Here is a 57,671-nt window from a genome sequence, read left to right as displayed (position 1 = left end):
CTGTCAAAACGGGATTCGGATGCGAAAACCGGTAGAAAAACTTCCAAATTTCGACGCTTGTATTGATGTCCATGTTGGTGACTGCGCCCGGAATTTGAAAAGGAGCACCCGGCCATGTATGGCCTCCGTTTTCGATTTTGTAATGCGCGACCTCGACATTGTCCGTGCAGCCGCCGTACCATTGTGTCGTCACCGTGCTTTGTTCCTGCACAAGGTCAGGCAAGGTGTCGTAAACGGGAGGGGCAGTGCAGCCATTGACCGATCGCCAATAGCCCAAAACGCTGTCAATTCCCATGGAAAGCCCTGAATTGCCATAGGAAACCGTTCCATCATTCGTTCCGTGGATCTCCAAAACGGGCACGGCGCGTGTTGCTTGGCAATTGCTGAGCTGCAAAGTTGTCATACTTCCAGTTACCGAGGCGATGGCGGCGATCCGGCTTTCCAGGTCGCAGGCCAACCGGTAGCTCATGAATCCGCCATTGCTCATGCCGCAGCTGTAGACACGGGCGGCATCGATGTTATAATTGGCCAAAAGGCTGTCGAGCAAGGTCGAAAGGAAACCCACATCGTTCACGCCACCATAGTAAGGCGACGAAAATCCCGAATTCCATGAGCTATTGACACCGTCAGGATAACAAAGAATGAAGCCCGCAGTATCTGCAACTGCATTCATTCCCGAATAAAACTCCTGCTGAAAAGCATTGCTCGTGTAGCCATGGAGGTTGAATACCAAGGGCACAGCCGTGGTTCCAGTATAATTTGCTGGCAAATAAAGGCGATAACTGCGCGTCAATCCGCCAAAATTCAGGCTATAAACTTGGGTTTGTGCGAAGCAAACTCCACTCGAAAGCACGATGGCTAAGCAAAAGACGTGGAACCATCCGCAGATACGGATACTGAGATTTTTCATAATCGATGGCGTTGGAGCGATAGAAAAGACGGGGAATCAGTCTTCGGATTTGACAGGGGCAGGAAGGTCCAAAATCAGCATTTTGGCATCCGTACCGACTTTACCTCGACTTGGTAACGGATCGATCCATCGGCATTTTCGCGTTTACGGCCATCCAAAAATGGCGCACCAGGATAGGATGCGTTCATTTTGGACAACATGGCCTCAGGCAATTCGGATTCAAAAATTTCGCGGCTTGAGGTTAAATGTGTGCCGTCTTCTGCATAAACGGAACCCATCCAGCGTCCATTTTCCTTCCACATCGCCTCATAACGGCCACCTTCGTGGTCCCAACGTACCTCTTCCGGATCATTGAAGGTCATGGAAATATGGCTGAGTGCAGCTGCAGGCGGAGTCACACCTTGCCCGATGGCCCAAACAGCCCAAAAGATTGCCAAAAGGGTAACGATTGTCTTTTTCATTTTGTGTCCATTCTCATGCTTTCGGGCTGAAATTTGCCCCAATGCCGTTCTTGAATTCGAAGGTTGAAAGTAGCAGTTTTCTACGAAAAGTCATAATCCGGCGAAGATTCAATCCTCATCTGACGCCTCCGCGTCTTCCTCTGCTGACGGGGCAAAAGGCTCCCGATAACTGTCAAATTGCATGACATCGGTGTTGAACCAATTCCAGATCAGGTCAAATTCGTCGCCCCAATCCTCACGTTTGAGTTGCAAAATCTGGTCTTCAAAATGGAATTGAATCGCATTCTCCGTTCGGGTCGGATTCGCAAATTTCAGTGGAAAGCTTCTTTTGGGGCTTTTATGAAGAATATCGTGAACGGAAATGATGGAGAAGCCATCGTTCACAAAGAAGATTTCGGCAATGCTGCGGCGCATTTTCACCTGCCCGAATAAATTTCCAAGTAGAACGCTCAATATCAGGGCAATGATCGAGAAAAGGATCATCTCCTTGTTGTTGTAGGATCGAATCACCGCTCCGATCATCACGATAAACAGCAAGACGAAATAGTACCTGCCGGCATATTCCTGCGTGACCAACAGCGTGTTGGTGCTTCTGGGATAATGCTGACTCCTGAAACTTGCTTTTCCGTTATTCCACATGGCCAAGTTCCTCCCGGTGTCCCAACAAAAATGCGGCGGTATCCATCCGTTTTTTGCCTTCCAATTGCAGATTGTCGATGCGCAAGCAGCCTTCGCCGCATCGGACCCACAATTCGTTTTTCCCCGTCAATTTCAGCGTTCCCGGCTTTCCTTCGAATGTCTCGTCACCTTCGGTGACTTTGAAAATCTTGAGGACTTTGCCATTCAGCGTCGTCCACGCGGTCGGGTAGGGGCTGAGTCCACGCACGAAATTGTACAGCGCGGCTGCATTTTTGGACCAATCGATGCGGCAGTCCTCCTTGAAGATCTTGGGGGCAGGATGCAAAAACGCCAATTCGTCCTGCGGTTGTGGCGACACCGTTCCAGCCTCAATGGCTTTGACGGTACGCAACACCAATTCAGCGCCTTGTTCCATCATCGCATCGTGGAGATCGCCTGCGGTCCATTCATGGGGAATGGTGACTTCTGTTTTGAGCAGGATATCGCCCGTATCGATCTGTTGGTCAATGAAGAAGGTCGTTGCGCCGGTTTTGGTTTCGCCATTGATCACGGCCCAATTGAGCGGGGCTGCACCGCGGTAATCGGGCAACAAGGCTGCATGGAGGTTCAGCGTGCCCTTTTTGGGGAGTTTCCAGACGACTTCCGGCAGCATGCGAAAAGCGACGACGACAGCAAGCTCGGGTTGGGTGGCTGCCAAGGCGGCCAGAAATTCGGGATCACGCAATTTTTCCGGCTGCAAGACCAAAAGGCCTCTGGAAACGGCAAATTCCTTGATCGGCGAAGGTGTGAGCTGTTGGCCGCGCCCACTCGGGCGGTCGGGCGCCGTCACAACGGCCACGACGTCAAATCCGTTGTCGACCAAAATCCTCAAGGAGGGAATCGCAAAATCGGGCGTACCCATGAATACAATGCGCATGGCGGCAAAGTACGGTGATGGCGGGCAATGGGGCAAGAGCTGCGAAAAATCGTTGGGAGGCAATCTGCCTGAACGCAGCCACCAACAATGGGAATTGAATGGATGCTTTCACCAAAAGCCAAAATTCTTCATGGATGGCGCGTCTTACCCCGTGATGGCGGTTTCGAAATCGGCCTTTTTGTATTTCGAGAGTTTGGCAACGATTCCGCCGGTAAGTTCAATCGACAGGTCGGTCCGGGAATAATGCACGAGGTGGGAACGGTTGATGATCCAGGATTTGTGTACGCGAATGAACTGCGGAACACTCTCCAACAAAGTCTCGAAATGCTTCAAATTTTTGCTGACGATATGTTTTTTCTCGAGCGTGTAGAGGATGCAATACGATTCCTGCGCTTCAATCGCAATGATGCTTTCGAATGGAACCACCTGTTGGTAGCCTTTGTCATTCACGAGCATACTCTTGACTTGGTTGGTCTCGAGGGTCGAACTCAACAGCCGCAGGCGCTCGGCCTGTTGCTTCATGTCTGATTGCTGTTTTGCCCTGCCGACGGCCGATTTGAGTCGCTCAATGTCGATCGGCTTCAACAAATAATCGATTGCTGCCAATTCAAATGCCCGAATGGCATATTGATCGTAAGCGGTGACGAAGATGATCTCAAATTCGATTTCTTGAAAGAATTTGACGATCTCGTATCCAGCATAGTTGGGCATTTCGATGTCCAGGAAAACCAATTCGGGCTTGAGTTCCTTGATGACTTCGACTGCTTCCAAGACATTTTCACATTTTGCAACCAGTTCGACTTCAGGGCAAAATCGCAACAACAGATTCTCCAGCACATCTCTTGCGCTTTCTTCGTCATCGACCAGTATTGCTCTTATCTTTTGCATCGGTGCCAAATCTAGGATTTCCCCCGACGTACCTCGCATTGAAATTCACCAAGAGCGGATTTTCTTCAGGAACGGCCTAAAAGTTCCGTTTTACAGGGATCGTCAGCGTGATTCTTGTCCCGGATGCTTGCCCATTTTCCATCAGATCCTCGTAATGATAGCCAAATTCGCCCTGAAAAACATCGCTCAAGATGTCAAACCGTTTGCGAATTGCCTTACCCGAAAAGGATTCATGCTCTGACCTTTGCCGCTCCTTGATCGCTTTGGAGCGCTCCCGGCCGATGCCATTGTCCTCCACAATGCAGATCAATGCCTCACGCAGTTCAAACTTTATCGTCAACCGTTTTTCTCCTTCTTTGTGTAAAAGGCCATGAACCAAGGCATTTTCCACAAACGGCTGAATCAGCAAAGGCGGTAGCTGGATATCGTCAATGTCATCGGTATCAATGGAATAGACAAGTTTCTTTTTGAAGCGCAGTTGTTCGAGACTCAGGTAGAGATTGAGCAGTTTAATCTCCTGCTCAAAATCAATAAAATCCTTCTCCGAATAGTTGAGCGTGCTGCGCACAAGATTTGAGAATGTCGTAATGTAGGAATAGGAATTTTCCACATCCCCTTTCAAAACCAGATCCTGAATGGAATTGAGCGCATTGAAGATAAAGTGCGGATTCATCTGCGACTGAATCGCGGTCAGTTTGGAGGCGTTGAGTTCGTTGATTTGTTGTGCTTTTTTACGCTGCAAGGCCAATTGTCTCCGGAAAACCAAAATGACCAGTCCCACGAAGGCCAATGCGCAAATGCTCATAAACCAAAATCGCGTGTAGAAAGGCGATGCAATGGTGAAGGAAAAGGCAACGTTTTTGCCAAATCGTCCTTGGTTTTCAGCCTTTGCCAAAAAAGTATAATTGCCGGGCGCGAGCGCATTGTACACAATAGCGCTGCCATCGTTTGCTTTGACATTCCATCCGGCATCGTAGCCTTGTAATTGGTAATGAAGCCGCACGCTTTGTCTGTACCGAAGGCTTGGCAATGCGAGGGAAAACTGAAATTTCCGTTGGTCACTTCCGAATTCGGTGCCAAATTCCGTAGTGACAGGACTTCCATTGACGTCGATGCGCGCAAGCTGCAATTCAGGCATGGACTGATTGGATACGGTGGTCGATAGTTCGACGGCCTGCACACCTCCGGCATGGCTTACCCAAATCCGATCGCCTTGCAAGTCAAAATCAAACACGCGTGACTCCGGGAAACCATAGACTTTGCTGATGTTTTTTTTGACTTCCCCGTTTTTTGAGAATTGGTAAACGGCATGGGACGATTTTGCGAGGATGGTATTTTGAAACGGAAAAAGCTTTCGCAGGATCTCCAAACGATCATTTTTGGGGGAAATGCGCCCAACGACTTGGCCGTTTTTCAAAATCAGGATACCATCATTTTGGGTTGCGGCCAAGACCTGCCCTTGGAAATTCGCCATGGCAGTTGGAAAGATATCTTCGCCGTCCAACAGGATTTTTTTTCCAATTTCGTTCGAATCAATCGCAAAAAGTCCATGGGAGGTCGAAGCGATTAAGCCACCTTCAGGCGCTTGAAGTTCAACCAAATGCGTGCGAAACCGAAATCCCTCAAGGGGAGTAACTTCTGGCAATCCGTCTTCTGACCAAGTGCATCTGAGCAAACCCATGTTGGTCCCAAGATAACTCAATTTGGGATGGACAATCGCAGCATCCTTGAGCGCAGCGGTAGTGAGGTCGATCGATTGCCCCGTGCGCTTGTCCAAGGCTCTGATTGCGCCATCATCATAGAGGACATAAGGGAAGCCTTCCTTGCCAATCATGCATTCGATAGCACGCATCCCGTTGGATTTCAGGATCGTCAGTTGATGGTCGTCATAGCGCATCAGCACGCCTTTGGAAGAGCCGAGATAGAGGATGCCTGTTGCAGGGTCCACATGAAGAGCAGTCACAGGGTCATCCCGAAAAGAGGCAATCACATCGGGAATCGTCATGTCGGGCACAACGAGGATGCCATTGTCAAAGGTGCTCAAGAGCGTATTCCCTTCGCGATCACGGAAAATATCTGATATAAAGTACTTTTCGTAGTACAATGGAAATTGGGCTGATTCCAATGCTTGGTTGAAGTGAAAGGCTCCGGGCAAAGTTCCAGCAACCCAAGTCGCGTCACCTACCCCATAAAACCTCAATGATTTGCTTCGCTCAAATGCGGGATTGTGCGGAAGAACCCGCAAGGAAAATAGCCGCTCATCAAAGGCATACAAACCTTTGGAGGACAAATCGAGAGCATAGCTGTTCCCTCCGATTCTGAAGAAGGAAAGCAGTCCAAGCTTCTCCATGGATGGGTCCAAACCGATGACCTGTTGGGTCGTAAATCCATTCGGATTCACAATGATAACGGAGTCTCTGCCAGGTAGATGGTAGATCACGAAGCGGTTTTTCAAGGTGAAAGGCTGTCCGCAATGACTGGCAGGATAGCCAAATCTGCGGAGGGCTTTTCCCTCGGAATCGATTACAATCACCTTTTTTGCTGCCGCAATCAGGTTGTTATCCGGGCCAATCGCCAAGCTGATATCGGAACTAACCTCGTCGTCTTGGAGTTCATAAAGCAACGCACAGGCGCCATTCCGAATGCTGAAAATTTGGTGGTTGAGGTTGCAGCAATAGACGTTTCCGTCGGCATCCGCTACAAAATTGAAAACGGAATTGCTTTTGGCTTCACTGCATCCAATCCTGGCAAAGTGTTGGTAGTCATAGTAGTAAATGCCTTCGTTGGTGGAGATGAGATAGTTGTCTTGCTGGTCCTGGATCACGTCATAGATTTGCAATCCCTTGAATTCATCCTCGCCAAGAATGAAATACGCAGGCTGCTGGGCATGCAGCAAATTTGCCCCCATTCCCGATAATAGACCCCAAACGGCCCAAAATAGCAAGCTCCTGAATTTCACTGCGGTTGCCAAGACTCCCGATCCTTTGATTCCGAAAGGTAACGAAACTTGGCACATTTCCGCATTTCAGGAAGGAAGCGACAGCCGGATCCCATTCGAAGGGTTATTTTTGATCGACCAAACCCTCCTTGATCGCCACGGAAACCGCCCCACCGACGGTTTGCATCAGCACCTTCAAGTCCGGAAACTTGGTACGGATCAACCGCACACCTTCAATGCCATTCACAAAGGGCATGTCGATGTCCATGCGTACGACGTCGGGCTTGGTCGCCTCGACATTGGCAATCACGTCACGGCAATCGTTGAAACTACCGACGCATTCCATCAATCCCATGGAGTTGATGAGCATCGAGAGCCCATCGCGTCGCTGGGGATTGTCATCAAATGGGGTAACTCTAGTTTTCACAATTCGAAGAGACAGCGCGGTTTTTGCTTTGGGTATCGTTGATTTCAATGATTTTTTGCTCTCCCTTCAACGAACCAAACACTACTTAGAAAAGATGTGCAAGGAAGGCTTGCCGCCGAATTCCCCCGGATAAAACAGTGGTCGTGTCGGCGATCCATCATCTCAATTCCATCAACCCCCACAAGTGATTGATGTAACCAATTTCCAAAGCTGTGTAAGTTTTTCCCAGCAAGGTATTTCCAAATTTGCAGCGATCAGGTTTTGATCACCTCTCAGCTGAAAAATGAATTCCGGAGTTAAGACGCCTGCCAGAAAATATGTGATTTCCAAAGGATTTGACGAACTCTTTGCAGGTTTTGCCAAGGCCTACCGGTTTGTACTTCAGTTTTTCAAACAAGCCCTCCAACCACCTTTTCACTTCAAGGAAATCATCCATCAATGTTTTGAAATCGGGTTAAAGTCATTGACGCTGATCACGCTCACCGGATTCATCATCGGAATCGTGTTTACCAAACAATCGCGTCCATCGTTGGAAGACTTTGGTGCTGCTTCATGGTTGCCTTCGATGATGGGCGTTGCAATTGTGAAAGCGTTGGGATCACTCGTGACGGCTTTGATTTGTGCCGGAAAGGCGGGTTCGAGTATCGGCGCCGAACTTGGCTCCATGAAAGTCACCGAGCAGATTGACGCCATGGAAGTGTCGGCCATCAATCCTTTCAAGTACTTGGTGGTCACAAGGGTCACGGCGACCATGATTACGATTCCGGTGCTTTCATTTTATTGCATTACGGTTGGTTTGCTGGGTTCGTATGTCAATGTTCATTCGGAAGAATCGACCAGTTTTATTGCCTTCTTTAAAAGTTCATTCTCCAGCCTGCAATTTCTGGATCTTTTTACCTCCGTCGTCAAAGCGGTCGTTTTTGGGTTTACCATCGGCATGGTTGGTTGCTACAAAGGCTTTTATGCAACGCAAGGAACGCGGGGTGTTGGCAAGGCTGCCAATCAAGCGGTGGTCATGGCCATGTTCCTGATTTTTATTGAGGAGATCCTTATTGTGCAGGTTTCCAATTGGATACGTTACTACTGAAACATGGAAACCCAAGTCGCTCTTCATACCATCGACCGCGAAGTCTCGGTAATTGCCCTCAAGGATGTGTACAAATCATTCGGAGAATTGGACGTATTAAAAGGCGTTACACTCAATATTTACAAAGGGGAGAATGTCGCAGTCCTCGGAAAATCAGGCTCGGGTAAGTCTGTTTTGATCAAGATTTTGGTAGGCTTGCTGAAGCCCGATAGCGGCGAAGTCGTCGTATTAGGTCAACGGGTGGATCAGCTCAAGGAGAAAGACCTGAATGCTTTGCGGCTGCGAATTGGATTTTCATTTCAAAACAGTGCGCTTTACGACAGCATGAACATCCGGCAAAATCTTGAGTTTCCGTTGATCATGAACAAGAAAAACCTGAGCAAAAAGGAAGTCGCCATGGCAGTGGAAGAGGTGTTGGAGGCGGTGGGCTTGAAGGACAAAATGAGCCAAATGCCTGCCGACCTTTCTGGCGGACAACGGAAAAGAATCGGCATTGCGCGTACCTTGATCCTTAAACCGGAGATCATGCTTTACGATGAACCGACCGCCGGATTGGATCCGATCACCTGCAGTGAAATTAACAACCTCATCAACGACGTGCAGGAACGTTACAATACGAGTTCGATCATTATCACACACGACCTGACCTGTGCCAAAGAAACCGGCGATCGTGTCGCGATGCTTCTCGATGGAAAGTTTTCCGGGATTGGCACATTTGAAGAAGTCTTTGACACACAAGACGAACAGGTCAAAAGTTTTTACAATTACAATTTTATCCAATAAGGCATGAGTGATTCATCCAATAAACGCGCAGTCATTGTCGGCATCTTTGTCTTTTTCGGATTGGGATTTCTCATCGTGGGCATTCTCGCCATCGGCAATCTGCACGAAACTTTCAAAACGAAGATCAACGTAATGGTCCTTTTTGATGAGGTAAGTGGGTTGCAAAAGGGAAATAATATATGGTTTTCCGGTGTAAAGATTGGCGTGGTAGGCAAAGTCGAATTTTTCTCCCAAAAGAAAGTTCTCGTGGAAATGAACATCGACGAAAGTGTGACGCAATATATCCGGAAAGATGCGCTTGTTAAAATCAGCACAGACGGCCTCATTGGAAACAAAATTCTCGTGATTTATGGGGGAACTGCATTGTTGCCTGAGATTGCCGAAGGTGATACGCTGGGCGTCGAAAAGACATTTACCACCGAAGACATGATCAACACTTTGCAGGCCAACAATACAAACATTCTCGAGATCACCAATGATTTCAAAAGCATCAGCAAGAAACTTGCAGATGGCGAAGGAACCGTTGGCAAATTGCTGAATGATGAAGACATCTACCTTCAGCTCGACGCGGCCACCATAGCACTGAAAAGTGCTGCAGGAAAGGCCGATCAAATGATCGGTTCGCTTTCAACCTTCACAGAGGGATTGAACAAAAAGGGAACGCTCGCCAATGAATTGACGACGGATACCGTTGTCTTCCATTCCCTCAAAAAATCGGTCTTGCAAATCCAGCAAATCGCGGATACCGCAGCCGTATTGGTTGCTGATTTGAAAGCAACAACTAACAATCCCAACACGACGATGGGCGTATTGTTGCACGATGAAGCAGCAGGCAAGCATTTGAAGGAAACACTGAAAAATTTGGAGAGCAGTTCGTTGAAATTGGACGAAGACTTGCTTGCCGTGCAGCACAATTTCCTCCTCAAAGGCTACTTCAAAAAGAAAGAAAAAGGCAAGTTGAAATCCGAATGAAAAATTTGACCCAAGCGTGGTTGTTGCAAGAATAAGGTTGCGCAGTTTTTCTTGGTTCTTTTTCACATTGTGTGGGTAGCACCGCCATTTGGCTGTTCCTCCCGATTGGCTTTCTGCTCTGGAAATCAGCCCACGCGGAAGACGATGCAGCTGAGGCGGCCGATCCTTTCATGGACCCCAACGAACCCAAGCAAAGGAAAACCGCGCAGAAACCCCTCCCCGCCCAAGATCGGCAGGCAGTTCAAAGGAAGGCCGCGCGTAAGTGAGTGGATTTATCCCACACACAAAACGAGTGGATTACTTTTGTTTATATATTTGTGGGAGTTCAACAGATCGGAACATTTAGGGCAGGAAATATTGTCACTGCATTAGCAGACAAGTATTATAAGCTACCTACAAAACATTGCATGCTCCAAGGACTCCAGCTTGTCACCATACCGCAATTGCTGCAATTGGCCACAAAACCGCTTTCCGAACCTCTTAAGATCAAGGCCCCAAGTAAATCGCAACCCACTATGGGAAAATGGTTTGGCCTACCAGACACAAAGTGGGACTATGAACACACTCAGTATCGCATCAATTCGTAGTCAATACTCACTTAAATTTTCAATCGTGAAATTCGGTAGATCCTCAAATTTAATTTGCTCATAATTTGTAAACGGCAGCCCCCAGAAAGTGGAATGGACCTCCCTGAAAAGGCTCTTTTTGAAGTGATTGCGCAAAAATTTATCAGACCTATATTTCGTTCCTTCCAACAGGCCATAGAGGTCTTCGTAAAATGTATTGCTTCTAAAATCTATTGCTTTGTCGCCAATAACTAGGCACTGGCGCTTTTTAGAACTCTGCACTGCTAGATCCAAGAAACAAAATGGAATCAAATTGTAGTAAACAAGAAAATCCCCTGCAACAACTTTTCCTGATTGATAATATCTCTGAAGATGTCTAAAGCAATAAACCGGCATATAAGCAATCTCTCCGTTTGGAAGAAAATTGAGAATCGGCTTCAGTACAATCATCTTGTCCTGCCGCGTATCATAGCTACGATCAATGATGGCATCTCTATCAGCCAAGTCTCTCCCGTAATCCTCAGAATACTTCACCATTACATCCAAATGTTTTTGAATGTTTTTCGCAAGCCCTGCTTCATTCCAATTTGCTGGAAGAAATTTTTCATGTACTGCAGAAACAAGCTCATCTGGAAGTGTTTTTCGGTTCAAGGCATTTAAGTCAAGGAAATCATAGAGACGAAACATCTTCTCATTGAAAAGAAGTGCCATAACAGAGGCATAGTTTGATAAGTCCTCAAGTTTTTTATTTTCATCATCAGACAAAACGTACTCTTTGGTGACATGCTTGATCAGTTCTTGACCCGCTGATCGAATATTGTCAACAACAGCTTCGGATGCGATAGCGGTTTTTACAACCTTGGGGAGCGGAATAAAACAGACAACCAAATCTACGATGAACTCACGCTGAGTCTTTGCCTGTTCCTCAAGCTTTTCCGTGCGTTCCTTGATTTGATCTTTGACCAAACCAACTGCTAGGTTGTATTGTAACATGGCATAATTGGCTTGAAGGGTTTTTATTTTATCGATTAACCTTTTACGTTCACGATCGTCTAGTGGGGACATATTTTTATATTTTTTGCTTTACAGTAATACTACACAATAGGATTGTTGGCATCTAGGATTTGTGTTTTCAATACACCCTCTTCCCGATCCGAGTAGGAAACAATTGGCATATGGTAAACGGCTTCTTCTTCAAGCTGGACCCATTCCTCGTTTACCACAGGTTCCCCAGGCGCCCCAACCCCCTCATGCTCGGTCTCGATCTTGGTCCCGTCGGGAAGCTCGATCTTGGCTTTGCCTTTGGCAGCGTTGCGGACACCGTCGAGCAAACCTTGCGTTGCCTGCTTGATGCCCGATTCTGTGACTTCGGCTTCATCCTCATCGGTTTCGCCTCCGGTAATTTTGCCTTTTCCTTTGTTGCCGCCGACTTTGTCTTCAAAGTACCGCTCGATCAGTTCCTGTTGTTTTTTGGGGTCTGTGACTCCCTTTTTGATGGATTCGACGACCGCGTCAGCATTTTTGGGAATCTCAGCAGATTTTGCGAGATCGGCAGCGATTTTGGCGTATTCTTTTGCTGCCTCAGCATTGGCTTTCATCGCCTCCAAAGCTCCGAGTTGATTGCCTTCCAATCCCGTAATATTGGTGAAGGAATTGGCTTTGAGGAATTCCATGGCTGCATTCAACGCCGTAGGAAGCGCATATTCGCGGCCGTTTTGTTGACTGATCAGCGCATTGCTCATTGCCGAGGGATTGAGCAGGCTGGGTTCAGCACGACGTGAATCTGCACTCACGGAATCAATCGCTGTCGGCGTATTCGGAATCGGATGTTCGTCCCATTTCCAATACCTTGTATTGTCGATTTTTTCGCAGGAATTGCAAGCACCCATGACGGCTTCGGCAAATACTCCCTTCGTCGGAATGCTGATGCGGAATGGGGTCTCTTTGAAGCCTTTTTCCGGCATATAATACGACATCAGCTTGGAAATTTTCCGGCCTTCAATTTCTACTTCGTCGTCGGCATAGCGGAAGATCGGATTGAGGTTGAACCCCTTGGCAACCGGCATGATCAAGGAATTGCCCGCAATGCCGATCAATCGATTTTCCACGAGGGAGGCGACACTGCGCACTTCCGTTTGGTTGCCGAACAGGAATTGTGGCTCGGTACCACCTGACACGTAGGCAGGATTTTCACGGGGCGGCACCTCAATTTCGAAGCCTTCCAAAAGCATCAAGCGGCGATCCTCGTCCATTTGACCCCAAATGGCCTTGTGATAATACTCCAGATTACAGTTGAGGTGGTCCAGCAATTCGTGGCGGAGTTGCAAGTCCTCTGCGCGGGGCGAAACCATTTCGGATTCGCTCATTGGCGTTTGGATCGTGCTGCCGCCCGCAATCAAGTCATCCGCTGGGTAGGCATTGCAAAGTTTGGCGGAAATGAACTTGTTTTCATATTGCGCAGCGACATGGTCGAGCAACAAGTTGCTGCCATCAGGCAAGCTGTACATCCACGAGGAACTCACGGTCAAGGCTTGAATCTGATCACGTTCCAGCATCATGTGGTTGCTTGCGCTACGAAAAGAGAAATCATAACTAGTGGCTTCTCCGTTCATCTTTGCACGTTTTGCATCACCTGACCGCGTAAGTGCAATGCGTACTCTGATCGGTGTTTGGGTCGGACTCGCCAAGGATATCTGCAAGTGTTTTGCAAATTGTGCCACGGCATTCACGCGCGTCATTTCGGCTTGGAAGATGGCCTCGCGCTGCTCATCGCTGACGCGGTTGACCTTGTAGCGGATGTCTTCGATTTCGCGGATGAAACCCAGTTGTTCTGTCCAGGCTTGGCGGTCAGCATCTTGATCTACAAGGAATTGGTTGATCGCTTGGAATCCGTTGTTGCCCATGGCGCGCTGGAAAAGGCCATCTACGGGATTCAATTTAGAGATGATCTCCGCCTGTGAAACATCCAGATTTTGCAATACCTTTTTTGGACATGCAAAGTGGATTTTGAGGCGCAAACTTCCGCTCAAGTCTGTGATTTTTTCATCGCAATAGCGACCTGCGGGCACATTGTAGTAAACGTCTTCAGGAGATTTGCCAAGCGCTTGAATGTCATAATACCTGCGAATGGCACTGAATCCTTTGACAAGCCGGTCGTATTTACTGCCGGGAGCACGCAAAGCAGGCCTCAAAAGATCATTCCAGCGGCAAACCTTCGCATCATCAAATAGCGAAATGGAAAGCGGAATAAACAAGCATTCCTGTGCATCCGCCAATTCATTGTGCACCGCCAAGTGGCGCAACACCTCAAAATATTGAATTGTAATGGCGTGGCAATGGTTGTAGTTGGCGATGCTTTCCGTGGTGACATTGGTGCTTTCGCTTTGCGACATCGTCGTGATGACCGTGGAGCGGTTGGAACGCAACGAGGATGCATTTTGCATCGTCTTTTCGCGAATTTTCTGCATGGTATTGGCAGACATGTCGCGCGAAGATTTCTGGTCGGCCCACGATTCTGATTTTCCTTTGCTTGCCGAAAATCCACCGCTGAATCCGACTTTCAGATTCACGGGAACGCCCCCAATGGGCACTTCCGCACCCGCACTTGTTCCTACCCCCATTCCTCCGCCGATGCCCGATGTTTTTGCTTTGCTATGCCCCTCAATATCCTCGTGCAGAGATGCTTTCACAATTTCATTGATATCGCGGTCTTGCGTGAGTGAGTTGGATATCGAATCCAACTGGCTTTGCGTTTCCGACCTGGAAGCGGTTTCGCGCCGGTCCCAATCGTGAATGACGATTTGCTTTTGTTGGCCCGGGGCGAGCGGCAATGAATAGAGCAAATCGCCCATGCTGTAGCCGTCTGCGCGCCATACCTGCCTGAAGGTCAGCAGGTGGCCATGGGCGATACTTGCCGGCTGAACCAAAGGCATGGGCGCGTCCCACTGAATCTGATTCTGGACCGACAGCTTTTTGCGCATGGTGGAAATGTTGTTGCGTTCGGTTGCGGCTTTTTGTTCCGCTTTCAAACGCGTCAGTTCCATCTGCATCCAATCGGTGTTTAAACTCAACCGGTCATAGTCAGGCGTGATTGTATTTGCGCCTGAAGATTGCCCTCCGCCCATTTTATCCGCTTTGTTATCAAGCGAAATCTGTGCCTCAATGATGCTTGTCAACTTGGCCAACGCGCTTGCGCGGGTGGAAAAGTGCATTTTGAGGTAGACATCGCCTGCAGTGGACAATTCGGTGAATTGTGGTGTGATCGACGAAGGTTTCGTTACAAAACGCAAGTTGAATGCAATGCTTGTGGAGCGGCCTTTGACACTCTCCTTGAATCCCGAATTGGGATAGGCTTCATTGGTGATGGCCTCCAATTCTGCTTTCCAAAGGTACAATTCGCTCAAGAGGGGAGAGGGTGCCTTGGCGTTTTGATCTCCGACGAGGGCTTTGCTGTCATATCCTTTTGACTGCTCCTTCAGGGCATTGGCAAGCGTTGTTTCAAGCTCCTTGATGCGGATATTAAGGTTGTCCAAATAGCCCGGCGCGTTCATGACCTCGGGATCGGTGAGGCGCACCACCATGTTGTAGGAAAATTCCTCCAAGGCGCGGTTGGGGGTGGTGAAATTCACACAGGATCCGCCGATATCTTGCTGATAATTGCTGTCTTGGCTCAGCAAATCTTCCATTTCAGGCAAGCGGGCAGGTGGAACGGCATGACAGGCACAATCGTCCTCGGGATCCACATCTTTCACTGCGCTGACATCCTCCACGACCAACAATGCAAAACCGGGAAGTTTTCCATCTTCAAGAATGATCGGAATCTGCGAGGTAGTCGCATTGCCCAAGGTGGCGTAGGCAGATTCAAACAGCGCGGTGGAAACCTTGACATGAAAGGTTCCCATGGGGTCGGTTGTACCGCTCAACAAAGGCATGAATTTCATGTCCTTATGTTGTGTCTCCGCCTTTTTTTGGACATAAACAATGAACGTCGTGTTTTTCAAGGCTTGACCGGACTTGTCCACAGCCTTTCCTTTCATCCATTTTTCTGTGACCATAGGGAGTACATAATTTACCGGCTTCACTTCTTGGGGCTTGGGTTTTCCAATTGTCAGGTTGATCACGCCCTTGTCATCAATATTGAATACAAGTATTTTGGCTAGATCCATCGACGAATTGGGCTCCATCCATACCTTCTTGAACGTATCTTGGTTAGGAATTAAAAGGGTGGCCAATCGTTTGGTGCCCTGCCGAACCTCCCAAGTGGCTGGAAATTTATTGAGTTCGCTATCCACAACAATCGTGGCGTAGCCTTCATTGGAGACTTCGAATTTGTCCTTGGTGATTTTTCCATCTGGACCAATCGGAACCAGGGTTGTTTGTTTTTCCAGAACTTTTGAATCTTGGAAAATAATTTGAAGGAAAATGATGCCGTTCATGTCAAAATGTAGTTAAACGATCGCCAAGTTTAGGGGAGTTGAAGCCGTTCTCCAAATTTCCAAATCAGCGGAAAAACGCAAGAATGGCCTTCCCGAGCGTTTGAAGGGGATTGGCAAAACGAATGGCAGGAATTGGTTTACGAATGGACGCAATTTTGTTTGTAGTGGATGATGCGATGATGGTTTGCGTCGATTGGTCGAATTATATGCTCACACACGCACTGATTATTGCCACCAAGTCACTACGCGGAATGATCTAGGCGTGCAGGGACGAAAACTCCCTTCGAGGATGAACGAAGCAGCAAGTGGAAAGAAGATTCAAATGTTGAGAAGCAATTTGGGCTTTGAGGGACTGGACGCTGAATGGATGAGGACTTGCGAATCGCCAAAACAAAAAAACGACGGGACCCAAGCCCCGTCGTTTTTGAACTTTCCCGCGAATCCAACTCAGAACAAAATTCCCGCAATTGTCGCCGACAAATACGAAGCCAAAGTTCCGCCGAGCAATGCTTTGAGGCCCAAACGGGCCAAGTCTGCGCGACGCTCGGGCGCCAAGGCGCCGATGCCGCCGATTTGCATGCCGACGCTGCTGAAGTTCGCGAAGCCACAAATCGCGATGCTTGTGATCATCTCGCCCTTGGGCGTCACGATGGGGATCACATCACCGGTCATGTTTTTGAAAGCAATGAACTCGTTGATCGTCAATTTCTGCCCAAACAAGGTTGCGGCATTGTTGACGTCCTCTGCTGGAATTCCCATGCACCACGCAACGGGGTAAAACAGCTTGCCAAAGATCCAGTCCATTGTGATTGCTTGGCCTGCCCAATCGTGTGGGATGAGGCCCAAAATGGCGTTGATCATGGCAACCAAGGCGATGAATGCCAGCAACAAAGCCAAGACGTTCATCGAAATCTTGAAGCCGTCGGTGGCACCGTGGGCGATTGCGTCGATGAGGTTCGTATAAGGCGACTTCACTTCGAGTTTGACATTGCCCATCGTCTCGCTTTCTTCAGTTTCGGGGAAAATGATCTTCGAAATGACCAAGGCGCCCGGGGCTGCCATCATGCTTGCTGTGAGCAGGTATTCAGCTTTGGCACCAAAGCTCACGTACACGATCAGGATTCCGCCCGCGATGCAGGCCAAACTTCCGGTCATCGACGCCAACAACTCGGATTTGGTCATGCCTTTGAGATAAGGTTGGATCATCACCTGCGCCTCGATTTGGCCTACGAATGCCGAAGCAACATTGCTCAAGGCTTCCGCGCCGCTCACGCGCATGATGAAATTCATCGCCTTGGCGACGATGCTCACCAAGAATTGCATCACCTTCAAGTGGTACATGATCGCCACCAAGGCGCAAACCAAAATGATCGTCGCGGTGATGTTGAAGGCAAATACAAAGGATGTCGGTGCGCGGAAATCAGCCACCGGCTCGACATACCGATCTTGGTTGGCGATCAAAATCGCCGCCGAAGGCATATTCGTCGCACCAAAAATCGCCGCCATCGTCGCCGAATCCGGCACGATCGCACCCATGGCCGAAAGGCGGTCACCAAACGGCTTCAAAGTGTCGGAAGCAACCACAACATTGACCCCTTTGCCGGCAAGCACTGTAGAATCGGTTACCTTTTTGAGGCCATCAAGTTGGGTTTGAATGGTCTTCAAACTTGCTTCGGCCTGCTGTTTGGGAATGCCATTTTCGGCAAGAATTTTCAACGACAAGGTATTGTCGGCGGCGTCACCGCGCGGCATACCGCCTTGGCTGCCTGCAATTCCGCCATAAACAAAATTTGCACCTTCCTTGGCAAAATGCTCAATCTGCTGCATGCCTTGTCCCATGAACTGAAAGCCCTGTTTCACCGGTTCCACTTTCAAAATGAGAATGGCGAGCAAGACCTGAAGCCCAATTCCACTGAGCACCAACCTGATGTTGATTTTGCGGCGGTTGTTGGACGCAAGAAAGGCAATCCCGAGGATCACCACAATTCCGATCAAACCAATAAATCTATCCATTGATGTACGCTATGGAGGCAAAATACAAAAAAGAAGTTTCCAAACGCAGCCGCCAATGACAAGGGGCAGAAAAACTTCTGCCCCTTGTATAAACCTGATGTTTCAAATTCGAATTCTGGTGACCTCAGTCCATTTTGACCAGTCGGCCATTGAGGTTTTGGCTACCTGTCCGCACGCGGTACAGGTACACGCCTCCGGGAAGGTTGCCCAAGTCCACAGGCAGCAGACGTACACCCGACGGGCTGTCAGCTTCGAATACGGATTTGATCAATTTACCTTCGGTCGTGTAGATTTCGATTTCCAAATCTCCATCCAGTATTTTGCCGACTTCGAAGTTGAAAACGTTGTATCCCGGGTTGGGTGACACATTGACCCACTCATTTCCTGTGAAGAGCACTTCATCCTCGTTGGAGAAGCTCACTTGTCCATCGATGTCGATCAGGCGCAGGCGGTAATGGTTCACGCCGCCGAGCGGTGCTTCGTCAAAGCGATCATAGGACTGTGTCGCGCCTTGAAGCCCGATAGCCTGTGCCGTTCCAATCTCTGTCCAAGTCGCGGCATCACCGCTACGCTCGATGACGTAGTGACTGAGATTTTCCTCGTTGATGGCGTCCCAGTGCAGTTTTACACGCTGACCGTCTTTTTCAGCATCCAATTGGACGTGGTCGACAGCGAGGATGCAAACAAATACCGTCACTTGGTCGGTCATGGTACAAGTCCCATTGTTGACGGTCACGGTGTAGGTCGTGGAAGCGGTAACGCCGTTGGCGTTGGGGTTGTTGACGGTCGTGGAGGTCAAGAAGGTCGCAGGTGACCAAGAATATGTGACAGCCCCGACCTGAGGGGTGAAACGGAAGGCATCGTTGGTCGCCGTCCAATTGCTGCCGTCGCGTCCGGGAACCGCCACCGCTGTGCCTGATGCGCCTTGGATACCCATGGTATGGGTACTGCCGTCGTCGGTGATCGTGGTGGAATGGACTTCGATATTGTTGCTTGTTTCGAACAACTTGATTTGAAACGTATTGATCGGACCCGCAGAGCAGCAGTGGTTAATGTTGGTGTAATCCACTACAAAAACGCGGTTAGGCGCAATGCCGGTAAGCTGATAGCTGATGCTACCTCCGGCAGGTGGATACAGGTCATTCCACGAGCCGGCGATAAAGTCGGTAATGGTACCTGTTGGTAGCGTCGATCCTGAACAGCATCCTGAACCGCTTGCGCCGTTGAAAGTAACGAAGCCGTTCGAGCTGATGTAAAGATCGGTTTTGGGCTGACAGAAGAAATTGAAGGTAAAGCCGATCGGAATGGCTCCGCTCACTTGGTCGTCGCCCAGCACGACAGGTGTACCTGCAATGGCGGTCGGGGCATAGCCGATCGCTGCGGCAGTGTAAAGGTTGCAATTGCTAGGTGCGGGCGGACCGGAGTAAACTGCATTCAAGGAGGCATTGCTTCCAGAGGGGCAAACCGTTTGGTCAATGCCTGCATTTACGTTTGCTACATCCACCACAACGGAAGCCGTTGCACTACAAACACCATTCGAAGCTACCGCAAAATATGTGGTAGGGGCTCCAGGCGTTACAATCGTGGAATTGCCCGTTGCAATGGTGCTGCCCAAAGGTGCCTGCCAGTTGATCGTTACAGGCAACGGCGTCACCGGTGTGAAGCGGTAAGCATCGTTGGTAGCGGTCCAGTTGGATCCGGAACGACCTGGAACGGCAAATGACGTGCCCAATGCATCTTGTATGCCTTGGGTATGCGTGCTGCCATCATCCGTGATCGAAGTCGAATGAATCTCGATGACATTCGTAGTTTCAAACAACTTGATTTGGAAGGTGTTGATCGGTCCCGCAGAACAGCAATGGTTGATGTTGGTAAAATCAACAATGAAAACGCGATTGGGGGCAAATCCAGTGGTCTGATAGCTGATCGAGCCACCCGCAGGCGGGTAAAGGTCGTTCCAGCTTCCGGCAATAAAGTCACTTAGGTTTAGTGTCGGTAGGATGTCGCCTGAGCAACATCCCGATCCGCTTGCAGCATTAAAGGTAATGAAGCCATTCGAACTGATATAGGCCTCCGTCTTGTTGACGCAGAAGAAATTAAACGTAAATCCAAGGGGAATCGCACCACTCACTTGGTCATCACCGAGCACGACCGGTGTACCGGCGATGATGGTAGGGGAATGCGCGATATTGGCAACCGTATATTGATTGCAGTTACCAGAGCCAACGTTGGCATTCAGTGTTACGGGTGCACCCGAGCACGATTGAGTTGGATTCGCCGTCGGAGCAACACTGAGCACCTGATTGGATACGGTGATTGTCTGCGAACCGGTTATGCGGCAACCCGCGGCTGATGTCACCGAGACATTGTAGGTAATGTTGCTCGTTGGATTGGCGGATGGGTTGCTGATCGTCGTCGAAGACAATGCCGTGTTGGGAGACCAAAGGTAGGTGTAAACGCCAGCAGGAGAAGGCACTGCAGAAAGGTTGGTTGCGCCGCCCGTACAAATGGTTACAGGTGGACCCATAGCCAAAGTAAAGGTTGGTGCAGGTGTCACTACCACGGTATCGCGGTTTTTGCAGGGGCCGGGCAGGTTGCTCACCACTTCGTAGGTGGTGGTAATCAAGGGGGTTGCATTGGGATTGGCGCAATTGGTGCAACTGAGGCTTCCCGGGGTCCCGGAAAGAATGTTCCAAGTAAAGGTCGTTCCGCCAATAACGTTGAGCGGTACGGGGCCGCCGCCAGTACAGTACACTTGGTCTGGACCTGCCGTCGTGCCTTGCAACACCGTAATGTCGATCGCGCGTGTCTGCGAACCCAAAACTGGGCAACCATTGTCCTGCAATTGAACCACCAGCGAATTCAGACCCACGTCAGCGCCGGTTGGCGTCCAGGTAAAGGTGCCGGTTTGTGGGGATGGACCGGCAGGCGCGGTAAAGACACCGCCCGGAATGCCGTTGTTCCAGCTCCAAGTAATTGTCTGACCCAAGTCGACGTCTGCACCCGGGATGTTGAAGCTCAACGTTTGCCCAGGACAAACTTGGATACTGAAGGGTCCGGTTTGAGTTGCATTGACCACACCCGTGATCGCGTTGATCGAAGGTGAATTGTTGGTGCAGCTCAGCACTGTGACCTGAATGTCACGCGTGGTCGTTCCGATCAAAACACCATTGCGGTATTCCTGGACAAGTACTGCAATCACCGCAATTTGAGGAACAGTGGGGTTCATTGTTACGTTTCCGTTGGCGCTATTGATCGTCACCGCTGGAACGGAAGTCATCGGATTAAGTCCGGAAAATCCACCGCCGTAGACCACAGACACACCAAAGGCACCCTGGGCATTGATAAGCGAAAACACCAAGGAGTCCCCGTCAGGGTCGATGGCGCCGTGGTTGTAGATATAGGATTGGCCAGCGCAAATGTAGGGAACGGGCAAGGAGGTGAATTGCGGGGAAGAGTTGGTCGTTGCAACCAGATTGTTCAGGGTTGCATCCACGTACAGGTTTTCACTTCCAGGGTTTGACAAAGTGGTAATTCCCGAGTTGCGGCAACATTCCGACATCGAGAAGCGCCAGTCATTACAAGCAGCAGGTAATGTGATGTCGCCTTCGAAGATGTACTGTTGTACCCCCGGAAGCGTGCCGCCGTTACAGGTACTGTTGGGCAACTGTGCGGCACACAGCGGAGAGACCTCCACAAAGGAAACCTGATTGAGGGTCACCGATGCACTTTGTGCGCAGGAAACGGAATTGGCGTTGATGAAATAGGAAAACGAAGGTGTGATTCCGGAGCAGTCACGGTAAAATGAAAGCCGCACACGATACTGATTTGGCCCGATTTGTACATAGGTCAAGTCGGCACCCATGGAGTGGGAGGCTTGAACTTGTGTCGCCAATCCGGCCAAAAACAGAAAAAAAGCAAAGAAATAGCGTAATTCAAGCTTCATGCGCGATCCAAATTTTGTTGAACACCACCTATCAGATACTACCAAAGGTCGAATATGCAGAATTTATTTGTAATTTCTTAACAGGACTTCTTTGTGTGGTAGAAGAAAGAATCCACATGTATCTAATTAAAATGGGATTAGAGGCACTTTTTAGAAAGAAAATGGTGGTTTTTCTTGCATCTGTATTCCTTATTTCAAAGTTGTTACAGCGCATTCAGTAGTTGCTTCCAATCGGCAGGTCCACGTTCCCTGACGGGTGGGATCGATGAATGTGGAAAAAAAACGCCTTGCAACAGGACCGTTCCCTGCCGCAAGGCATCTTTGAATTCTTTGCGAGTTGCTTATTCTTCCTCTGTATTTTTCAGCTTGGTCAGCAATCCATAAGCGCCTTTCACGACGATATTGGCTTCTGCACCAATATTTTGGGGAAGTTGGACCTCAACGAAGCCGCTGTCTGCCCCGGTTTTGCTGATTTTCACAAAGTCAAACGAGGCTTTTCCCGATTCTACAAAGACATAGTCCCCGCCTTCGAATTGCACCACGGCATCCGTTGGCAGCGCGGTTGCGTTTTGACTCATGACTTCGATTTCCGCTTTCAGGAAGGTTCCCGGAATCAGCAATTGGTCTTCGTCGTCAAAGTGCACATGCACCTTCACGCTTCTATCAGCGCCGACCTCACGGCCCAACAAGTGAATCGTCGCCATGCGGTCCTTGGTCTCATTCCCAACTTTTACGATAACTTTCTGACCGATGGCAAGCTTGGGAATATCCTGTTCATAAACCGTCAATTCGGCATGGAGATGCCCCGTATCCGCGATCTTGAACAAGGCATCGGTGGGTTGCACGTAGGATCCGATGTTCACATTCATCTGCGTCACGTAGCCTGTGATGGGTGAAAAGAGTTTCACCTCTCGCACGATTTCGCCGCGCTCCAATTTGTCCATGTCAATGTGCAACATCTCCAACTTTGCACGTTGTCCGGCAAGCCTTGCCTTCATCGCTTCGTTGTCGGCCTTGGCCTTTTCCAGGCTTTTGCGCGCATTCACATTTTCATTGGCGAGTGCCGTTTGCCGGTCAAATTCAGCTGCCAGAAACGTCGCTTGGCTTTTGTTTTCAAGCCATTCCTGTTGCATCGTGATAAAATCAGGATGCTCGAGCGTCGCGACAACCTGCCCCCGGGAGACGCGGCTGCCAGGCAAGAGACTCGTGCTTTTTAAAAATCCGCCGAATGGCGCCGCGATGCTCACCATGTTCTGCGGCGGCACATCCAAAACGCCGTTGGCGACAATCGTGCTGCGCATCGCGCGTTGAGTTACCTTTCCCGTGGCGATTCCCAAAGCTGCGAGTTGGCTTTCATTGAGGTTCACGTGATCCGCAGACGCCGTTTCGGTTTCGGGCTTTTCTGATTCCGCTGCGGCGGTTTGCTTTTTGCCGCAGCCCGTCGAGAAAACGAGGAGAACGAGCAGGTGTAAAACAATATATTTCCGTTGCATGATATTCTGAATGAAGATTGAACGATTCATAAAATTGTAAGGTTTATTGTTCAATGGTGGTGATGTTGCCCAACAGATACTGCATTTGCAGGATGTTCATGTTGTATTCCAGCAAGGTCGCGAGGTAGTTTTCCTGGATGCTGATCGATTGCTGCACCGTAAACAAATGCCCGAGGTGATCGATTTCCCCGGCTTCGAATGCCAATGTGCTCTGACGCAACATCAAATTCGCATTTTTCATCCCGCTGCTTTCAAACCAATCGAGGCTCGTCCAGAGTTTCTGATGATTTTGCTTGGCCTGCGCAAACGCTGCATCCACGGTCTTGTCATATTGCTCGGCTTCCAAGCTCGCCTTCTGTTCCAGAATCTTCCCTGCTTTGACTTTGGCAAGTTCGGGTTTTGCCCAGAGCGGAATTCCCAATCCGACGGTAAAGCCTTGAAACCTTTTTTCCGGTCCAAAATAGGTTTCGGCGCCATTGACCGTCTGAAAACCGATAAGCGTCTGATTGAAGTAACCCACCGAAATGTCGGGCAAAATCTGACTGCCGGTCACCTTGCGGTCCGCTTCGGCGACGTCTATTTGGCGGTCGAGCAAGGCTTGCTGCGGATTTTCGCTGACCTTATCCACAAGCAGCGCGGTCGGCTTGGGCATTCTTGCAAGTTGCGTATCGGTGAATTCCGTGAGCGAACCGCCATTGAGGATGAGTTGCAAGCGGTTGAGCCAAATCTCGATGTCGGCAGCATTTTGACGAAGCTGATTTTCGACTTGGCTCCGGCCCGTCGCCGCGGTGGTTTTCTCCAACAAATTGCTTTCGCCGGCTTGAAACCTAATTGTCGCCACCCGTTCCATGGCTGCAAAAATGCTGTCTTGCCGCTCCAACAAGCTGCGGTTGGCATGCAGGTATTGCAAAGTGAGCCAAGTTTCCCGCAGTTGGAGGATGGCTTCGTTTTGCGTGACCGCCTTCGCCTGCACAGCGACAGCCACATGCGCATCCGCGAGCGAACGCTGCCGCGCAAACGTCGTCGGGAACGGGATCGTCTGCCGCAGCGTCAAGTTATTGTCGCGGGTGACCGCACTGTTGTACTGCCCAAACGTCATGCCCACATCCAATTTGGGAATGCTGCTGCTCGCCTGGACGAGTTGCTGTTCGTAGAGAATGTCCATCTCCGCGAGCCGCACGTGCTGATGCTGCTGCAAGGTCTTGGAAATCGCATCCTGCAAGCTCAGTCCGGTGTTTTGGGCTTGCGTCACCAAGGGAGCGAACAAGAGGAGCAAGGCAATCATCGCGGCTGCGGGCGCGGCCACGGAGGATTTTTTCTTGCGTTTGGGGGCAGATTCGAAGAGCATATACAAGCAGGGGAGGACCACCAAGGTCAGCAGGGTCGCTGTCACCAATCCGCCGATGACGACGGTGGCGAGCGGGCGTTGCACTTCAGCACCTTCCGAACCGCTGATGGCCATGGGCAGGAAGCCGAGCGAGGCCACGGCCGCCGTCATGATCACGGGCCGCAGACGGGTCGCGGTGCCCTGCAAAATGATCGCCCGCAGGTCATCCATTCCGCTTTCCTTGAGCCGGTTGAATTCGGCGATGAGCACGATGCCATTGAGCACCGCCACCCCAAACAAGGCAATGAAGCCGACCCCCGCCGAGATGCTGAACGGCATTCCACGGGTCCACAAAGCGAGGATGCCACCGATGGCCGACAGCGGAATCGCCGTGAAGATGAGCATGCTCTGCGTGAAGGACTTGAAGGTGAAAAACAGCAGCAGGAAGATCAGCAACAGGGCCACCGGAACGGCAATGGACAAACGTGCACGGGCCGCGATCAGGTTTTCAAATGTGCCACCGTAGGTCGGGTAGTAGCCCTCCGGAAATTGGATACCCTTTTCGACCTTTTGCTGCAATTCCTCGACCACGCTTTCCACGTCACGGCCACGCACGTTGAAGCCGACGATGATGCGCCGTTTGGCATCGTCGCGCTGAATCTGATTGGGACCCGTTTCGAAATCGACTTGGGCAACGACACTCAAGGGAATCTGCATGCCGGTCGGCGTTTCAATCGGGATATTGCGCACGTCTTCAATGCTTTGCCGGGCATTCGCATCCAAGCGCACCACGAGGTCAAAACGTCTTTCGCCTTCGTAGACCTTGCCCGTTGCCTGTCCTGCCATTGCAGTATTCAAAGCAGTATTCACATCGGCAATCGTCAGGCCAAACTGCGCGATCTGCGGCCGTTTGTAGGCCACCACGATTTGGCTCAAGCCACCAACTTGCTCGACATACAAGTCCTTGGCACCCTCGGTGGAGCCTGCCAATTCGCCGACTTTTTCTGCCAGTTTTGTGAGCGAATCCAGATTCTCTCCATAAATCTTGACGACGACGTCTTGGCGTGCACCGCTCATCAATTCGTTGAAGCGCATTTGAATCGGCTGTTGAAAACTGTAGGAAACGCCGGGGACGTGCTCCTCGAGTTTCTGCTGCATCTTCTCGGCCAATTCCTCGCGTCCTTTGGCGCTGACCCATTCCGATTTGTCCTTGAGCACCACGATCAAGTCGCAGGCTTCGATGGGCATCGGGTCGGTCGGTATTTCCGAACTGCCGATCTTCCCGACGACGGTTTTGACTTCGGGGAAATGATCCTTGAGCACCTTGGCCGAGCGCGTTGCGGCAGAAATGGTTTCCTCCATGCTGCTTCCCGTCAAAACCCGGGTTTCCACAGCAAAATCACCTTCCTCGAGTGTCGGGATGAATTCGGCCCCTAGAAAAGTGAAAACCAGGATGCCGAATCCGAGAAAGGCGACCGCTGCAGAAATCACGATCCAACGGAAACGCAAAGCCAATTCGAGGGTAGGGCGGTAGAGCTTTTGGATGAAACCGACCAAGCGGTCCGAGATGTTGCGTTTGGTCGAGATGCGCTTGCTCAGGACAATAGCGCTGATCATCGGCACGTAGGTGAGCGAGAGGAGGAAAGCCCCCAAAATGGCAAACGAAACCGTTTGTGCCATGGGCTTGAACATTTTCCCTTCGACGCCGACCAAAGCCAAAATGGGCAAATAGACGATCAGGATGATGATTTCTCCGAATGCCGCGCTTGCCATGATCTTGCTTGCCGAACGATGCACTTCATGGTCCATCTCCTTTTGCGTGAGCAGGCCCGTTTTTTTGCTGTGTGCCAGGTGGTGCAAAGTCCCTTCGACAATGATCACCGCGCCGTCCACAATCAAACCGAAGTCGATGGCGCCCAAGCTCATCAGGTTGCCTGAAACGCCAAACATGTTCATCATCGCGACCGCAAACAGCATCGCCAAGGGAATGACGGAGGCCACGATCATGCCGCCCCTGAGGTTTCCGAGCAGCAAAACGAGCACAAAAATCACGATCAGGGCCCCTTCCGTAAGGTTCCGCGTCACGGTCGAAATGGCTTTGTCCACGAGTTTCGTGCGATCCAAGTAGGGTTCGATGGCCACGCCGGGTGGCAGCGTCTTTTCGATTTGGGCAATGCGGCTTTTGACATTCTCGATGACGCTGCTGGAATTTGCGCCTTTGAGCATCATTACGATCGCGCCGACCACTTCGCCTTCATCATTGCGGGTCATGGCGCCGTAGCGTTTGGCAAAGCCGTAGTCGATCTTGGCGACGTCGCGCATCAGCACCGGAATGCCGTCCGGACCGACTTTGACGGCGATGTTGCCGATGTCTTCGAGGTTTTCGATGAGACCTTCCGAGCGAATGAACCAAGCATATGGGCGCTTGTCGATGTAGGAGCCTCCCGTGTTTTGATTATTGCTTTCCAAGGCTGCGAAGACTTCGGTAATGCTCACATCCATCGACCGCAGGCGTTCGGGATTCAACGCGATTTCGTATTGCTTGAGTTTGCCGCCGAAGCTGCTCACGTCCGCCACGCCTTCGACGCCGAGCAATTGCCGCCTGACAATCCAATCTTGGATGGTGCGCAGGGCCATCGCATCATACTTGGTTTCGTAGCCGGGCAAGGGACGAATGACGTATTGGTAGATTTCGCCGAGCCCGGTCGTGAGCGGCGCCATTTCCGGGCTGCCGATACCCTCCGGAATCAGGGCCTTGGCCTCGACCAGCCTTTCGCCGACTTGCTGCCGCGCCCAATAGACATCGACATGCTCCTTGAAAACGAGGGTGACCACCGAGAGTCCGAAGCGGGAAAACGACCGGATTTCGTGGATTCCGGGAATCGTCGCCATGGTTTGTTCGACCGGAAATGTCACAAGACGCTCGATGTCTTGGGCGGATTGCGAAGGTGCAACCGTGAGCACCTGTACTTGATTGTCCGTAATATCAGGAACTGCGTCGATGGGCAATTGCGTGACCGAATAGACACCCCAAACGATCAGGGCCACGGTCATCAAACCAATCAAAGCTTTGTTCTTGATGGAAAATCGAATGATTTGATCCAACATATAACAATTGCATTAACCTTTGGAAAACAGGAATTGAGTTGCCAACTTTTGAAAATCCGGATGGAATTTCAGGGCATGGAGCTCCCGTGCAGCTGAAGCAATCAGGCTTTGGGCGGTTGCCAGATGCTGCCCCGATGTTGCGGCTGCATTTGGTCTTCCAAGCTTGCGAAGACAGCATTGCAAGGTGCAGTTTGGGATTGCATGACCTCGAGGTGAAAGAACGTCACACTCGTATGGCAGCAACTGCAGTGGCAAAACGGCGAACACAATTCGAAGTCGGCACCATGTTCCGTTTGGTGGGTCTGCACCGCTGCCGTTTGCGATTCCTTGGCAAGGTCGTGGCAACCATGTTCATGGGCATGATCGGCCTTGTCAAAGCAGGGGAGCAGTGACAAGACGAGAATCCAGACAGCCATGAATGCTTGCAACGCCTTCATCCTACAAATGTATCCTTGGAATGGCAGAATTGCAAAGCGCGGCCCGCCGGCTACCTGTTGTCCCCGCTCACCGGATTCCTTGCGGAAGTCCGTCACTGTCGAAATGCGTCCCATCGCTAACGCTGCTGCTGCTGGAAAATCAGTTGTTGGGTGCGCCTGCGGCGACCCATTTGTTGATTTTGTCGACGTAGCAGGTCGGCAACAAGTTGCCGCTCGGCGGCATGGTGGCGTATTGCGGATCGCCCGACATGGCTCCTTGGAGCCTGCCGATTTCAGCATGTGGCTTCAAAGCAGCGTAGGTGCTCACATCCACCCCCGCACTCGCATTGCCGCCACTGTGGCAGCCGACGCAATAGTTGTCCATGATCGGTTGGATGTCCACGCTGAAACTCACCACCGCACTTGTATCGCAACTCACCGTGCTGCAATTCGTCGTGTTTTCTGCACCGGATTTGACCCAGGCTTTGATGGTAGCGATCTGCCCATCAGAAGGTTGCGGATAGTTGTTGGGCGGCATGTGGTCTTCGCCAAAACCATTCATCGCCGTCACGACCTCCGAGGAGCTCACGTGCTTGGGGGTGACACCCTGCATGATACCGGCATAACTCGTCAAGTCGTAGTCTTCTTCCCGGTCGATCGAATTGTGGCATCCCGGCGTACTGCAATATGTGACAAAAATGGGCAGTACTTCGGATTCGAAGCAAACATCGGGTTCCACTTTGTCCCAGGTACAGCCCGAAAGCAGGCCCAAACCGAGTCCGAGTGTGGCCAAAACATATTTGTGATTGATTTTCATTTCTTCTAACGCTTATCTTATTGATGAATGAAGGAACGCAATACCGAAAAATCAGTCGTCGTCATGCTCCCCTTCTTGTTCTTCCGATTCCGTGGCACCCGCAGCTGCAGCTCCGCCTGCACCCCGGATTTCCGTATGCCGGATTTGGCCGCCGAGGTAACCCGTACGGGCCACCAAGCCAAAGCTCACCGCCGACAAAAGCAAGACCACCATGGCAAGCGTGCCGCTCAGCGAAGATTTCCGCAGGGTCAAAACAATGCCGAGAATGGCCGCGGCACCGGTGACCAACAGGCCGATGAGCGCAAACATGGCAAAGTCCTCGTGTTGCTCGATAATGCTTTCCATGACGCCCGGGAGGCCTTCCACGGCTTCCTCGGCACCTTCTCCCGTGAGGTAGGCTATCAATGCGCCCACCGCGGAAATGGCCAATAAACCATAAGCCGCAATTTTGGTCTGCTCACTTTTGGCAAATATTGCGTAGGCGAGCACCAATCCGGCCAAAACCGATCCGAAGATGGGTAAGTGGGTGATAAGCAGGTGAACATGTACTTGATCCATAACGCTATTTTTTAATGTTCTAACAGGGAATCTCTTTTGTTGGATGAACCGCCCCGTCCCTTGGGTTATCCGGCCTTTCGGGAGCGGGGCAGCTTCATCCGGTCAACAAATCAAACCATCTCCATCACTAATTTTCCTATATCGCGAGACGGTTGATCAACAGGAACTTATCGGAGGAAGTCATCGAAATATCGCAACGCTTGTGCGGGCTATCAGCAATGAGGTTTCCACAAGTCGGACAAACATAATATTGATCGGGTAATTTGGAGAGGTCATGCGCCTGCAGCGCCACAATTGCGGCATCGTACAAGGCCTTGTGCTTCAATTCGGATTTGTAGGAATATTTCAGGCTTTGGAGGCCCATCTCCGCATGCACCTCGGTGGCACGGGCGATAAATTCCGGGTACAATTGGTCCACCTCGTCGCCTTCGCCTGCAATGGCCGCGCGCAAGTTTTCCTCCGTTTTTCCCAAATTGAAATCCGGAAACACCTGCGGGATGGGTGCGCCGAACTCTTCCAAGGCCGCTTGATGATTGCTTGCATGCACGGCCTCAGATTTGGCGGTTGCCTGAAACAGCAGCGCAATTTCCGGCAGTCCTTCCGCGGATGCCTGCCTTGCAAAGGCTGCATATTTAGCGGTAGCCTTGAGTTCGACCTCCAAAGCCGTCGTCAGATCCGCGACATGGGTCTCCATCGTCGGCGCCGAAGCGGCCGGGATCGGTTCGGAAGCACCCAAGGGAAGGCGCAACGTGCCGGGGGCATTGGCTTTCCGTTCACAGGAAGACAGCGCCACCATGGCGGCAAGTGCGATCAACGTGAGCATTCGACTGTGCTTTTTCATCTTCTTCAAGGTAACAGCACAAATCTCACGGGCACAGCCTGTAGATTTCCTTGGGGTTTTCTTAAGGTTTGCTTAAAAGTGTTTCAATTCCGACCAGCCTCCCTACCGGAACTGCAAAACAAAGGTGGTTCCTTGGCCTTCCTCGCTTGTCACGTGGATGCCGATTCCTTGCAAATTAGCCAGTTTTTGCACGATCGAGAGCCCGAGGCCATTCCCCTTGATTGCCGAACTGCGGGAAGCGTCGGCGCGGTAAAAACGGTCGAAAATGTAGGGCAATTGTGCTGCCGGAATCCCGATTCCGTCATCGATCACCTTTAATTCCCACGTCGCGGATTGCCAAGACAATTGAATGTGCCCGTTTGGACGGCCATATTTGACGGCATTGCTCACAAGGTTGTCGAGCATGATTTCGAGGCAAATGCGGTCCGCTTCGACCTTGGTTCCCGGTGCGATGGCGACCGTAATGTTGATCGGATGATCGGCGACTTGTTGTTTCCAGCGGTCTGCCACCTGCAGCAGCAATGGACCAAGGTCGATTTCGCTAATGGTTGCCTTGAGCACACCTTTTTCAATGCGTGCGAGTTGCAGCAATTGCTCCAACAATTGGTCCATCCGGTCCACTTGCGCGAGCGTTGCCCGGATTTTTTCGACATAAACTTCCGGTTCGCGGGGCTTGCGCAGCAATACTTCGAGCGTCCCGCGGATGCCCGCGAGCGGCGTGCGCATCTCATGCGAAGCATCGCTTGTGAATTGCTTTTGCTGCATCAGGCTGGTTTCGATACGTTCCAGCAATTCGTTGATTGTCAACGTCAAGTCATACAATTCGTCCTTGCGTTTGGGCAATTCCAGCCTTGTACCGAGGGTGGCATCGCTGATCCCGGCCGCCGTTTTTCGCAACAGTTGCACGGGCGCAATTCCTTGGGAAGCGGCCAATCCGGAGGCCAAAAACTGTACCAACAACACGAGCGGATAGGCAATCAACAAAAACAACAACAGGTTATTGACGATCAAATAGGACTCTTGCTGTGAAATGGCGATTGTCAGCTGCCCAAGGATTTTACCCTCGGCATTCTTCACGGGAAATTGACCGAGGCGAATCTGCTGCCCGCTCATTTCCGAATTGTAATAGGTTTCGCGGGTATTGTCGGGATCATAGAGGATTTGGCCATCGAGCAGGTTTCTGGAATGGAAAATCACCCTTCCATTCAGGTCCACAATTTGCAAAAAGGTCGGATTCACCTCGATTTTGCTGTGTTCGGCTTCGTCCCATTCGACCATCTTGTTGAGTTTGATGGTGTCTCCGGAGATGGCAAGACTGGCGAATACCTCTTCTTTTTCAACCTGAATGTCATCCGCGAGGTGTTTGTAGGCCGTTTGACGCACCACCAAATAGATTAAGCCAAATACCAAGGCCGTGGTGATGCCCACGGCAATCGTATTGAACAGCGCAATCCTGGTTTTGAACTTGAGTCTCACGGATTGTCCTCGATTTTGTAGCCGATTCCGCGTACTGTCGTAATCAGGGAAGGTTCGCCCGGGGCATCAAGTTTCTTCCGCAAACCATTGACATACACGTCAATGACCGAACTGTCGTAATCAAAATGAATGTCCCATACGCTTTCCAGGATGCGGGTGCGACGGCAAGCCTTGCCCTTGTTGCGCAGCAAATATTCGAGGAGCGCGAATTCCTTTTGGGTCAATTCGACGGGCTTTCCCGCCTTGAGCACGCTATGGCTTTCGATGTTGAGTTCGACATTGCCGGCGCTGAAAACGAGCGTGGCTTGCGCGCGTTTGCGCATCAGCACTCGGATGCGGGCGAGCAATTCTTCGAAGGAAAACGGCTTGCGGACGTAGTCATTCGCCCCGGCTTCCAAACCGAATACGGCATCGTCAACGGTATCCTTTGCCGTGAGGAAAATGATGGGTACGTCGTTGTTTTCCTTGCGGACATAGCGGCAGATGTCGATGCCTGTCATGCCGGGCACCATCCAATCGAGCAGCAAAACATCATATTCGGCAGCGGGATCGAGTGCCAAGGCAAGTCCGGCTTTTCCATTGTCGGCGACATCGACGGCAAAACCCTCCTCGGCCAAACCTTCCCGCAGGAAATTGGCAATGGTAGGATCATCTTCGACAATCAAAATGCGCATCGCGGAGTCAATTTGGGTGCAAGTTAGATCAGAATTTGCAGAATTTACAGAATTTACGGAATCACACTTTGGGTGAATTGTCGGGTTGGTGTCCCTTTTGAGGCGTCGGCGTCCCGCCGAAACGCCGATGTTGCCAGCTCGGCTGGGCGTGAGACTCGTGAGGACGGGTAGCACCAAATCAACAAGTGGACCAGAATAGAATTTACAGAATTTACAGAATCACAGGGTGAAGTCGGGTTGGGCTTGTTTCGCAGCTAAAGGCAGCGATTGAGAGCCAGGGTGGTGCTGAAATTGAGACTGTGGGCTGTGGGTCTCCGACCTGGTCGCAGGCCAGGTGCGCTGGTGTAACTTGGTGGGCAGCGGGTCCCTCCCTCCCACTGAGGAAGGGCGCAGCCAAGGAACATACGCCCGAACAAGTGCGCGCGGTCCCTCAGCTCTTTGCAAAAATTTCAATGCCCCGGTGCAATGAGGAAGAACACAACCACAATTCTGCGAGTGCATTGGAATATAAGTCCTCCTCTGAATCTGGGCAGTACCAATAGGGGCTAGGTGAAGGGAATCGTGGGCTGCGATTTCTCATGAGCCAACGAGTCCCAGCCTTGGCGAAAACCAACGCAGTCTTTGTTGGCTATTCATGGAAAAGGGCCGTGTAAATCTGATACCAAGGAAAATGCTGATTTTTTTATGATAGACAAAATGCATCGGCGACCCCTGATAAGGCCATCGTAGTATTCCTTGTATTCGACCCAACGCCTCGAGCGGGCCGCAGTCTATGGAAAATGAGGCATTTGAGATTAATTTACCGGATATCAAGCGCTTCCTTCGATCAGAGATTTCGCCCCAAAGAACAGGCTCAATTAAAATGCGATCTGCAATACATCTGAACGCAGGGAAGAAGCTCCACCAACTCAGTCTCCTAACTATCCTCCTCCTCACTACCGCCTGTGACCTCGCGGCCAAGCGCTTATTGCTCTGTAAGTTCCGTCCCATCGCGTTTGCAATTCTAGATTCGATTCCCGAAATTCCATCCTGCAACTGAATGGGTCAGGCGCACAATAAACACAATGTAGGATATGGAGAAGAAAACAATTCTCACACTCTTTCTCTTGGTATTTTCCATCAGCCTTTTTGCGCAATCGTTCATCCATCGTTTTGAGGTGAATGCGAGTTTTGGGGCGCAGCAGTACAGGGGCGACATGGGAAATGATCTCTTCCGATACAGCAGTTGCATGTATGGCGTCGGTACCCTGGGCGTCGATTTTGCACTGAACCGTTCGCTAGGCATCAAAGTTACCGGCATGTACGGCAGTTATGGCTACACGCCCAACACCGTCGAGGAACGCATACAGGCGATGAATGAAATCCTGAGCTCACACATGGTCACCGGCGTGGCCGCGCTCCAATACAAGTTTGCGAATGGTTATCTGCTCAAGGAAGATGCGCGCTTCGCTCCTTCGCTGTCAGCTGGCATCGGGCTAAACAAAACGATTGATTTCATGAAGATGGGTTGCGTAGAAGAGGGCACCTTTGTTTCCTTCAATGGCGGGGCAAATCTGCGCTTCAATTTTAACGCGCGCCTTCATGCATTTTACGAGTTACGCATGGGCTATTTCGCTACCGACGTCGTGGACAAGATGCTGCACGGCGGCGGCAACGACCTCTATTTGCAGAATGCAATCGGCTTGGGATTCAATTTGTAAGCCCTCTGCAGGTTGCGTGATTACTGTCCACGTCGCTCCGTGGGAAGGGCATCGCGTGCGGGTTGTTTTGCTGATTGCATTTGGGCAGGATGTCGATGCTCACGACGATTTTTCCCAATCCGCTTATGAACCCCAACAATGGAAAGGGGGACGATTGACAATTGTAACTTCGCATGCTATCACGGTTCTCTCGATAGCCCATTCACCGTCTTTCTGATATGGGCATCCTTGATGGTATTGGGTATCATCGCAGGCTTGCAATTTTTGCGGGGGTATGTTTGAGGGGAACGGTTGACCATCAAATTCCCGGCTTATTTTCGAATCGGTTTTTGCTTGTGTGCAGGCCTTTACGGATAGGCGCAATCGATATTCGTGCATTGGGGCGGCCTTTGTCCTTGATGGGCGCGATGTGCCTGACGAGTCCTATGCCTGGCTACTCCGCTTGAGGAATTCCGTCGAATCGGGTCGTGACGATCTTGGCGGTCAGCAAGCGACTTCATCCTCCCGTTGACCAAATTCGCCTGCAATCCTGATCAACTTCATGGAATTTCTTCAGCGCGGAAGGGAGATTTGCATTTTCGGGCTTCGAAGTCCGGAGCTTTGTTGGTTCAAGATTGGCTATGATGGGTGAAAAGCCGCACATATTGTTGACGGGTGCCTCGGGGACTGTGGGCCGGGCCGTATTGGAGTTGCTTCATGAGGATCGGTCGCGCTATCGGCTGACGGTGTTCGACAAATGGTCGCCGGAAGCTTCACGGTTCTACGCACCCTACAAGGACGAGATCGAGGTGATTTACGGGGATATTTCGAAGTTGCAGGATAGTGCGGCGGCCTGCAAGGATGTGGACTATGTGATTCATTTGGCGGCATTGATCCCCCCGCAGGCCGATGCGTTGCCCGAATTGGCTTATCAGGTGAATGTGGTCGGCACCGCGAATATTGTGAAGAACCTTGAGCTGTATGCACCCGGGGCCTTCCTCTTGTACAGTTCGTCGATTGCGATTTATGGGGACCGGCTTGCGAATCCGTGGATACGGGTGGGGGATGCGTTGCAGCCAAGCGCGGGCGATGCCTATGCGCGAACCAAAATCGCGGCGGAACAATGTCTTCAGGATAGCGCATTGGATTGGTCTGTTTTCCGGTTGACAGCCATCATGGATGGGCATAAGTTGTCGGGGTTGATGTTTCACATGCCCTTGGCGACGTGCATGGAAATTGCGACCCCGACCGATACGGCGCGTGCGTTGGTGGGCGCACTGCAAAAGCGGGAGCTGTTGTCCCGCCGGATTTTCAATCTTGGCGGCGGGGAGGCTTGCCGCATCATGTACCGCGATTTTCTGCAGCGGTCCTTCGCCTTGTTGGGGTTGGGGAGACTCAATTTTCCGGAAAAGGCCTTTGCGGAGGTCAATTTCCATTGCGGATATTATGCCGATGGTCAGGATTTGGAGGACATTCTTCATTTCCGAAGGGATACAATTGACAGCTATTTCGTGAAGCTGAAGGCTGAAACCCCGTTCTGGAAACGCTTGTTAATGTTCCTTTTACGGTGGTTCATCAAGCGGTATTTGCTCGCGCAATCGGAACCCTACCATGCCTACCGCAAGCAGGATGCGGCACTTGCACGGCGATTTTTCGGTGCGAGCGGGTCGGATACGGGAACTTCTTGAAGTGGGGCGGGTGCGCTACGCCCCGAGTATCGAGGGCAACGACCATTGAAGCCCTTCGGGGAATGCAAAGTGCAAATGAGACTTTGCATGAAAAAGTTCTGGAAATGCTTTTTTAAGCTCTTGTTCACCCCACCAAAACCTCCACCCAAAACAGACTTCCGCTTCCAAAGTCGCTTTCCATGCCGATTTTGCCGCCTTGGGCTTCGATGAATTCCTTGCTGATGGCCAAGCCGAGGCCTGTGCCTTCGGTGCGCATCCCGGGGACGCGGAAGTAGCGTTCGAAGACTTTGCTTTGATATTGTGGGGCGATGCCTTGGCCGGTGTCGCGCACGCTCACACGCAGGCGGCCGTTGTGAAGTTGCGTGGTCAGAAACACGGTTGAATGTTCGTAGGAATACCGGATGGCGTTGGAAATCAGATTCGTGAGGACCCAAGCTGTTTTTTCGCTGTCGGCAAGGACGGTGGCTTGCGGATCGGCGTAGGTGATTTCCATCCGGATGCCTTTTTGTTCGGCTTGGACGCGGGTGGCGCCGAGGGCGTAGTCGACAATTTCCTTGATCGGAACGGGCAAAACATTGAGGCTGATATGTCCGCTTTCCACTTGCGACAGGTCGAGCAGCGTGCCGGTGATCTTCAGCAAGCGTTCGGCATCGTTTTCAATGCTTGCCAACAAACTCGTTTGTTCGGGATTGAGCGTCCCTATTTTCTCATTTTTGAGCAATTGCAGACTCATTTGAATGGCGGAAATGGGCGTCTTGAATTCGTGGGAAACGGTGGCAATGAAATGGGTTTTGGCTGCGTCTTGTTCCTTGAATTGCGTGATGTTTTGCAAAATGAGCACGTCGCCGATAAAGGTTTCGCCCTTGCCTTCGGTGGAGGCAACGGTCACATGGACAATTTCCTTCTCAAAATAACTCTCCTTGTTGTCGGCGAAGATTTTGAGCGGAGCTGCGGCAGTCGTCGGAATTTCAGCATTGAGTTCGGCGGGGTGGAGGCCGACAATCAGATTGCGCAGAAGGTCATTGTTGACTGCGACCTCGTTTGCGGGTCTGCCAAGCAATTGTGTGCTGTTGAGGTTGAGAATCTTCAGTGCGGCATTGTTGGCAAAAAGGATCACCTGTTCCGCATTAAATCCGATGACGGGATTGTGCATTTGGTTGATCAGGGCTTCAATTCGGCGCTTTTCAAACAGCATTTTCGCCAGATTGCCGCTTTCATATTCCTCGAGTTTGGCAGCCATGGCATTGAAGGATTTTGCCATTTCCCCGAATTCATCTCCGCGATTTTCATCCACTCGCCAAGCGTAATTTTTATTGGCGATCTGTTGGATGCTTTCGGTGAACCGCTTGATGGGTTCGCCGACGCTATGCGGAAGGTTGACCAGCAGAATAAGGGCAAAAACGAAGCTCAAGGTGCCGACTGTGCCCATGATGATGTTGGCCGTTTTACCCGTTTGTTGGGCGATTTCGCTTTTCTTTTGAATGGCCTTGAGGTTCAATCCAGTAATCACATTCAGGAGTTGCCGAATGCGTTGCTGCACCTCAACGCTATCTGGAAACGATTGAAACACTGCAAAATCTGCGGTGAGGGTATCGGTATGAGCTTTTTCGCTGGGTTCCGTGATGTTGCGTTGCTGTTTTTGCAGGTTTTCGCTGAATGTCTGCAGGGATTTCGCATCACGTTCCTCTAGCGCGATCCCCATGTTGCGGCAATATTCCAGGGAATCGTAGTTGGCCCTGAGAATATTGCGGGTGTCGGTCGTAAGGAAATTGACGGATATGAGTCCCGCCAACACGGAAACGACGATGAAGAAAAATTGTAAGCCGACGCCGAGCGAGAGCTTGGCCTTGATCGAAAATTTCATGATACAATAATAAGGTCAATGTCCAAAGAATGCGTTTTTTTCAGCAAACTGAGTAGGATGTCGCTGGAAAACAGGGTCTTCAAGATGCTAAAGGTGGGTCTGCCGATGCAGACCGTGGTGATCTTGTTTTGTACGGCAGTTTCCCGAATGGCATTGGGGATGTGGTCATTCTGGATTTTGATGATTTCTGCGCCGAGTTCCGTTGCCAGCATAAAATTATTGATGAGATGCCGCTGCTTGTCCAACGCAATCCTGTCGGGATTTTCGGCGGCGGCCTGCACATAAAGCACGTACCATTTGGCATGGTAGTAGCCGGCCAAACGCGCGGCTTTACGGATGACCTTTTTGGCAATGCGGTCATTGCTGCTAATGCAGGCGAGAATCCGCTCGTGCCGGTGCGCAGTCACTTGTGGAACCTCTGATTCGACCTTGCGCAATACCTGCGAGGCGACTTCTTTCAAGGCCAATTCGCGCAACTGCAAGAGCTTTTCCGATTGGAAAAAGTTGCGCAAGGCAGTTTCGACCTTGTCAGCCGTGTAAATTTTGCCTTCTTTGAGCCTCGCGATCAATTCATCGGCGGTCAAATCGATGTTTACTACCTCATCCGCCTGCGCAAGCAACAAGTCAGGCACACGCTCCTGTACCTCCACACCTGTAATGAATTTGATGGCTTCGTTGAGACTTTCGAGATGCTGAATGTTGACGGCAGAAATCACATTGATCCCTGCATACAGAATTTCCAACACATCCTGCCAGCGTTTTTCATTCTTGCTTCCCTCGATATTGCTGTGCGCGAGTTCATCGACGATCACGACTTCCGGTCTTGCCGCGATCACGGCCTGCACGTCCATTTCCTCCAATTCCTTTCCTTTGTAGAAGATTTTCCTTCGTGGAATTGCAGGCAATCCTACCAATAATGCTTGGGTCTCCTTACGTTGATGGGTTTCGATGTATCCCAATTGTACATCAATGCCGTTTTTGCGTAGGGAATGGGCCTCTTGCAACATGCGAAAGGTTTTGCCCACGCCGGCACTCATCCCGATATAAATCTTGAGTTTGCCTCGCTTTGCCTTGCGAATCAAGTCGAGAAAATACTGAGCCTGTGGATCGGTGGTACCATTAGAAGGCGACGCAGAGCGAAGTGGTCATTCCAAAATTGGCACGGGTGGGCTGATTGTTGCGCAAGAATATTGGATCCATACTGGAAAATCCTCGTCCTTCGATGCGCCAAAGCACATTGTCCAGAATTGCTACATCCGCATTCAGTGAATATCCCAATGTCCGAAATCCGTTGGTGGTACCTGTAGGGAGTATCACGCCATTGGGATCGACATAATATTCGCCACGGGCTGCGAGTGTGAGCCTGTCGGTGAGTTGCGCACGCACGATGGCCAAGGGGCTATACCAAATGTTGTATGGGTTGCCTCCGTTGGCTGGTTTTTCGGCTCCGATGTCAAATCCCAATGCTGCGCCTATTCGATCGGACAGCTGGAAAACGCCATAGAAATTATGGAAGACCCGCATTTGCGCGACGCTGTCGGGTTTGTCATTTCCGACGAAGGAGCTGCTGTTGAGGGTGATCTTGGTGCTTGGTTTCCAAGTGATTTGATGGCCGAATGCTGGTGAGTTGTTGCCTGTGGGTCGTGCAATCCGCTGCCAACCATTCAACACCATTCCACTCAGAAACCATTTTCCATTTGCAGAGGTATATCCCAATTTTGCGCCGCTTTCATAGTAGGGCGAATTGTCGGCCAAGATGCTCCGGCTGAGGGTCCAATTGTCGCGCCCGATGGCACTTTCGAGGCCGATATGGGAAGGCATAATGCCGGCATCCAGCCAAAGGTTTTTGGACTTGCTGAGTTTGATCCCTGCATTCGCCTCATAAACATAGCGCAAAGCTAGCGGCTCGGATGCAAGATTTGCGCTTGCATACGTACCCGCCATCAGGCCTATATTGGCTCGCAGTTTTTCTTTGGAAAAGTTGAGTTTGACCATTGCCAGGTTGATATTGAACTCATTGTGCCGGTTGAAGGAATACATGAATCCGGGTCGCAAGTGATCATCGGGATTGTCCAAATCGAATGCGTAATACACATCCAGGTAGCCACTGAAAGTAAGCGGAGATTTTGCAATGCTGTCATCCTGCGCAAATAGGACATTCGAGAACAGGAACAGCATCAAGAAAGTATATATGTGTTTCATAGACTTCCAAAATTAACGATATCGTGGATTGAACGTGGGAATAATGATAAAAATCTGGTCATCGTGGCTGCAAATGATCAAGGGCAAGATTGAGCGCGAGCACGTTCACTTTTGAAGGTCCAAGCAGTCCAAGCCAAGGCCCTTCGGTGACCTGGGTGATCAGTAGCTTTAATTGCGAAGTCGGAAGCCCCCTTTTGCTTGCGATGCGCTGCACCTGCAATTGCGCAGCTGCCACAGAGATATGTGGATCCAATCCGCTGCCACTTGCCGTGACCATATCTGCTGGAATGTCGTCAAGCTTCACATCGGGATGGTGGACAAGGAAGGAATCGATACGTGCGGCCACTGTTGCGCGGTACGCGGGATTGGAAGGAGCTTTGTTGCTCCCGCAACTTGCAGCCGCGTTGTAACCAGCCGCCGAAGGTCGAGACCAAAAATAGGAATCCGAAGTGAAGGATTGCCCGACATTTGCATATCCGACTACTTTTCCTTCGAATTCGACTTTCACCCCTTCTCCTTTGTCGGGAGAAAATTGTGCCACTGCAAGGATCATTGCGGGATAAGCAACAGCAAGGAGCAACAGCAAAACGAAAGTGAGACGGAGGGATGACAGCATATTTTTTTTCATCTGAGTTGTATTTTGGGACTGAATTACAGCACCAATCCGACAAGCATGTCGATCAGTTTGATGCCGATAAATGGGACAATAAGGCCACCAAGCCCGTAGACGAAAAGATTGCGTCGCAACAAGGCCGAGGCGCCGATCGATTTGTAGGCCACACCTTTGAGGGCGAGGGGAATGAGCAAGGGAATGATGAGCGCGTTAAAAATGACTGCCGATAGAATTGCACTTTCCGGGGAATGCAGGCCCATGACATTGAGCCCCTGCAAGGCAGGTACCGAGGCAATGAACAATGCGGGTACGATTGCAAAATATTTCGCGACATCATTGGCGATCGAAAAAGTCGTGAGGGTGCCGCGTGTCATCAACAATTGTTTACCAATCTCTACGATCTCGATCAATTTGGTCGGGTCATTGTCGAGGTCGACCATGTTTCCAGCCTCCTTCGCAGCCTGTGTGCCGCTGTTCATGGCTACGCCGACATCTGCTTGCGCAAGTGCCGGGGCATCGTTGGTGCCATCACCCATCATTGCCACGAGTCGGCCATCGGCTTGCTCCTTGCGGATATAGTTCATCTTGTCTTCGGGCTTGGCCTCCGCAATATAGTCATCTACGCCCGCCTTTTCGGCAATGAACTTGGCTGTCAAGGGATTGTCACCCGTCACCATCACGGTCTTGATCCCCATTTTTCGCAGGCGCTCAAACCTTTCCTGAATACCGGTTTTGATGATGTCTTGTAATTCGATCACACCCATGACCATTTCGTTTTCTGCGACAACCAAGGGGGTGCCACCATTCGCTGCGATCTGTCTCACGCGCGTGTCAATTGCCTCGGGATAGGGATGGCCTGCTGCCAATGCCATCTTGCGAATCGCATCTGCCGCGCCTTTCCTGATACGTGACCCGTCAGCCAAATCCACCCCGCTGCAGCGCGTTTCTGCTGTGAAAAGTATGATTTTTTCGGTTGGCGATGGAGCATTCGCAGGAATTGAGTTGCGGTTCGGAGTTTGTGCAGATGCCAATTCGACAATGGATTTTCCTTCTGGCGTTTCATCGGAAAGCGAAGCCTGCAGGGCGATCTCAAGGAAGCGAAACATTGCGATGCCCTCTGCTGGATAAAATTGGGTTGCTTTACGGTTCCCGATCGTGATGGTGCCCGTTTTGTCTAGCAGCAAAACATCGATGTCTCCCGCAGTTTCAACGGCCTTTCCTGATTTGGTAATCACATTGGCACGTAGGGCGCGGTCCATGCCTGCAATTCCGATGGCAGAAAGCAGCCCGCCAATGGTGGTCGGAATCAGGCAAACAAAAAGTGAGATGAATGCGGCGATGGTGATCGGCGTTTGCGCAAAGTCGGCAAAAGGTTTGAGCGTCACGGTGACAATGACGAAGACAAGTGTAAATCCAGCCAACAAAATCGTCAGAGCAATTTCATTCGGCGTTTTTTGCCGGCTTGCCCCCTCGACCAAGGCAATCATTTTGTCGAGAAAGCTTTCTCCGGGTACGGTTGTCACAACCACCGCAATATGGTCGGAGAGCACCTTGGTGCCGCCGGTCACCGAACTTTTGTCACCGCCCGCCTCGCGGATCACCGGAGCGCTTTCGCCTGTAATTGCGCTTTCGTCGATGGTGGCGAGACCTTCAATGATTTCGCCGTCGGTTGGAATGGTATCTCCGGCTTCGCAGACGAAAATGTCGCCCTTTTTGAGTTGCGCCGAGCTCACGAAGTGGATTTCACCATTTGGCAAACGGAGTTTGGCGACGGTTTCTTCACGGGTTTTGCGCAGGCTGTCTGCCTGTGCCTTGCCACGTGCCTCGGCAATGGCTTCGGCAAAATTGGCGAAAAGGAGGGTGAGCAGGAGTACTGTGAAAACCGCCAAATTGTATCCAAATCCGCCTTGACCTTCAGCGCCAGCCAAAATCCAAATGCAAACGCCGAGCATCACTGCGGTACCGACCTCGACGGTAAACATTACGGGATTCAGAATCATTTTCCGCGGGTCAAGCTTGATGACCGCCTGTTTCAAGGCTTGGGTTACAAGTGCAGCTTGAAACAGAGATGTAGATTGTGCTTTCATTGTATTGTGCTGTTGGATGAATGAATGGAAAAATATTCAGCCAATGGACCGAGTGTAAGTGCCGGGAAAAAAGCCAAGGCGGCCACAATGAAGATGACTGCTAGTACGACCAAGCCAAAGGTTCCTGTATCCGTTTTAAGGGTGCCTGCACTTTCAGGAACGAATTTTTTCTGGGCCAATATTCCAGCAATGGCAATCGGGCCAATGATGGGAATATATCTAGAAAGTAGCAGGACAATTCCGGTGCTGATATTCCACCAAGGTGTATTGTCGCCCAATCCTTCAAATCCGCTGCCATTGTTGGCTGATGCAGAGGTGTACTCGTAGAGAATTTCGCTGAACCCATGGAAGCCAGGATTGGCAAGTGTTGAAGCTGTATATTGCGGGATGGAAACAGCCAATGCCGTGCCCACCAAAATCAAAAATGGATGCAACAAGGCCACAATCATCGCAATTTTGATTTCCCTGGCTTCGATTTTCTTCCCAAGGAATTCAGGAGTGCGCCCGACCATCAATCCGCTGATAAATACGGCGAGGATCATGAACACATAAAAGTTGAGGATTCCCACGCCAACACCGCCGTAGAAGCTGTTGACCATCATCCCAAGCATCTGCATGGCTCCACTGAGCGGTGTATGGCTGTCATGCATCGAATTGACCGAGCCGTTGCTCGTCACGGTGGAGGTAATGCCCCAGAATGTTGATTCATTTACCCCGATCCGAAGTTCCTTTCCCTCCATATTCCCGGAGGATTGCGTGATTCCTAATCCTTCCAAGGTGGGATTGCCTGCATTTTCAGACATCAAGGCTGGTACGAGCAGGAGGAGAAATCCAATGGTCATGACGCCGAAAATGGTCCATGCCAAACGCTTGTTTTGGAGATAATAGCCGAGCGCGAAAATCATCGCAATGGGAATCAAAAGGATCATCACATTTTCGATGGTGTTGGTGAAGTAGGAGGGATTCTCCAAGGGATGTGCAGAATTGACCCCGAAGAATCCGCCGCCGTTTGTACCGACTTGCTTGATGGCAATCATCGCCGCTGCCGGTCCGCGCGAAACTTCTACGCTGTCGCCTTGCAGGGTTTGAATCGTATCCTTGCCTTGCAAGGTCATCGGCGTACCATTCATTACCAAGATGAGGGCAACGACCGAAGCAATCGGCAGCAATATGCGGGTGCAAGACTTTACAAAATAGTTGAAGAAATTTCCCAGATGCTGTGAGGTGCGGCTGCGCATGGCGTTGAAAAGAACAGCCGCTGCGGCCATGCCGGTTCCTGCTGTCACAAACTGCAAAAACATGATGCAAATGACCTGAGAGAGGTAACTCAGCCCGGTTTCACCGGAGTAATGCTGCAAGTTGCAATTCACCAAAAAGGATATTGCGGTGTTGAATGCGAGGTCGGCAGACATACTTTCATTGTGGTCCGGATTCAGTGGCAGCCAACCTTGAGACATCAAAATTGACATCGCAAAGAAGAACCAGATCAGGTTGAGCCCCAACAATGCGCGCAGATGTTGTTTCCAATCCATTTCATGTGTCGTGTCTATGCCTGACAGCTTGAAGATGAGCCGTTCCAACGGGTTGAAAACGGGGTCTAGCCAAGTCTTCTGGCCTGCGTAAACCTTTGCTATGTACTTCCCGAGTGGAATGGCCAAGCCAACGGCGACTAAAAATATGATGATAATACCTGTAAATTCCATTTTAGGCAGACGTTGCTGTTTTGATAGGTGGAAAAATGCTGGGATACAATTGTGTCAGAGATGTGCATCCGAGGATTAGAATTTCTCGGGATGTAACAGTACGTAACACATATAACCAAACACAGCGATCGAAACGATGAATAGGATAAGCATAGATTTAGATGTTTTCAAACCAATGAATGCACCGGTAAAACAGTGCGAAACCCAACGAAGCAGAAGCAAGCAATATTCCAGTGAGCATAAGCGTAACATTTAGTTATGCCATGCCTGTCGAATCCCGTACCAAACATGAAAGTATTGTTTGGGACGTGTATTAATATGTTGTAGATGAGCGAGTTGTGTTTTTATGGATCCTGCAACGACGATCGCTTCCCTTTCATTTTGAAAGGGTTGATCCTAGCGTTTTGAAAGCCTCAAACGATCTTGTACTCCTCGAGTTTGCGGTACAAGGTCGTGAGCGCAATTTGCAGCAATCTTGCGGCTTCTGTTTTGTTGCCTTGGGTATGCTGCAAGACCTTCTGGATTTGGATGCGCTCCGCACTTGCGAGGGAAAAGGTCGACATTTCCGTGCTTTGCGGACCCTCGGAACGGATCTGTAATTCTAGCGGGAGGCTTTCGACACTGAGGATTTCGCCATCTTCGAGGATGGTGCTGCGCTCGATGATGTTTTTGAGTTCGCGGATGTTGCCGGGGAAGGAATGCTGTTTGAGTGCGGCGACATATTGTGCGGTGCAACTGTGGATGCGCTTCGCCATTTTGAGGCCGAAGGTCTTGGCGAAGTGGTTGCACAGCAAGTCCATGTCCTCAAGCCGCTCGCGCAGGGCGGGAATGTGAATCTGAAACACGCTCAGCCGGTAAAACAGGTCGCTGCGGAAACGTCCACCTTCAATTTCCTTGGCAAGGTCGCGGTTGGTGGCGGCAATGATCCTGACATTCACCTGAATGGGTTTCGTATCGCCGACACGCAACAATTCGCCGGATTCCAGGACACGCAGCAGCTTGACCTGCAATTCGGTGGGCATTTCGCCGATTTCGTCGAGAAAGAATGTGCCGTGATGCGCTTCTTCCAAGAGTCCTTTGTGGTCCTTGTTTGCTCCGGTAAAGGCACCGGCTTTGTAGCCAAACAATTCGCTTTCGAGGAGAGAAGCCGAAAAAGCCCCGCAATTGATGGCCAAAAAGGGCTTGGCCGCGCGCTTGCTCGCGTGGTGGATCGCCTGTGCAAAGACCTCCTTGCCGGTCCCGGTTTCGCCGGTCAGCAGAACCGTGGTATCGGTGGGCGCCACCTTTTTGGCCAATTCGATGGCTGCTTGCAGGCTTTTGGACTTTCCGACAATGGATTCGAAGGCATACCTTTTGCCAAGCTGTCGCTGCAAATGCTGGACCTGCTTTGCAAGTTCCACTTTTTCCATCGCCCTGCTCAGCAGCGGGATGATGCGGTTATTGTCATCGCCCTTGGTCAGGTAATCGAAGGCCCCGTTTTTCATGGCCTGCACACTGTCGGGGATATTGCCGTAGGCCGTGAGCAAAATCACCTCCAACAGCGGATATTTGGCTTTGATTTGCTGCGCGAGTTCGACCCCGTTGCCGTCAGGAAGTTTGACATCACAGAGGACCACATCGATTTCTGCCTGTTCCAGGCGCTTGAGGCCTGATTTGCAGTCGCCTGCCTCCAAAACTTCGTAGCCTTCGAGTCCGATGATGCGGGCGAGCAATTCGCGGAGCTTGACTTCGTCGTCTATGATCAGTACTTTTTTCATCAATGCGGGATATAGCAAGGCCGTAAAGTTAATGAAAACTGCACCACAGCGAACGTTTGGAAGGCATTTCTGCATTAAAATGCGCTTAGATTACTGCGGCGTCTTCCAATATTCGGAAGTTGGCTTATTTTCGCAAAATGGTCATCTGCTGAGTATTTAACCAATATCGAATTGTATGCATCGACGATTGACTGCATTGTGCTTTCTCTTGGCCTGTACGCGCTTGCCGCTTTTTGGACAGTTGGATACGCTTTACTTCGAGGATTTTGTCGACAACCGCAATCGCTGGAAGGAGTACCGCGGCGAATCGGGAAGTCAGGAAATCAAGGAAGGATGCCTGCATGTGACGGAGCTGAATCCCAAAGGAATCTACTCCTATACTTCGATAGGGATGGACCTTACGGGGCAGGATTCATTTGTCTATGAGATCCGGATCATTCCCGAAGTATTCAATTACGGGGGCGCCGTGTACAACATCAATCACCGCAAATCCAAGGGTGATAAGCCGCCCAAATTGTGTTGCTATTCCGCAATGGTGGTGCAAAGGCGGGGATTGTATTGCTACGAATACCACCATGGAGATGGTTGGCACAATAACAATTGGAACCGTCGTTTGCCGGAGTTGAAGCGCGATACGATGACCTTTCGTTTGGCGTATGGCAGTGGTCAATTGCACTGCTTTTACAATGGCGAAAAGATGGGATCCTATCGTTTCAAACCCACGAAGCAACACCCTGTTTGGGACCGATGGGGTTGGCTTACAAGGGGCTATGCGAAGTTTAAGGTCGATTATCTCGTTTTGCTCGGGAAAAAACAAGGCGGAGGTTGATGTTTTATTGCCGCTTCAAGACCACATAGGTTTGCAGCCTTTTACCTCCGTATTCGATGACGGCATAATAGGTGTCGTCGACCAGTGGCTGCGCATCGGCGTTGTCGCCGTTCCAATCATTTTGATAGTCTTCCGAACCCCAAACTTGATTTCCCCAGCGGTTGAATATCATCAATTTGGTTCCCGGGTAGCCGCCCAATCCGCGGATGAAGTAAACGTCATTCACGCCATCGGCATTGGGTGAAAATCCGGTCGGAATGTGGATGCCTTCGAATGTGATCCAAACCGAATCTGAATTGGCGGGGCAAGGCGGATTCTTGACGGTCCAAATCAGCAAATATGTGCCGGAGCTGTCAAATGTGACCGTTGCATTCGGATCGCCCGCATCGTCAATGCTGCCCGTGAAATTCCCGGTCAGCCAAGATCCAAAGCCGACCGAAGCGGCCTGTGCTTGCAGCGTAATCTGCGCTTCTCCCTGCAAATCAGGTCCAGCAAGCGCTGCAGAAGGTGGTGGAAATACTGTCGTTGACTGCGAAATGGAGTCACTGCAACCAAAGGCATCCGTAAATTGATATTGCACCGTGTGATTGCCCGCCCCGGCGATCGCCGGATCAAAAATTCCATTCGCCCCTGTCGTACCGGTAAAAACGCCTCCCGCAGGTGTCCCGATCAGCATCACAGCCGCATCCAAGCTGCAATATTGCGGTGCCAACGTGTCAAAGGCGACGACAGGATTGGGTTGCAAGGTCAAAACCAAACTATCGGATCCCGTACAATTCAAGCTGTCTTTGACTTCCACCCAGTACAAACCGGATTGCGTCGCCCAAAAACTATTGGCATTGCTCCCGTCTGACCATAGGTATCCGCCACTGAAATTCCCTGCTTGCAACAATAAGCTGTCGCCAGTACAAATTGTAGTATCAGCGCCCAATTGTGGAGCAGGCAAGGGTTGCAAGGTCAGCAACAGGCTGTCTTGCGCAATATAACCACAGCCCAAAGTATCAAAAACCAATACCGAAATCCAGCCCGACGTGCCAAATCCACTCTGCTGCATGGTATCGCCATTGCTCCAAACATAGCTGAAACCTGGGTTTCCGGCGTTGAGGACCAACGTGGAGCCTGTGCAAAGCGCGGTATCAGCCCCAAGATTCACCAACGGGGCTGTCAACGCAACAAATTCAATGCGAATGGAATCCGTGTAGCCGCAACCCGTATTGCTGTTGCTGCCGGAAAGGTAATAGGTCGTAGTTGCGGTCGGCGTGATACTCGTATTCGGGTTGGTAGGACTGCCGAGCCCGAAAGCGGGACTCCAATTCCAGGTATTGATGCCCGGCGTGGAGAAGGTACCTTGCACCAAAATGGTCGAGCCGGTACAAACCAAGGTGTCGGGGGTAACGATGTCCAGCGAATCGGAGACATTGACGGTAACGCTGATGTTTCCGCTACTTTGGCAGCCAAGGGCATCGGTGGCGGTGACCGTATAGGTCGTGGTCGCAAGCGGCGCAACCGTAATCGGCGTCGCCGTGCTGCCTGTATTCCAAAGGTATGTGTAAGCCGGTGTGCCTCCCACAGCACCAACCGAAAGTTGCGAAGTTCCGCCTGCACAAATCGAATCCGGTGCGGCAGCGAGGGCCACAGTAGGCGTATCGTTGACGGTCACCGTTACATTACCGACTGTGGTACAGCTGCTTGCATCGGTAATCGTGGCGAGGTAGGTGGTTGTTGCATTGGGCGTAACCAATTGATTTCCTGTAATGGCACCGTTGGACCAAGCATAGGAATAGGGGGGAATTCCGGCGGAGGGAATAGCAGTGAGTGTACTCGAAACGCCGAGGCACAAGGTATCATTGACCGCGACGAGCGCAACTTGCGGGGTATCGACCACAGTAATGCTGACGAGTGCAGAGTCGGCGCAACCTGCGGTGGTGGTCGGGTCCCGCACGATCAAGCTGTAGTTGACGGTGCCGACGGCAAGTCCGGTTGCCCAGGGTTGGGCGACCAACGAGTCGCTTAAACCTGCACCGGGCCTCCAAGCGTAGAGGAGATTCGGCAGGGCGGGGGAACCCAGTTGCACAGAATCGCCCAAACAGAGATTTTGATTGGCTCCAGCGTTTGCGACGGGCAATGGGGCTACCGTGATGAGCGTTGTATCGCGGTCGGTGCAAAGGGCGGCATTGGTGACTTGGGCCGAAACCACAAAATTGCCCGCTGCAGTCGGCCCGAATACAGGGTTCTGGAGCGCGGCATTGGTCAAAATGGGGGCTCCCGGTTGCCAAGCATAGTTTGTTCCGCCGGATCCGTTCAATTGTAGCGTTGTCCCCGCACAGATCGTTGCATCTGGACCGACATTCGCAAAACTTGCACCGACGCAAACCCTTTGTGTCATGGCTGCGCCGCCTGATCCGCCGGTGACGCCCCACCAAACCATAGGATTCCCGCCAAAAATCAGCCCGACCATGTTGTAATTCAGGTTTATCCGAGGAACAGGATTTCCATCAAAAAATATGCGGATGTTGTTGACACCAGGTTGCCAAACGACCCTGAATCGGTGACAGAAGCCGTCTGTGACGTCTGTGCCACCTGCGATGGCACTCACGGGTGCACCAATCGTGGCAGCCATATTGCCATTGGCATGGATCGCCACGTGGTCCTGCGCGATGTCGGCCACACCGGCAAGTGAATTGTCCCAAGTATCGACTTCAAAGGCAATCGAGGGCGCAATCGCTGAATACCCGACCGATGCCGGAATCGAGTTCCCGAAGCCCAAGGCATTCGCGCCGGCGCCATTTGCGCCCAGTCCTGCACCTTGCAAGACGAGCGCAAGTCCGTCGGCTCCCCAAGGTTGCTGATTGATGGAAAGCGTAATGTCAAACGGCTGACTCAGGTCAATTTGCACAGAATCCCATACGACGCCCCGTGAATTGGCCGCGGAAGTGAGTTCAAAACAGTTATTTCCAAGGTTGACGGCTGCATTTGGAAGCGTTCCTCCAATCACAGGGAAATGCCATTGGGCAGAGAGATTCGACCCAAGCAAACAGCAAATACACAAGAGCAAGGAGCAAACTGTGACTCTAATTGATTCCTTCATCCGATTTCGTCAGACGTGGACAAGATAGGAATTTTCCTTGAGGCGTGGTGCATTTTGCCAAACATCATTTTGATGTGCATGAAAACACCCCTTCCAAAGGCACAATGAATCAAGCCATTCGAAGGAAGTCAAAGCCCGAAAAATGGCATCAATTGACGCAGGAAACCGGTAACAAAAGGTGCTCGCCTTCCTGCAGGCCTTCCTTTTTCCATACCCAGGTTTGATTGGTCTTTTCCTTGTTGCCTGTCGCCGAACTGAGGACATTGAGCTTCAGGGAATCGCCTTGAAGGCGGCCGTCAAAACTCGTGTCATACATGTTGTCGGTGCCGGTGGCTTCGTCGATTTGATGGCCTTTGAGCGTGCCGACAACTTCGTTTCCCGCCGTCAATTCCAACCTGCCTTCGATTGAATGATTGCCGTCCTTGAATGCAAAACAATGCGTTCCCGGCTGTTTTGCTGCGTTGACCTCGGAGCCATTCGTCGGATTCACCATCGGTTGGGGGGTCGTGGTCTCGGTAGGCGTACTTTTTGTACAACCGACGAAGGTCATGGCCGACACTAACAAACCCAAGGCTGCAATGCGAAAGGAGAGGAGCAATTTTTTCATAAAGTTCCGTAGTTCAAATCGATGGATCACCTTAGTTTTCCGTCAAACCAGGTGGTTTTGTCTTCTTCGCCCTTGAGCAAGCGCCCGATATTGCTGCGGTGGGTGTACACGACCAACAAGGCCATCCCAAATCCGACGGCGACAAGCAGGCCATTGATCGGGGTATCGGTAATCAAGGCGCGGGCAATCAGGTACAGCGGATAAATGGCGACGCCACCCATGGATGCGACGGCGATATAACGGCTCACGTAGAGGATCAGAATCCATCCTAAGAGACAGATCAAGCTCGCTTGCCAATTGGTAATCAGCATCATCCCGAGCAAAGTATTGATGCCCTTGCCGCCTTTGAAGCCAAAATAAACTGGATAAAGGTGGCCAATGACGGATAGTAGGCCGCAGATGATGGATTGCAATTCGAGGTCGAATTCACTCAGCCAATGTTTTTGATCCGTCAGCCACCAAAACGCGAAGAAGGGCAGGGCTGCAGACAAGCATCCTTTGCCAATGTCGACGACTTGTGTGAGTGCCCCGGCTTTGAAACCCAGTTCCCGGAACATGTTGGTGCTGCCCGCATTGAGGGAGCCAAGTGTGCGAATGTCAACGCCATACAAGCCGCGACTCACGATCACGGCGGCATTGATCGACCCCAACAAGTAGGGCAACAATAGAATGGCGATGCTCAGCGCGATTTCCATGGGCCGAATATAAGCAGGATTTCAGGCCACGAAGACACAAAGGCACGAAGAAAGTTCCGTTGACTTTGTGTCTTCGTGTCTTCGTGGCCAAATTCAACTCAAAAAAAAGCGGGAACCAAAGTCCCCGCCCTATTTTATCTTCATTGGAAGCCCTCCCTCGAACTCCCGTCTCGAACTCAAACTGCTACTATTTGTCCGCTTCGCCCATCACGGGGTCAATGGAACCGATCAACACCACGGTGTCGCCGATCATCGCGCCTTCCATGATTTTTTCCAAGCCTTGCAGGTTCGTGAAGCTCGGAGAATTGATCTTGCAACGCAACGGCGAACCTGTACCGTCGGAAATCAAATGGAAGCCGAGTTCGCCTTTGGGCGCTTCGATCGCACAGTAGGCTTCGACGCCGGCCGGAGGACAAACGCCCAGGTCCGTCATCATGAAGTCGTGGATCAGACCTTCCATCGAGTAGTAAATCTCGTCTTTGGAAGCGTAGGTTTTCTTGGCATTGTCGGCGCGGATGAGCCCGTTGCGCAGTTCCGGCTTCTTCAGCTTTTCGCAGAGTTGCAGGATCATGTTGGCACTTTGCTCCATCTCGTCGACGCGCACATAATAACGTGCGAGGCAATCACCTTCGTTGCGCACAATCACATCCCAATCGATGTCATTGTAAGCCAAATAAGGCTCAAACGTGCGGATGTCATAGGCGACGCCGCTACCACGCAAAGAAGGTCCGCTGAGGCCGTAGGCAATCGCATCTTCCTTGGAAATCACCCCGATACCGTCAACACGGCGCAGGAAGATGGCGTTTTTGGCCAACAATTTCTTCCAACCGGCATGTTCCTTTTTGAGGTTGATGGTGAAGGCTTTGATCGCATCGATCGTGCTTTCATCCACATCAAACTGCAATCCGCCGATGCGGCTATGGCTGACCGTGAAACGCACGCCAGCGAATTTGTCAAACAAATCGTAGATAAATTCCCGTTCACGGAAGGTCCACATGAACATGGAGATCGCACCGGCGTCCATGCACATCGTGCCGAGCCAGAGCAAGTGGGCGCTCACACGGGCGAGTTCGCAGGCGAGGGTACGGAGGTACTGCGCGCGTGGCGGAACGTCGATGCCCACGAGTTTTTCCACGGCGAGGCAAAAGCCCACATTGGTGGAGTAGGGGCTCAGGTAGTCCATGCGGTCCGTGTAGGGCATGAATTCCTGATACGTTTTGTGCTCGGCAATTTTTTCCACACCGCGGTGGAGATAGCCCACATCGAGCAGACATTTCTGGATCAATTCGCCGTCGAGCTGCAAAACGCAGCGCAAAACGCCGTGTGTAGCAGGGTGCTGCGGACCGAGGTTGAGCACCATTTCGGTGCCCATCGGATCATATTCGCCGACTTCAACAACCAAGTCCTTGTTTTCCAGACGCTTGTAAATAGCCTCTTGGTGCTTTGGGAAAAAGGTGGAGTGCGTGCGCTCCTTCAAATCCAGTACATTCCGACTCATGTCCTTCAGAAATTTGGCGGAAATTAAGCAAAAATTCGGGAATGGAAACAAAATGTCGCCGAACCGGTGGCCTCCTATTTCGAACCGGTGGCCTCCGGCCACACGGTTATCGACCGCACGCCTCCGGCGGAATTTTAAGAATAGGAGAAGCGCGGATCGAGACTGCCTACTCACAGACTTCGGCGAATTGCATTTGACGGATATCTTGTCGGGCGATTGCAAAGTGGAAATTCCGCCAGAGGCGTGCGGTCGATCGGCGTTAGGGCCGGAGGCCCACGCCTCCGGCGGGATTTGAAGTGACAATGACAACCGCTCCCTCGAACTCACCGCACCGTCACGATCGCATTCCGTCCCACAAGTGCCAATCCTCCACCGTCCATCGGCAACATCCACGAATCCACCTTCGCATCGATCACCAATTCGTCCACGCGGTTCATCGCCGTATCAAAAATGGTGAGACTTGTTTTCGAAGTGCGCGCGTGACCATTCATGACATCACAACTGCCCAAGGCGAAATACCCATCCGGCACCGCAACCATTTCCTCCAAACTCGCAAAGTCACATGCACCCCAACTGTCCTTGCGCAAAATCTCCCCATTCGCAGCGAGTAAAAGGCAAAGATTCTGTGACTGATCCTGCGAATCCTGCGCTTTTCCCACGACAACGAGGTTGCCATTCGGCAGCGGCAATACATCGCTTGCGTAGGATTGTTGGGCAACGGCGAGTTTCTTCTCCCAAATCAGCGCGCCTTGTTGGTCAAAATCAAGCTTCACGAGCCAAGCAGTTGGGGATTCGGCCTTGAATTGCGTGACAGTAGGATAGACCAACCCCGCGAGGACCACTTTGCCATCCGCAGTGATTCGACCCGCTCCAAGATTGGAATAGTAATAAGATGTGCCGACCGACTTTTGCCAGCGTTGTTCACCCAAGGGACCGAGGCGCATCAGCATCGGGTACCCCATCGAACTGTATCCACGGTAGGCTGTACACAGCAAAAGCAGGTCTTGTCCGGGCGAGGCGATCAATTGAAAGGCTTCCAGAGAATGGTGGGACGGGTAGGCATATTGGCGGTCCCACAAAAGTTGGCCATTCAGGTCGGTGCAAATCAGCCGCGCCTTCGCGCCGCCACTGAGTCCGGCAGGATAGGCACTGCCCGCAAGGTACACGCGGTCGCCAATCACCTGCACAGACTTCATTGTGAGCACCTTGCTTTCCTCGAATGCCAATTCCCAAACGGGATTCAAGGCTGCATCAAGATGGACAATCTTCGGTGTATAATAGTTGGTGATGTTTTGATCGACCGTTGTCTTGCGGTTGGTATAGGCAAGCAAGTAAAATCCGGTAGGTCCTTTCGCCGCGCCACGGATTTCAAAGTCCTTGAATTCACGGGAGGTGATGTCCCAATTCGCAGCCTGCAATGTGGCGGCCAACAAAAGCGGCAAGAGTAGAAGCAATTTTTTCATAGCGGTAACCATTGAAGATGAATCTGATCGACCGTGTTTCAATCGACGTGCCAGAAGGAGGGAGGAGGTTTGTATGGATGCAGGAGGATGGGATCGGCGGGCTGCGGAATCGTTTTAGGCGGATGGGAAAGGCCGGATGGGTTGGATGCCCAACTTGGGTTTGTGTTGTAGGTTTTTTGGACGGTGGGGGCAATAGACGGCGTGATGTCCTTGGCTTGACGCGGGATTGTGTTAATTTGGGAAGATGTACATCGCATACGTATATATAGAGGAGTTTGAAGGCTTGAAAGATGTCGAGCTTTGTTTGTCGAATCGTTGGGTGATTCGGAAGGAGTCGCTTGAGAATGGTAAGCTGACTTTGAGCATCAAGGAGAATCCTGAGTTTATTGAGGGGTTTTGGGATGTTGGAATAACGAATCCGATTCTTGTCCCAGAAATTGCTGAAATGTATGAATTTGCTACAATTGGCAATATCTCCGTTATTGTGGGCTCAAACGGCATTGGTAAAACAAGGCTAATGCGCCTCATGTGGATACTTTCAACTGGCCAAGCTTTACCAATTGGATCAAAGGTTGTTGCGGTATTTCAAGATAGAGGTTGTAAAGAAATTATATGCACTTCTAATTATATTGAGGATTGCTTATGGTCTATTTCCAATGCCAAATTGGAGAATAAGGACAATCTTTTAGATTTGACAACAATCGTTTTTTCTTTTAAACAATGTGGTGCTCCGCCAACTTTCCAAGAAGGGCCCTACTTTGCTCAACCGATCTATTTTTCTCAATCTTTTAATGGACAAACCTCAATTGAAGGAATAGATCGGAAGTTGGGAGCTGATGTTTCCTTCGCAACTGAATTTTTTAACTGGCTTTCATTGCTCTAATGCAGATGGTAGTCGAAAGGGTTTTCTGACAAACAATTTAAGGATCAAGTGGGTGTTTTATTGGATTTGCAAGATTCACCAGACTTCCGTTTTGGTTCGGTGAATTCTGTAATTGTCCAATTCAGTCCATTTGAACGACGAAACTTGCAGATTCCGTCAAGCGACCCTCCCAAAAAGCAGACTCATATTGATGGATTGTTTTCGTGGTTTGAAAAAGAGTTGAGACAGGAAGTTAAAAAATCTGAAAATAAGCCAAATGGTAGTGTTGATCTTGCCGTTACATTGTTTAGGGTTGGAATGCTCTTGTTTCGTTTAGAAGATTTGACCCTGACATTGTTTCATAAGTGGCATGAAGAGTTCTGGAGAAAAGTAGAGGACAATACGAAGGCAGGAATTGCTTTAAGCGAGTTTTCAGATCTTGTGCTGGAATTAATTGAGCTATCTCAAAGCCCTTTAGGTATTGCGCATATTGACTGGGAAATTCACGTTGATGAAATTTGCAAATTGATTACGCAACTTCCGATTGAATTTATTGAGCTAAATTTTGGTCCTCAGCGGGAATTGAGGGGCTTTCGTTTGTGTTTTAATTTTCAGATAGCGGCAAATTTTATTGATCATATGGTGAAAATAAAATCCATTCGTTTTAATCAAGGATTGCCATCTACTGATTCTGATTGGCGAATTATTGTAAATAAATTTCCTGATTACCCTATTGAGTATCGTTTCGACCCTTCGTTAAGTACCGGTGAGCAGGCAATTTTAACTCAATTATCGCATTTAAACGCGGGATTCAATCTTTCGGAGTTTTATTTGATCGGAAAAATTGGGGATAATAAGGCTAGTTATTCTTGCGGTACTTCAAATAAAGGAATTGGCAGATCCTTCTTGTTATTAATTGATGAGGGGGATTCAAATGTGCACCCAAACATGCAGCGGAAATATATTGGAAATCATTTTGTACTACCTAGCTCGCAAAAAGCCGAATGAATATTGATATCCAAATTGTCTTCTCCACTCACTCTTGCACTAATATTGTCCGATTTTCCTGGCATAAAGGTCATCGAATTTTAAGCAAAGATGATTTAACAAAAGTGAAAGAAAAGGGCCTCGATCCATTGTAAAGCCACGAACCTTCGGCGCAACTCTCCACACACTTCTCAAAGATGATTTTTTCCTTGATGATACGATTGGAAAGTTTGCTCGGACAAAATTGGAATGGGTGGTCAAACGAATCAGTGGTGAAGTATCATGGGAGGAAGGTGACGAGGAAAAAGCTGATCGCATCATCAAAATGCTTGGAGAGCCAGTCCTAAAAGAGCGTCTAGAAAATTATCGAAAATTCCAGAAGGCTCGCATGGATGGAAAGAGTGTGATTGATGCGATTCGAAGGGAAGACAGAAAATCAAAGACCAAAGACGATGGAGCAAATCAATAAGGGCAGGGAAGAGTATTTTGATACGATCGCCGAGAAGCTTTGCCAGTTAGTGAAAGCGGAGTATCTCACGAATAGTCGTTTGGTGCAAGCAATGGGAGAGGAGCCTGATCCTCAGAGGAAGCTATTCCTTCTACAAATTCAGAAAAAAGAAATCTCCTTAGATGAGCTGATTACAAATCGGCCCCATCAGTTGGCTAAGTTTGCCTCTAAGTATCAGCTGGTAGTGGATAAAGTCTCAAAAAAAAAGGCACGGAGACCTAGAAGGAAAATAGTACTCGAGGACTGAAATGGTTTTTTTGCTATGAATCATTCCGCGATGACTATGCTACCAAGTTCTACTCTGAACATCTCGACGTTAGAGTTTGTGTTTATTGTAATCGAAACTACGCCGAGACCATTTCGTCTTCCAACCCTCCTAAGCTGCTGTACGACTTTGATCATTTCTTTGACCAAGTGACCTATCCCTATTTAGCCTTGTCGTTTTACAATCTCATTCCGTCTTGTCCGATATGCAATAGCCGGCTGAAGGGCAACAAAAATTCAATCTAAATCTCGTTCAACCATTTGCTGAAAGTTTCCAAGAACTCGAGAGGATCTGTTTTTGCTCCATATATCTCAAAGGATACTAAACGAATAGAGTGGAAAGTCGATCTCGTACCTAAATCAAGTGAGCCTGAGTTGGTTCAAGACGGTTACGAAGGTGGCTGGAAACGTGCCTATCGCAATGCTGCTGTTTTTTACATTTTGGAGCGGTACGAAGATCAAAAGGCTACGATCAAAGAAATGATTGCGAAGCGGGAGTTGTATCCCGACGATTACATGCAGTCGTTGGTGGATTCGAACCCTGAACTTTTCCCCTGTGGCATCGAAGACGTCAAGCGCACACTGC

General features: G+C 50.6%; 43 protein-coding genes and 1 pseudogene (1 of these 44 running past the window's edge). 11 read left to right on the top strand and 33 right to left on the bottom strand.

Annotated elements, in window-relative coordinates:
• The 7 genes from IPN95_25130 to IPN95_25100 all read right to left on the bottom strand — a co-directional run.
• Positions 1–910 carry the 5' portion of a T9SS type A sorting domain-containing protein gene (locus IPN95_25130; protein ID MBK9452653.1) on the bottom strand. The gene continues 257 nt to the left of window position 1, outside the view, so the window shows 910 of its 1,167 coding nt (coding positions 1–910); the start codon lies at positions 908–910; its stop codon lies beyond the left edge, outside the window.
• A gap of 74 nt (positions 911–984) precedes the next feature.
• Positions 985–1,371: a hypothetical protein gene (locus tag IPN95_25125; GenBank protein ID MBK9452652.1), complete on the bottom strand. Its 387-nt coding sequence runs from the start codon at positions 1,369–1,371 to the stop codon at positions 985–987.
• A 108-nt stretch (positions 1,372–1,479) separates the two neighbouring features.
• Positions 1,480–2,010 carry a hypothetical protein gene (locus tag IPN95_25120; GenBank protein MBK9452651.1) on the bottom strand — a complete coding sequence of 177 codons (531 nt, stop codon included), beginning with the start codon at positions 2,008–2,010 and terminating at the stop codon, positions 1,480–1,482.
• Positions 2,000–2,911 (bottom strand): methionyl-tRNA formyltransferase, encoded by a 912-nt coding sequence (locus tag IPN95_25115; GenBank protein MBK9452650.1) that lies wholly within the window; start codon positions 2,909–2,911, stop codon positions 2,000–2,002. The genes IPN95_25120 and IPN95_25115 overlap by 11 nt, the downstream gene beginning before the upstream one ends.
• A gap of 159 nt (positions 2,912–3,070) precedes the next feature.
• A complete protein-coding gene (locus tag IPN95_25110) occupies positions 3,071–3,814 on the bottom strand; it encodes a response regulator transcription factor (protein ID MBK9452649.1) in 744 nt (247 codons plus the stop codon).
• 76 nt (positions 3,815–3,890) lie between these two features.
• The gene (locus IPN95_25105; GenBank protein MBK9452648.1) at positions 3,891–6,722 is read right to left on the bottom strand and encodes a histidine kinase; all 2,832 of its coding nucleotides are present in this window, start codon (positions 6,720–6,722) and stop codon (positions 3,891–3,893) included.
• Positions 6,723–6,876: 154 nt separating this feature from the next.
• Positions 6,877–7,122 (bottom strand): response regulator, encoded by a 246-nt coding sequence (locus IPN95_25100; protein MBK9452647.1) that lies wholly within the window; start codon positions 7,120–7,122, stop codon positions 6,877–6,879.
• Positions 7,123–7,462: 340 nt separating this feature from the next.
• On the opposite strand from IPN95_25100, the gene IPN95_25095 reads away from it, so the two are divergent.
• From IPN95_25095 to IPN95_25085, 3 genes are read left to right on the top strand one after another with little or no spacing between them, the layout of a single operon-like run.
• Complete coding sequence (locus IPN95_25095; GenBank protein MBK9452646.1) at positions 7,463–8,266, top strand: ABC transporter permease; 804 nt, start codon at positions 7,463–7,465, stop codon at positions 8,264–8,266.
• Between the two features lie 3 nt (positions 8,267–8,269).
• Complete coding sequence (locus IPN95_25090) at positions 8,270–9,049, top strand: ATP-binding cassette domain-containing protein (protein ID MBK9452645.1); 780 nt, start codon at positions 8,270–8,272, stop codon at positions 9,047–9,049.
• Positions 9,050–9,052: 3 nt separating this feature from the next.
• Positions 9,053–10,021, top strand: a complete 969-nt coding sequence (locus IPN95_25085; GenBank protein MBK9452644.1) for an MCE family protein — start codon at positions 9,053–9,055, stop codon at positions 10,019–10,021.
• Between the two features lie 587 nt (positions 10,022–10,608).
• On the opposite strand, the gene IPN95_25080 is transcribed toward IPN95_25085, so the two are convergent.
• The 13 genes and pseudogenes from IPN95_25080 to IPN95_25020 form a co-directional block, all read right to left on the bottom strand.
• The gene (locus IPN95_25080) at positions 10,609–11,652 is read right to left on the bottom strand and encodes a hypothetical protein (GenBank protein ID MBK9452643.1); all 1,044 of its coding nucleotides are present in this window, start codon (positions 11,650–11,652) and stop codon (positions 10,609–10,611) included.
• Positions 11,653–11,681: 29 nt separating this feature from the next.
• Positions 11,682–16,022, bottom strand: a complete 4,341-nt coding sequence (locus tag IPN95_25075; protein MBK9452642.1) for a hypothetical protein — start codon at positions 16,020–16,022, stop codon at positions 11,682–11,684.
• A gap of 447 nt (positions 16,023–16,469) precedes the next feature.
• Complete coding sequence (locus IPN95_25070) at positions 16,470–17,558, bottom strand: NupC/NupG family nucleoside CNT transporter (GenBank protein ID MBK9452641.1); 1,089 nt, start codon at positions 17,556–17,558, stop codon at positions 16,470–16,472.
• A 231-nt stretch (positions 17,559–17,789) separates the two neighbouring features.
• Positions 17,790–18,035 (bottom strand): annotated as a pseudogene (locus tag IPN95_25065) (NupC/NupG family nucleoside CNT transporter).
• A 124-nt stretch (positions 18,036–18,159) separates the two neighbouring features.
• Positions 18,160–21,981, bottom strand: a complete 3,822-nt coding sequence (locus tag IPN95_25060; GenBank protein MBK9452640.1) for a T9SS type A sorting domain-containing protein — start codon at positions 21,979–21,981, stop codon at positions 18,160–18,162.
• A gap of 341 nt (positions 21,982–22,322) precedes the next feature.
• Entirely contained in the window at positions 22,323–23,504 is a 1,182-nt protein-coding gene (locus tag IPN95_25055; GenBank protein MBK9452639.1) for an efflux RND transporter periplasmic adaptor subunit, read from the bottom strand.
• A 13-nt stretch (positions 23,505–23,517) separates the two neighbouring features.
• A complete protein-coding gene (locus IPN95_25050) occupies positions 23,518–27,909 on the bottom strand; it encodes a CusA/CzcA family heavy metal efflux RND transporter (protein ID MBK9452638.1) in 4,392 nt (1,463 codons plus the stop codon).
• Positions 27,910–28,010: 101 nt separating this feature from the next.
• Positions 28,011–28,460, bottom strand: coding sequence for a hypothetical protein (locus tag IPN95_25045; GenBank protein ID MBK9452637.1), 450 nt, complete (start codon positions 28,458–28,460; stop codon positions 28,011–28,013).
• Positions 28,461–28,485: 25 nt separating this feature from the next.
• On the bottom strand, positions 28,486–29,142 hold the full coding sequence (locus IPN95_25040; GenBank protein MBK9452636.1) for a hypothetical protein: 657 nt from the start codon (positions 29,140–29,142) through the stop codon (positions 28,486–28,488).
• A 51-nt stretch (positions 29,143–29,193) separates the two neighbouring features.
• A complete protein-coding gene (locus IPN95_25035; GenBank protein MBK9452635.1) occupies positions 29,194–29,700 on the bottom strand; it encodes a hypothetical protein in 507 nt (168 codons plus the stop codon).
• 136 nt (positions 29,701–29,836) lie between these two features.
• On the bottom strand, positions 29,837–30,541 hold the full coding sequence (locus IPN95_25030; protein ID MBK9452634.1) for a rubrerythrin family protein: 705 nt from the start codon (positions 30,539–30,541) through the stop codon (positions 29,837–29,839).
• A gap of 102 nt (positions 30,542–30,643) precedes the next feature.
• The gene (locus tag IPN95_25025; GenBank protein MBK9452633.1) at positions 30,644–32,017 is read right to left on the bottom strand and encodes a hypothetical protein; all 1,374 of its coding nucleotides are present in this window, start codon (positions 32,015–32,017) and stop codon (positions 30,644–30,646) included.
• Positions 32,014–32,691 (bottom strand): response regulator transcription factor, encoded by a 678-nt coding sequence (locus IPN95_25020; GenBank protein ID MBK9452632.1) that lies wholly within the window; start codon positions 32,689–32,691, stop codon positions 32,014–32,016. Before IPN95_25020 ends, IPN95_25025 begins: the two co-directional genes overlap by 4 nt.
• A 1,073-nt stretch (positions 32,692–33,764) precedes the next feature.
• On the opposite strand from IPN95_25020, the gene IPN95_25015 reads away from it, so the two are divergent.
• Positions 33,765–34,391, top strand: coding sequence for a hypothetical protein (locus tag IPN95_25015; GenBank protein MBK9452631.1), 627 nt, complete (start codon positions 33,765–33,767; stop codon positions 34,389–34,391).
• A gap of 623 nt (positions 34,392–35,014) precedes the next feature.
• Positions 35,015–36,058 (top strand): NAD(P)-dependent oxidoreductase, encoded by a 1,044-nt coding sequence (locus IPN95_25010; protein MBK9452630.1) that lies wholly within the window; start codon positions 35,015–35,017, stop codon positions 36,056–36,058.
• 124 nt (positions 36,059–36,182) lie between these two features.
• Here the strand turns inward: IPN95_25010 and IPN95_25005 are convergent, their stop codons facing one another.
• From IPN95_25005 to IPN95_24970, 8 genes are all read right to left on the bottom strand, one after another.
• Entirely contained in the window at positions 36,183–37,922 is a 1,740-nt protein-coding gene (locus IPN95_25005; GenBank protein MBK9452629.1) for a HAMP domain-containing protein, read from the bottom strand.
• Positions 37,919–38,959 carry a sensor protein KdpD gene (locus IPN95_25000; protein ID MBK9452628.1) on the bottom strand — a complete coding sequence of 347 codons (1,041 nt, stop codon included), beginning with the start codon at positions 38,957–38,959 and terminating at the stop codon, positions 37,919–37,921. The genes IPN95_25005 and IPN95_25000 overlap by 4 nt, the downstream gene beginning before the upstream one ends.
• 82 nt (positions 38,960–39,041) lie before the next feature.
• Positions 39,042–40,124: a porin gene (locus tag IPN95_24995; GenBank protein MBK9452627.1), complete on the bottom strand. Its 1,083-nt coding sequence runs from the start codon at positions 40,122–40,124 to the stop codon at positions 39,042–39,044.
• Positions 40,125–40,182: 58 nt separating this feature from the next.
• Positions 40,183–40,752 carry a potassium-transporting ATPase subunit KdpC gene (gene kdpC / locus IPN95_24990; protein MBK9452626.1) on the bottom strand — a complete coding sequence of 190 codons (570 nt, stop codon included), beginning with the start codon at positions 40,750–40,752 and terminating at the stop codon, positions 40,183–40,185.
• Between the two features lie 23 nt (positions 40,753–40,775).
• Positions 40,776–42,824 carry a potassium-transporting ATPase subunit KdpB gene (gene kdpB, locus IPN95_24985; protein MBK9452625.1) on the bottom strand — a complete coding sequence of 683 codons (2,049 nt, stop codon included), beginning with the start codon at positions 42,822–42,824 and terminating at the stop codon, positions 40,776–40,778.
• Entirely contained in the window at positions 42,821–44,527 is a 1,707-nt protein-coding gene (gene kdpA / locus IPN95_24980) for a potassium-transporting ATPase subunit KdpA (GenBank protein ID MBK9452624.1), read from the bottom strand. Before kdpA ends, kdpB begins: the two co-directional genes overlap by 4 nt.
• 75 nt (positions 44,528–44,602) lie before the next feature.
• On the bottom strand, positions 44,603–44,680 hold the full coding sequence (locus tag IPN95_24975) for a potassium-transporting ATPase subunit F (GenBank protein ID MBK9452623.1): 78 nt from the start codon (positions 44,678–44,680) through the stop codon (positions 44,603–44,605).
• A gap of 260 nt (positions 44,681–44,940) precedes the next feature.
• The gene (locus IPN95_24970; GenBank protein MBK9452622.1) at positions 44,941–46,284 is read right to left on the bottom strand and encodes a sigma-54-dependent Fis family transcriptional regulator; all 1,344 of its coding nucleotides are present in this window, start codon (positions 46,282–46,284) and stop codon (positions 44,941–44,943) included.
• Between the two features lie 175 nt (positions 46,285–46,459).
• On the opposite strand from IPN95_24970, the gene IPN95_24965 reads away from it, so the two are divergent.
• The gene (locus tag IPN95_24965; protein MBK9452621.1) at positions 46,460–47,113 is read left to right on the top strand and encodes a hypothetical protein; all 654 of its coding nucleotides are present in this window, start codon (positions 46,460–46,462) and stop codon (positions 47,111–47,113) included.
• Between the two features lie 4 nt (positions 47,114–47,117).
• Here the strand turns inward: IPN95_24965 and IPN95_24960 are convergent, their stop codons facing one another.
• From IPN95_24960 to IPN95_24940, 5 genes are all read right to left on the bottom strand, one after another.
• Complete coding sequence (locus tag IPN95_24960; GenBank protein ID MBK9452620.1) at positions 47,118–50,201, bottom strand: gliding motility-associated C-terminal domain-containing protein; 3,084 nt, start codon at positions 50,199–50,201, stop codon at positions 47,118–47,120.
• Between the two features lie 148 nt (positions 50,202–50,349).
• Positions 50,350–50,808 carry a hypothetical protein gene (locus IPN95_24955; protein ID MBK9452619.1) on the bottom strand — a complete coding sequence of 153 codons (459 nt, stop codon included), beginning with the start codon at positions 50,806–50,808 and terminating at the stop codon, positions 50,350–50,352.
• Between the two features lie 26 nt (positions 50,809–50,834).
• Positions 50,835–51,503, bottom strand: a complete 669-nt coding sequence (gene plsY / locus IPN95_24950; protein MBK9452618.1) for a glycerol-3-phosphate 1-O-acyltransferase PlsY — start codon at positions 51,501–51,503, stop codon at positions 50,835–50,837.
• A gap of 187 nt (positions 51,504–51,690) precedes the next feature.
• On the bottom strand, positions 51,691–53,001 hold the full coding sequence (locus IPN95_24945) for an NADH-quinone oxidoreductase subunit D (GenBank protein MBK9452617.1): 1,311 nt from the start codon (positions 52,999–53,001) through the stop codon (positions 51,691–51,693).
• Positions 53,002–53,324: 323 nt separating this feature from the next.
• A complete protein-coding gene (locus IPN95_24940) occupies positions 53,325–54,464 on the bottom strand; it encodes a hypothetical protein (GenBank protein ID MBK9452616.1) in 1,140 nt (379 codons plus the stop codon).
• Between the two features lie 244 nt (positions 54,465–54,708).
• On the opposite strand from IPN95_24940, the gene IPN95_24935 reads away from it, so the two are divergent.
• The 5 genes from IPN95_24935 to IPN95_24915 all read left to right on the top strand — a co-directional run.
• Positions 54,709–55,347 carry a hypothetical protein gene (locus tag IPN95_24935; protein MBK9452615.1) on the top strand — a complete coding sequence of 213 codons (639 nt, stop codon included), beginning with the start codon at positions 54,709–54,711 and terminating at the stop codon, positions 55,345–55,347.
• 48 nt (positions 55,348–55,395) lie between these two features.
• Positions 55,396–56,334, top strand: a complete 939-nt coding sequence (locus IPN95_24930; GenBank protein ID MBK9452614.1) for a hypothetical protein — start codon at positions 55,396–55,398, stop codon at positions 56,332–56,334.
• A gap of 232 nt (positions 56,335–56,566) precedes the next feature.
• Positions 56,567–56,782, top strand: a complete 216-nt coding sequence (locus tag IPN95_24925) for a hypothetical protein (GenBank protein MBK9452613.1) — start codon at positions 56,567–56,569, stop codon at positions 56,780–56,782.
• A complete protein-coding gene (locus IPN95_24920) occupies positions 56,766–57,068 on the top strand; it encodes a hypothetical protein (GenBank protein ID MBK9452612.1) in 303 nt (100 codons plus the stop codon). The genes IPN95_24925 and IPN95_24920 overlap by 17 nt, the downstream gene beginning before the upstream one ends.
• Positions 57,069–57,460: 392 nt before the next feature.
• Positions 57,461–57,671, top strand: a 211-nt coding sequence (locus IPN95_24915; GenBank protein MBK9452611.1) for a hypothetical protein, incomplete at its 3' end; no start/stop codon positions are given.

The sequence above is a fragment of the Bacteroidota bacterium genome (genome assembly GCA_016718825.1).
Taxonomy (GTDB): Bacteria; Bacteroidota; Bacteroidia; order J057; family JADKCL01; genus JADKCL01.
Note: the sequence above shows the minus strand (reverse complement) of the source record. Positions and strands in the feature narration are given on the sequence as shown.

Coding starts and splice junctions, on each gene's coding strand:
- IPN95_24940 (MBK9452616.1), bottom strand. CDS start 54,464: ATGAAAAAATTGCTTCTACTCTTGCCGCTTTTGTTGGCCGCCACATTG.
- IPN95_25000 (MBK9452628.1), bottom strand. CDS start 38,959: ATGAGTGCCGGCGTGGGCAAAACCTTTCGCATGTTGCAAGAGGCCCAT.
- IPN95_25050 (MBK9452638.1), bottom strand. CDS start 27,909: ATGTTGGATCAAATCATTCGATTTTCCATCAAGAACAAAGCTTTGATT.
- IPN95_25040 (MBK9452636.1), bottom strand. CDS start 29,142: ATGAAAATCAATCACAAATATGTTTTGGCCACACTCGGACTCGGTTTG.
- IPN95_25020 (MBK9452632.1), bottom strand. CDS start 32,691: ATGCGCATTTTGATTGTCGAAGATGATCCTACCATTGCCAATTTCCTG.
- IPN95_25090 (MBK9452645.1), top strand. CDS start 8,270: ATGGAAACCCAAGTCGCTCTTCATACCATCGACCGCGAAGTCTCGGTA.
- IPN95_24935 (MBK9452615.1), top strand. CDS start 54,709: ATGTACATCGCATACGTATATATAGAGGAGTTTGAAGGCTTGAAAGAT.
- IPN95_24975 (MBK9452623.1), bottom strand. CDS start 44,680: ATGCTTATCCTATTCATCGTTTCGATCGCTGTGTTTGGTTATATGTGT.
- IPN95_24955 (MBK9452619.1), bottom strand. CDS start 50,808: ATGAAAAAATTGCTCCTCTCCTTTCGCATTGCAGCCTTGGGTTTGTTA.
- IPN95_25120 (MBK9452651.1), bottom strand. CDS start 2,010: ATGTGGAATAACGGAAAAGCAAGTTTCAGGAGTCAGCATTATCCCAGA.
- IPN95_25045 (MBK9452637.1), bottom strand. CDS start 28,460: ATGGGACGCATTTCGACAGTGACGGACTTCCGCAAGGAATCCGGTGAG.
- kdpC (MBK9452626.1), bottom strand. CDS start 40,752: ATGAAAAAAAATATGCTGTCATCCCTCCGTCTCACTTTCGTTTTGCTG.
- IPN95_25110 (MBK9452649.1), bottom strand. CDS start 3,814: ATGCAAAAGATAAGAGCAATACTGGTCGATGACGAAGAAAGCGCAAGA.
- IPN95_25030 (MBK9452634.1), bottom strand. CDS start 30,541: ATGAAAAAGCACAGTCGAATGCTCACGTTGATCGCACTTGCCGCCATG.
- IPN95_24995 (MBK9452627.1), bottom strand. CDS start 40,124: ATGAAACACATATATACTTTCTTGATGCTGTTCCTGTTCTCGAATGTC.
- IPN95_25035 (MBK9452635.1), bottom strand. CDS start 29,700: ATGGATCAAGTACATGTTCACCTGCTTATCACCCACTTACCCATCTTC.
- IPN95_25080 (MBK9452643.1), bottom strand. CDS start 11,652: ATGTCCCCACTAGACGATCGTGAACGTAAAAGGTTAATCGATAAAATA.
- IPN95_25075 (MBK9452642.1), bottom strand. CDS start 16,022: ATGAACGGCATCATTTTCCTTCAAATTATTTTCCAAGATTCAAAAGTT.
- IPN95_25005 (MBK9452629.1), bottom strand. CDS start 37,922: ATGAAATTTTCGATCAAGGCCAAGCTCTCGCTCGGCGTCGGCTTACAA.
- kdpB (MBK9452625.1), bottom strand. CDS start 42,824: ATGAAAGCACAATCTACATCTCTGTTTCAAGCTGCACTTGTAACCCAA.
- IPN95_24965 (MBK9452621.1), top strand. CDS start 46,460: ATGCATCGACGATTGACTGCATTGTGCTTTCTCTTGGCCTGTACGCGC.
- IPN95_24920 (MBK9452612.1), top strand. CDS start 56,766: ATGGAGCAAATCAATAAGGGCAGGGAAGAGTATTTTGATACGATCGCC.
- IPN95_25060 (MBK9452640.1), bottom strand. CDS start 21,981: ATGAAGCTTGAATTACGCTATTTCTTTGCTTTTTTTCTGTTTTTGGCC.
- IPN95_24970 (MBK9452622.1), bottom strand. CDS start 46,284: ATGAAAAAAGTACTGATCATAGACGACGAAGTCAAGCTCCGCGAATTG.
- IPN95_25105 (MBK9452648.1), bottom strand. CDS start 6,722: ATGGGGGCAAATTTGCTGCATGCCCAGCAGCCTGCGTATTTCATTCTT.
- IPN95_25125 (MBK9452652.1), bottom strand. CDS start 1,371: ATGAAAAAGACAATCGTTACCCTTTTGGCAATCTTTTGGGCTGTTTGG.
- plsY (MBK9452618.1), bottom strand. CDS start 51,503: ATGGAAATCGCGCTGAGCATCGCCATTCTATTGTTGCCCTACTTGTTG.
- IPN95_25070 (MBK9452641.1), bottom strand. CDS start 17,558: ATGGGTGCGATCGTGCCGGATTCGGCGACGATGGCGGCGATTTTTGGT.
- IPN95_25055 (MBK9452639.1), bottom strand. CDS start 23,504: ATGAATCGTTCAATCTTCATTCAGAATATCATGCAACGGAAATATATT.
- IPN95_24945 (MBK9452617.1), bottom strand. CDS start 53,001: ATGAGTCGGAATGTACTGGATTTGAAGGAGCGCACGCACTCCACCTTT.
- IPN95_25015 (MBK9452631.1), top strand. CDS start 33,765: ATGGAGAAGAAAACAATTCTCACACTCTTTCTCTTGGTATTTTCCATC.
- IPN95_24960 (MBK9452620.1), bottom strand. CDS start 50,201: ATGAAGGAATCAATTAGAGTCACAGTTTGCTCCTTGCTCTTGTGTATT.
- kdpA (MBK9452624.1), bottom strand. CDS start 44,527: ATGGAATTTACAGGTATTATCATCATATTTTTAGTCGCCGTTGGCTTG.
- IPN95_25095 (MBK9452646.1), top strand. CDS start 7,463: ATGAATTCCGGAGTTAAGACGCCTGCCAGAAAATATGTGATTTCCAAA.
- IPN95_25115 (MBK9452650.1), bottom strand. CDS start 2,911: ATGGGTACGCCCGATTTTGCGATTCCCTCCTTGAGGATTTTGGTCGAC.
- IPN95_25010 (MBK9452630.1), top strand. CDS start 35,015: ATGGGTGAAAAGCCGCACATATTGTTGACGGGTGCCTCGGGGACTGTG.
- IPN95_25100 (MBK9452647.1), bottom strand. CDS start 7,122: ATGCTCATCAACTCCATGGGATTGATGGAATGCGTCGGTAGTTTCAAC.
- IPN95_25085 (MBK9452644.1), top strand. CDS start 9,053: ATGAGTGATTCATCCAATAAACGCGCAGTCATTGTCGGCATCTTTGTC.